This is a genomic window from Candidatus Nealsonbacteria bacterium (assembly GCA_026016225.1).
GTDB lineage: Bacteria > Patescibacteriota > Minisyncoccia > Minisyncoccales > JANBVM01 > Nealson33H.
Map to the genome: position 1 here is coordinate 461,374 of CP061210.1, position 56,753 is coordinate 518,126.

64 protein-coding genes, 2 tRNA genes and 1 pseudogene (1 of these 67 running past the window's edge) are annotated in these 56,753 nt (G+C 33.6%); 4 read left to right on the plus strand and 63 right to left on the minus strand.

Annotated elements, in window-relative coordinates:
- The 21 genes from IB617_02430 to IB617_02530 form a co-directional block, all read right to left on the minus strand.
- Positions 1 to 237 carry the 5' portion of a DUF2330 domain-containing protein gene (locus tag IB617_02430; protein UZE92993.1) on the minus strand. Its footprint begins 1,212 nt before the window's first position, so the window shows 237 of its 1,449 coding nt (coding positions 1–237); the start codon lies at positions 235 to 237; its stop codon lies off the left edge, out of view.
- A gap of 86 nt (positions 238 to 323) precedes the next feature.
- Complete coding sequence (gene cyaB, locus IB617_02435) at positions 324 to 899, minus strand: class IV adenylate cyclase (GenBank protein ID UZE92994.1); 576 nt, start codon at positions 897 to 899, stop codon at positions 324 to 326.
- A 185-nt stretch (positions 900 to 1,084) separates the two neighbouring features.
- A complete protein-coding gene (locus IB617_02440) occupies positions 1,085 to 1,462 on the minus strand; it encodes a hypothetical protein (protein ID UZE92995.1) in 378 nt (125 codons plus the stop codon).
- Positions 1,463 to 1,617: 155 nt separating this feature from the next.
- On the minus strand, positions 1,618 to 2,202 hold the full coding sequence (locus tag IB617_02445; GenBank protein UZE92996.1) for a hypothetical protein: 585 nt from the start codon (positions 2,200 to 2,202) through the stop codon (positions 1,618 to 1,620).
- A 184-nt stretch (positions 2,203 to 2,386) separates the two neighbouring features.
- Entirely contained in the window at positions 2,387 to 2,887 is a 501-nt protein-coding gene (locus IB617_02450) for an ATP-binding protein (GenBank protein UZE92997.1), read from the minus strand.
- 535 nt (positions 2,888 to 3,422) lie between these two features.
- Positions 3,423 to 3,725 carry a hypothetical protein gene (locus IB617_02455; protein ID UZE92998.1) on the minus strand — a complete coding sequence of 101 codons (303 nt, stop codon included), beginning with the start codon at positions 3,723 to 3,725 and terminating at the stop codon, positions 3,423 to 3,425.
- A 246-nt stretch (positions 3,726 to 3,971) separates the two neighbouring features.
- Positions 3,972 to 5,165 carry an endolytic transglycosylase MltG gene (gene mltG / locus IB617_02460; protein UZE92999.1) on the minus strand — a complete coding sequence of 398 codons (1,194 nt, stop codon included), beginning with the start codon at positions 5,163 to 5,165 and terminating at the stop codon, positions 3,972 to 3,974.
- Complete coding sequence (locus IB617_02465; protein ID UZE93000.1) at positions 5,162 to 5,902, minus strand: hypothetical protein; 741 nt, start codon at positions 5,900 to 5,902, stop codon at positions 5,162 to 5,164. Before IB617_02465 ends, mltG begins: the two co-directional genes overlap by 4 nt.
- Complete coding sequence (locus IB617_02470; protein UZE93001.1) at positions 5,899 to 6,111, minus strand: hypothetical protein; 213 nt, start codon at positions 6,109 to 6,111, stop codon at positions 5,899 to 5,901. Before IB617_02470 ends, IB617_02465 begins: the two co-directional genes overlap by 4 nt.
- On the minus strand, positions 6,098 to 6,502 hold the full coding sequence (locus IB617_02475; protein UZE93002.1) for a hypothetical protein: 405 nt from the start codon (positions 6,500 to 6,502) through the stop codon (positions 6,098 to 6,100). Before IB617_02475 ends, IB617_02470 begins: the two co-directional genes overlap by 14 nt.
- A gap of 182 nt (positions 6,503 to 6,684) precedes the next feature.
- A complete protein-coding gene (locus tag IB617_02480) occupies positions 6,685 to 8,280 on the minus strand; it encodes a dihydroorotate dehydrogenase (protein ID UZE93003.1) in 1,596 nt (531 codons plus the stop codon).
- The gene (locus tag IB617_02485) at positions 8,273 to 9,205 is read right to left on the minus strand and encodes an NUDIX domain-containing protein (protein UZE93004.1); all 933 of its coding nucleotides are present in this window, start codon (positions 9,203 to 9,205) and stop codon (positions 8,273 to 8,275) included. The genes IB617_02480 and IB617_02485 overlap by 8 nt, the downstream gene beginning before the upstream one ends.
- A 130-nt stretch (positions 9,206 to 9,335) precedes the next feature.
- Positions 9,336 to 9,863 carry an NUDIX domain-containing protein gene (locus IB617_02490; GenBank protein UZE93005.1) on the minus strand — a complete coding sequence of 176 codons (528 nt, stop codon included), beginning with the start codon at positions 9,861 to 9,863 and terminating at the stop codon, positions 9,336 to 9,338.
- Positions 9,864 to 9,912: 49 nt separating this feature from the next.
- Complete coding sequence (locus IB617_02495) at positions 9,913 to 10,140, minus strand: hypothetical protein (protein UZE93006.1); 228 nt, start codon at positions 10,138 to 10,140, stop codon at positions 9,913 to 9,915.
- Between the two features lie 149 nt (positions 10,141 to 10,289).
- Positions 10,290 to 11,498: a hypothetical protein gene (locus IB617_02500; GenBank protein ID UZE93007.1), complete on the minus strand. Its 1,209-nt coding sequence runs from the start codon at positions 11,496 to 11,498 to the stop codon at positions 10,290 to 10,292.
- Between the two features lie 128 nt (positions 11,499 to 11,626).
- Positions 11,627 to 12,124, minus strand: coding sequence for a hypothetical protein (locus IB617_02505; protein ID UZE93008.1), 498 nt, complete (start codon positions 12,122 to 12,124; stop codon positions 11,627 to 11,629).
- A gap of 18 nt (positions 12,125 to 12,142) precedes the next feature.
- Positions 12,143 to 13,009, minus strand: coding sequence for a hypothetical protein (locus IB617_02510; GenBank protein ID UZE93009.1), 867 nt, complete (start codon positions 13,007 to 13,009; stop codon positions 12,143 to 12,145).
- A 32-nt stretch (positions 13,010 to 13,041) separates the two neighbouring features.
- Positions 13,042 to 13,563 carry a PH domain-containing protein gene (locus IB617_02515; GenBank protein ID UZE93010.1) on the minus strand — a complete coding sequence of 174 codons (522 nt, stop codon included), beginning with the start codon at positions 13,561 to 13,563 and terminating at the stop codon, positions 13,042 to 13,044.
- 176 nt (positions 13,564 to 13,739) lie between these two features.
- A complete protein-coding gene (locus IB617_02520) occupies positions 13,740 to 13,988 on the minus strand; it encodes a hypothetical protein (GenBank protein ID UZE93011.1) in 249 nt (82 codons plus the stop codon).
- A gap of 248 nt (positions 13,989 to 14,236) precedes the next feature.
- Entirely contained in the window at positions 14,237 to 15,088 is an 852-nt protein-coding gene (gene dut, locus IB617_02525; protein UZE93012.1) for a dUTP diphosphatase, read from the minus strand.
- A gap of 155 nt (positions 15,089 to 15,243) precedes the next feature.
- The gene (locus IB617_02530) at positions 15,244 to 15,759 is read right to left on the minus strand and encodes a GrpB family protein (protein UZE93535.1); all 516 of its coding nucleotides are present in this window, start codon (positions 15,757 to 15,759) and stop codon (positions 15,244 to 15,246) included.
- Positions 15,760 to 15,987: 228 nt separating this feature from the next.
- Here IB617_02530 and IB617_02535 point away from each other — a divergent pair, with 228 nt between their 5' ends.
- Complete coding sequence (locus IB617_02535; protein UZE93013.1) at positions 15,988 to 16,308, plus strand: hypothetical protein; 321 nt, start codon at positions 15,988 to 15,990, stop codon at positions 16,306 to 16,308.
- Between the two features lie 227 nt (positions 16,309 to 16,535).
- Here IB617_02535 and IB617_02540 read toward each other — a convergent pair whose 3' ends face one another.
- From IB617_02540 to IB617_02640, 21 genes are all read right to left on the minus strand, one after another.
- Positions 16,536 to 17,564 carry a hypothetical protein gene (locus IB617_02540; GenBank protein UZE93014.1) on the minus strand — a complete coding sequence of 343 codons (1,029 nt, stop codon included), beginning with the start codon at positions 17,562 to 17,564 and terminating at the stop codon, positions 16,536 to 16,538.
- Positions 17,565 to 17,599: 35 nt separating this feature from the next.
- Complete coding sequence (locus IB617_02545; protein ID UZE93015.1) at positions 17,600 to 17,914, minus strand: nucleotide pyrophosphohydrolase; 315 nt, start codon at positions 17,912 to 17,914, stop codon at positions 17,600 to 17,602.
- 251 nt (positions 17,915 to 18,165) lie between these two features.
- Complete coding sequence (locus IB617_02550) at positions 18,166 to 18,396, minus strand: hypothetical protein (GenBank protein ID UZE93016.1); 231 nt, start codon at positions 18,394 to 18,396, stop codon at positions 18,166 to 18,168.
- Between the two features lie 168 nt (positions 18,397 to 18,564).
- Entirely contained in the window at positions 18,565 to 19,029 is a 465-nt protein-coding gene (locus IB617_02555; GenBank protein UZE93017.1) for a hypothetical protein, read from the minus strand.
- Positions 19,030 to 19,297: 268 nt separating this feature from the next.
- Positions 19,298 to 20,275 carry a hypothetical protein gene (locus IB617_02560; GenBank protein UZE93018.1) on the minus strand — a complete coding sequence of 326 codons (978 nt, stop codon included), beginning with the start codon at positions 20,273 to 20,275 and terminating at the stop codon, positions 19,298 to 19,300.
- 2 nt (positions 20,276 to 20,277) lie between these two features.
- Positions 20,278 to 20,904 (minus strand): hypothetical protein, encoded by a 627-nt coding sequence (locus tag IB617_02565; protein UZE93019.1) that lies wholly within the window; start codon positions 20,902 to 20,904, stop codon positions 20,278 to 20,280.
- Between the two features lie 437 nt (positions 20,905 to 21,341).
- Entirely contained in the window at positions 21,342 to 23,267 is a 1,926-nt protein-coding gene (locus IB617_02570) for a hypothetical protein (GenBank protein ID UZE93020.1), read from the minus strand.
- Between the two features lie 6 nt (positions 23,268 to 23,273).
- On the minus strand, positions 23,274 to 23,675 hold the full coding sequence (locus tag IB617_02575; protein UZE93021.1) for a hypothetical protein: 402 nt from the start codon (positions 23,673 to 23,675) through the stop codon (positions 23,274 to 23,276).
- 237 nt (positions 23,676 to 23,912) lie between these two features.
- Positions 23,913 to 24,902, minus strand: a complete 990-nt coding sequence (gene rlmN / locus IB617_02580; GenBank protein ID UZE93022.1) for a 23S rRNA (adenine(2503)-C(2))-methyltransferase RlmN — start codon at positions 24,900 to 24,902, stop codon at positions 23,913 to 23,915.
- 42 nt (positions 24,903 to 24,944) lie between these two features.
- Complete coding sequence (locus tag IB617_02585) at positions 24,945 to 25,151, minus strand: hypothetical protein (GenBank protein ID UZE93023.1); 207 nt, start codon at positions 25,149 to 25,151, stop codon at positions 24,945 to 24,947.
- Between the two features lie 125 nt (positions 25,152 to 25,276).
- Positions 25,277 to 25,474 carry a cold shock domain-containing protein gene (locus IB617_02590; GenBank protein UZE93024.1) on the minus strand — a complete coding sequence of 66 codons (198 nt, stop codon included), beginning with the start codon at positions 25,472 to 25,474 and terminating at the stop codon, positions 25,277 to 25,279.
- Positions 25,475 to 25,767: 293 nt separating this feature from the next.
- On the minus strand, positions 25,768 to 26,565 hold the full coding sequence (locus IB617_02595; GenBank protein ID UZE93025.1) for a hypothetical protein: 798 nt from the start codon (positions 26,563 to 26,565) through the stop codon (positions 25,768 to 25,770).
- Between the two features lie 6 nt (positions 26,566 to 26,571).
- Positions 26,572 to 26,829 (minus strand): hypothetical protein, encoded by a 258-nt coding sequence (locus IB617_02600; protein UZE93026.1) that lies wholly within the window; start codon positions 26,827 to 26,829, stop codon positions 26,572 to 26,574.
- On the minus strand, positions 26,826 to 27,380 hold the full coding sequence (locus IB617_02605) for a hypothetical protein (GenBank protein ID UZE93027.1): 555 nt from the start codon (positions 27,378 to 27,380) through the stop codon (positions 26,826 to 26,828). Before IB617_02605 ends, IB617_02600 begins: the two co-directional genes overlap by 4 nt.
- Before the next feature lie 140 nt (positions 27,381 to 27,520).
- The gene (locus IB617_02610; protein ID UZE93028.1) at positions 27,521 to 28,300 is read right to left on the minus strand and encodes a TdeIII family type II restriction endonuclease; all 780 of its coding nucleotides are present in this window, start codon (positions 28,298 to 28,300) and stop codon (positions 27,521 to 27,523) included.
- 5 nt (positions 28,301 to 28,305) lie between these two features.
- Positions 28,306 to 29,481 (minus strand): hypothetical protein, encoded by a 1,176-nt coding sequence (locus IB617_02615; GenBank protein UZE93029.1) that lies wholly within the window; start codon positions 29,479 to 29,481, stop codon positions 28,306 to 28,308.
- Positions 29,482 to 29,676: 195 nt separating this feature from the next.
- Positions 29,677 to 30,330 (minus strand): hypothetical protein, encoded by a 654-nt coding sequence (locus IB617_02620; GenBank protein ID UZE93030.1) that lies wholly within the window; start codon positions 30,328 to 30,330, stop codon positions 29,677 to 29,679.
- Between the two features lie 165 nt (positions 30,331 to 30,495).
- A tRNA-Gln gene (locus IB617_02625) sits at positions 30,496 to 30,566 on the minus strand.
- Between the two features lie 11 nt (positions 30,567 to 30,577).
- Positions 30,578 to 31,702 (minus strand): DNA polymerase III subunit gamma/tau, encoded by a 1,125-nt coding sequence (dnaX, locus tag IB617_02630; protein UZE93031.1) that lies wholly within the window; start codon positions 31,700 to 31,702, stop codon positions 30,578 to 30,580.
- Position 31,703: 1 nt separating this feature from the next.
- The gene (locus IB617_02635) at positions 31,704 to 32,300 is read right to left on the minus strand and encodes a GtrA family protein (GenBank protein UZE93032.1); all 597 of its coding nucleotides are present in this window, start codon (positions 32,298 to 32,300) and stop codon (positions 31,704 to 31,706) included.
- Positions 32,301 to 32,403: 103 nt separating this feature from the next.
- Positions 32,404 to 33,288 (minus strand): hypothetical protein, encoded by an 885-nt coding sequence (locus IB617_02640; protein ID UZE93033.1) that lies wholly within the window; start codon positions 33,286 to 33,288, stop codon positions 32,404 to 32,406.
- A 134-nt stretch (positions 33,289 to 33,422) separates the two neighbouring features.
- Between IB617_02640 and IB617_02645 the strand changes: the two genes are divergently transcribed.
- Positions 33,423 to 34,781, plus strand: a complete 1,359-nt coding sequence (locus IB617_02645; GenBank protein ID UZE93034.1) for a cysteine--tRNA ligase — start codon at positions 33,423 to 33,425, stop codon at positions 34,779 to 34,781.
- Positions 34,782 to 34,790: 9 nt separating this feature from the next.
- Here the strand turns inward: IB617_02645 and IB617_02650 are convergent, their stop codons facing one another.
- Positions 34,791 to 35,942, minus strand: a complete 1,152-nt coding sequence (locus IB617_02650; GenBank protein UZE93035.1) for a glycosyltransferase family 4 protein — start codon at positions 35,940 to 35,942, stop codon at positions 34,791 to 34,793.
- Between the two features lie 53 nt (positions 35,943 to 35,995).
- Between IB617_02650 and dnaB the strand changes: the two genes are divergently transcribed.
- Positions 35,996 to 37,369, plus strand: a complete 1,374-nt coding sequence (gene dnaB / locus IB617_02655) for a replicative DNA helicase (GenBank protein UZE93036.1) — start codon at positions 35,996 to 35,998, stop codon at positions 37,367 to 37,369.
- 11 nt (positions 37,370 to 37,380) lie between these two features.
- Entirely contained in the window at positions 37,381 to 38,013 is a 633-nt protein-coding gene (recR, locus tag IB617_02660) for a recombination protein RecR (GenBank protein UZE93037.1), read from the plus strand.
- 58 nt (positions 38,014 to 38,071) lie between these two features.
- Here the strand turns inward: recR and rplU are convergent, their stop codons facing one another.
- The 20 genes and pseudogenes from rplU to IB617_02760 all read right to left on the minus strand — a co-directional run bounded on the left by rplU (position 38,072) and on the right by IB617_02760 (position 56,593).
- Positions 38,072 to 38,386 carry a 50S ribosomal protein L21 gene (gene rplU / locus IB617_02665; protein UZE93038.1) on the minus strand — a complete coding sequence of 105 codons (315 nt, stop codon included), beginning with the start codon at positions 38,384 to 38,386 and terminating at the stop codon, positions 38,072 to 38,074.
- 5 nt (positions 38,387 to 38,391) lie between these two features.
- Positions 38,392 to 39,390 carry a DNA recombination protein RmuC gene (locus tag IB617_02670; protein UZE93039.1) on the minus strand — a complete coding sequence of 333 codons (999 nt, stop codon included), beginning with the start codon at positions 39,388 to 39,390 and terminating at the stop codon, positions 38,392 to 38,394.
- 37 nt (positions 39,391 to 39,427) lie between these two features.
- Entirely contained in the window at positions 39,428 to 40,384 is a 957-nt protein-coding gene (locus IB617_02675) for a sodium:calcium antiporter (protein UZE93040.1), read from the minus strand.
- A 1-nt stretch (position 40,385) separates the two neighbouring features.
- The gene (locus IB617_02680) at positions 40,386 to 41,540 is read right to left on the minus strand and encodes a hypothetical protein (GenBank protein UZE93041.1); all 1,155 of its coding nucleotides are present in this window, start codon (positions 41,538 to 41,540) and stop codon (positions 40,386 to 40,388) included.
- 6 nt (positions 41,541 to 41,546) lie between these two features.
- Positions 41,547 to 44,192, minus strand: coding sequence for an HAD-IC family P-type ATPase (locus IB617_02685; protein ID UZE93042.1), 2,646 nt, complete (start codon positions 44,190 to 44,192; stop codon positions 41,547 to 41,549).
- Between the two features lie 209 nt (positions 44,193 to 44,401).
- Positions 44,402 to 44,620 carry a hypothetical protein gene (locus tag IB617_02690; protein ID UZE93043.1) on the minus strand — a complete coding sequence of 73 codons (219 nt, stop codon included), beginning with the start codon at positions 44,618 to 44,620 and terminating at the stop codon, positions 44,402 to 44,404.
- A gap of 142 nt (positions 44,621 to 44,762) precedes the next feature.
- Positions 44,763 to 44,835, minus strand: a tRNA-Glu gene (locus IB617_02695).
- An 85-nt stretch (positions 44,836 to 44,920) separates the two neighbouring features.
- Complete coding sequence (locus IB617_02700) at positions 44,921 to 46,579, minus strand: penicillin-binding protein 2 (GenBank protein ID UZE93044.1); 1,659 nt, start codon at positions 46,577 to 46,579, stop codon at positions 44,921 to 44,923.
- Positions 46,580 to 46,593: 14 nt separating this feature from the next.
- Positions 46,594 to 46,830, minus strand: coding sequence for a hypothetical protein (locus IB617_02705; protein UZE93045.1), 237 nt, complete (start codon positions 46,828 to 46,830; stop codon positions 46,594 to 46,596).
- A 109-nt stretch (positions 46,831 to 46,939) separates the two neighbouring features.
- Complete coding sequence (mraZ, locus tag IB617_02710) at positions 46,940 to 47,371, minus strand: division/cell wall cluster transcriptional repressor MraZ (protein UZE93046.1); 432 nt, start codon at positions 47,369 to 47,371, stop codon at positions 46,940 to 46,942.
- Positions 47,372 to 47,982: 611 nt separating this feature from the next.
- Positions 47,983 to 48,291, minus strand: coding sequence for an RNA-binding protein (locus tag IB617_02715; protein UZE93047.1), 309 nt, complete (start codon positions 48,289 to 48,291; stop codon positions 47,983 to 47,985).
- Between the two features lie 146 nt (positions 48,292 to 48,437).
- Positions 48,438 to 48,709, minus strand: a pseudogene (locus tag IB617_02720) (hypothetical protein).
- A gap of 24 nt (positions 48,710 to 48,733) precedes the next feature.
- Positions 48,734 to 49,420 carry a MazG-like family protein gene (locus tag IB617_02725; protein ID UZE93048.1) on the minus strand — a complete coding sequence of 229 codons (687 nt, stop codon included), beginning with the start codon at positions 49,418 to 49,420 and terminating at the stop codon, positions 48,734 to 48,736.
- A gap of 79 nt (positions 49,421 to 49,499) precedes the next feature.
- Entirely contained in the window at positions 49,500 to 50,342 is an 843-nt protein-coding gene (locus IB617_02730; GenBank protein UZE93049.1) for a radical SAM protein, read from the minus strand.
- A gap of 236 nt (positions 50,343 to 50,578) precedes the next feature.
- On the minus strand, positions 50,579 to 51,754 hold the full coding sequence (locus IB617_02735; protein ID UZE93050.1) for a hypothetical protein: 1,176 nt from the start codon (positions 51,752 to 51,754) through the stop codon (positions 50,579 to 50,581).
- Positions 51,755 to 52,227: 473 nt separating this feature from the next.
- Positions 52,228 to 52,542 carry a DUF4234 domain-containing protein gene (locus IB617_02740; protein UZE93051.1) on the minus strand — a complete coding sequence of 105 codons (315 nt, stop codon included), beginning with the start codon at positions 52,540 to 52,542 and terminating at the stop codon, positions 52,228 to 52,230.
- Between the two features lie 183 nt (positions 52,543 to 52,725).
- Entirely contained in the window at positions 52,726 to 55,305 is a 2,580-nt protein-coding gene (locus tag IB617_02745) for an ATP-dependent Clp protease ATP-binding subunit (GenBank protein ID UZE93052.1), read from the minus strand.
- An 11-nt stretch (positions 55,306 to 55,316) separates the two neighbouring features.
- The gene (locus IB617_02750) at positions 55,317 to 55,727 is read right to left on the minus strand and encodes a hypothetical protein (protein ID UZE93053.1); all 411 of its coding nucleotides are present in this window, start codon (positions 55,725 to 55,727) and stop codon (positions 55,317 to 55,319) included.
- 3 nt (positions 55,728 to 55,730) lie between these two features.
- A complete protein-coding gene (locus IB617_02755; protein ID UZE93054.1) occupies positions 55,731 to 56,075 on the minus strand; it encodes a hypothetical protein in 345 nt (114 codons plus the stop codon).
- Positions 56,076 to 56,179: 104 nt separating this feature from the next.
- Positions 56,180 to 56,593: a hypothetical protein gene (locus tag IB617_02760; protein UZE93055.1), complete on the minus strand. Its 414-nt coding sequence runs from the start codon at positions 56,591 to 56,593 to the stop codon at positions 56,180 to 56,182.
- Positions 56,594 to 56,753: the final 160 nt, after the last annotated feature.

A 56,753-nucleotide genomic window follows, 5' to 3' on the forward strand; every position in this document is an offset into this window, starting at 1 on the left:
CGAAGGATTAGAGGGCAAGGGTATAATCCTTAAAGCAGTGGTATTAGCAGAACTTTCTATATTAATGGAAAGAATAATTATTTCCTCATCGCCATTCCAGGCCACTATTGCATTCTGAGCAGATTGATCTAAATGAACATCAGGAGGCCAGGGAATCATTCCCCCATCAGCAAAAACCAAAACAGGAAAGATTAGAATCAAAAAACTTATTAAAAGGTAAAAATATATTTTTTTCATGTTTTTATTTTTTACTTAATTGTTTAATTGTTAACCTTTATATCATTCTATCACAACAAAAACCCAAGAAAAACTCTCGGGCAGCGCTATTGTTCTTCAAACTTTACTTCTTCCGGGAATAACAATTGAAATGGATAACCTACATAATTCCTTTTTATCTTTCCACAACCAAGGTTTTTAAGAAAATCTATCATTTCTTCTGTAATTTTTTTGGGATTTGGGTTTTTATCGGGACCAACATATTCAATTTCCACGAAATATCCAAGTCCTTTTACTGAATCTAAGGAAATTTCGTAATCTTTGTATCTCCAAACTCTCCTTTTTTTATCCACTTTAACGATGGATTTAAAATTAAGAACATCTAATATCTTTTTTAATTGAGTTAAATCTTCTAGATTGGTCTGGTATTCATTACAATAATGGCTTTCCCCACTTTCATCAAAGTGCCAATTTTTATAGTTTATAGAGTGTTTACCATCTGAATTTCTTAATCTTAGCCACTCCTTTACAGGACGAACTTCAATAAAATTGCGATGAGTTGGAGAAAAGTACTCATCTATTTGATGTTTTTCTGATTTAAATTCAGCATTTCTTTCTAAAAAATCTATTAAAGGCTTACTTTCTTCAATATTGACTTGAATTTCAATTTCAATATCTTTCATATTTGTATTCTATCAAAAAATCGCCTAAAAGGCGATTTTCTGAAGCTAACTCCCACTATTGGACGCGTTCAGAACCGTTGATTGGGGAAAGATTAGAGAAAATCTTCAAGATTTGAAGACTCTTTTGGTTAAAGTTTAAATAAAAAAATGGTTTATCTGTTTAAACAAACCATTTAAAATGTTTTTTAACCATCTATCGTTTCTGTGTAAACCCCAGCCTCTTCCGCTGCCACCATTAGTTTTCCATCGGGAACTTCATTACGAGAACGCATAACATCAATTCCTTCCTCATCAGTTCTCTTAACTAAAGCTTTCGTTTCAAGCTGTTTTTCATTTTCAACTCCATCAAGCCAAGTAACACTTGGATAAAGACTCCAAGAGCCATCTTTATTCTGTATTTCTACTTTTCTTAGAAGCATTACTCTGTTTCCATCTTTTTTCGGAAGAGCTGGGTCATAATTACAATGACACGATAATTCAATTAAATTTTCTTCATCAAAACGAAGAGCAATTTCTTTATAGGTGCCTCTTAAATAATCCTTCGTCTCTACTATTCTTTCCATTGTTAAAGAATCACCTCTCTTCCTTATTTAGCAAACTCTACAATAAAAGTCAAGACCGAGCCAAAGGCTCGGGCTTCAATAACTCCAAGAGACGGACAAGGTTAGAACCTCTTTAATGAAGGTTTTGGAATAAAAAAAAGAGGTTAGTAGCCTCTTTAAGAAGTTTCTATAGACAAAACAGGGGTTGTTGCCAATTCAAGTCCAGAATCATCAAGGCGTTCAAGCACCATCTCGTCACCGATAATAAGCTTTGTTATCTTGCAACGACTGAAATCAAGTGGTTTTCTATCACGAGAAACGTTCCGCTCCCCTTCCTCGTCCTTGCCAAAACGATATACAGAGTTCCTGGTTTTAACTATAAATGATCCATTGGGAATTTCTTGCTCTTTCCTTAGCTTCAAGCCTAAAACCCTTTTATAGATGTCTGAAAACATTTCTTGAGTTTTACTAAACCCAACAATTTCATGATGTCTGCCTCCTATGTCGGGATGTTGGTATTCTGGGTCTCTGTTGTAACGTTTTTTTAAGGAATCCAGATATTCTTTATGTTGTTCTAATAAATCCAACACTTCTTTGATTTTTTCTTCGTCTTGGTCGGTTGCGTGCATTAAGACATTAATAACATCGAATAACAGGCCTTCCCCATAACTATCTAAAATCTCTTCTACTCTTTTATACAAAGAGCCAAGTTTATCTTTTAGAAGTTTTTTTGCAGCTTCAACATTAAACCTTTCTACCATTTATATCATCTCTTTTATATTCCTTTTCATACTAAAGATTATTCAATTTTACATATTCCACTGATGAGTCTTCCATAAATTTAGAGATTAGTCAAATAAAAACCCGAGCCAAAGGCTCGGGCTTCAATAACTCCCCGCAATAGACGATGTTAGAACCTGTTATCTTTGCTGTTTGTTTTTGCGGTTATTCTACACCGTCTTCGATTACTATATGCTCTTCGTCATCGTCTAGTGGCTCAAAACGTTTTTTGAAAGTTTTAATTGCCGCTTCGTTTATATAAAAAGCGTCTTTTGGTGAATCATCGCTACGTTTTAAAGTTCGTTGCTTCATCAATTCATCGGAGCATTTAATGTGATAGAGCTGAAAATTTGCCCCTGCTTTTGTGATGCGATCTCTCATTTCATCTCGTCGAGACCTACTCCAAAAACCATCGTCCAGAATGATATCAACACCAGCTTTTAGACATTTAAAAGCGGTATCTAACAAAAGCTTGGTCGTTCGTTCATGGTACTCGGCAAACTTTTCAGCGGGTGGATTGCTACCGTATAGAGAAATCATCCACTCATCGTTTGTAAATCGCAAAGCACCTGTTTTCTTTTCAAGCTTTTTAGCAAATGTAGTTTTACCAGCACCGACGAACCCATAAAGCATATGAGCAACGGGCTTTTTATTAGACTTTTTCATAAAAAACGTTTTGAGTTGTAATCGATTATATCACCAAGCGGAGCAAAAACAAATGGCAGATAACTCGTTTTTATACGAAGTCTATTCATAATTTATAATAAAAATGTATATTATACGAAATCATGATCAAATTACATAATCCTTCCTTAGATTAACTCTATTAAGAGGGGTGTCAAGAAGAAAATATGGCTATCGTCTTCTTAGTTTTCCCTTTTTATAAGCAAGGTTTTCTACCTTCAAAATAACTCTATTTTCCGAAAAATTCAAGGAAACTAAAACCCGAGTTTCTAGCTCGGGTTGAGTGGTCACGTAAAATGACTGCGTCGTCACGTGGCCGCGTGATGAATTCTGTAAAGAATTCATTTTACGCGGCTCCGGCGGCAGGATTCGAACCGAGGCCTCTCGGTCCTCGAACTACGCACAGCGATGCTGGCATCCTCGGTCTAGAACTTGAATTTCAAAAAAAATAGGAGAAAGAAATTTCTTATTTCATCTCCCTTAATATCTCATTATCTGAATAAATTGATTAAATTACTTAGTTCTTTAGTGCTTGTTTAAGTTCTCTAGCAGATTTTTCAAGTTTATTTATAACTTCTTCTCTCCAAACTTCCTCTTTTTCTTTTTTTTCCTTTGGCCACACTATCTCTCCCAAAAGGACACAAAAAACATAGTAATTGATTTCGGGTTCATCCCACTTACCTTCGTTGTAATTCCACTCTTCTAGCAGAACTCCATTTTCTTCTGCTATTCTTTCAGCTATCCTCCTCTCCCACTTTTCAAGTACAATCGCTTTTCCCAATTTTATACCTGATTCACCATAATCATAATAATATGACATCCAATCACTCCTTTTTTTATTTTTAAAATATCTTTTATATTATTTAAAGTTACAATAATTTATTAAAAAAAGCAAGTTCATTACAGCTTGAAAAAAATTAACTCCGGCGGCAGGATTCGAACCCCTCTCGGTCGTCCTAGGAGGATAGGCGTCTCGGTCTCTTGAACCAAGCACAAGTATTATTCTTCATTCTAATAGTAAGCAAAATGTAAGTTGGAGGATTGGAATTTCTATACTTGCTCCTGATTATTTCTTTCGAATTATTGATGGTATAAATGTATTTTCGCCCGTCCATCTGCCTGCGGCAGTAATATTCTCTCCAGATTGAAAATCTTTTAATTCTACCTTGCCTCCATCTTTGTTCAAAAGTGTCGTTTTCTCGGTAATTGCCAAACTTATTTCCTTCCCTTGCTCATCTCGTATTGTGATGACTTTGGCACTTAATGCTATATCTGTAATTGTTCCTATTATAGTTTCGAGAAGGTATTTTTCTATGTTCTCTTTGTGTTCCTCGTAGGTTTTGGCAAGGTGAATTTGCCCCTCGCTGTCGTGTAAGTAGTAAAGGTAATCGCTGGGCTGGTCGTAGACTACTGCTTCAATTGCTGCTAATCCCGGATTGCAGATTGGGGCTGGCGGTTTACCTTCGTGCAGGTAAGTATTATATGGCGATTCTATTTTGTATTCTTCTGGCGTTACTGGTCTCCACCACCTGCCTTGTTCTCCGACAACGTATTGGATGGTTGCGTCAATTTCTAACGGCATTGGTTTAAGCAATCTGTTCCAAATAATTCCCGCTATCAACGGCATCTCTTCTTCATTGGCTGCTTCTCTTTGAATGATAGAGGCAAGAATGATTGCGGTATCATTACGGATGTTTTGCTCTGCGAATTCTTTAAATATTTCTTGACACTTCTCATTAAAATTACTTTCCATTCTTTTAGCCGCTTGTTCTGCCATATTTTCAAAATTAAGCACTTGAAGTAAATAAGTGTCGGGGAACAAATATCCTTCTTTGGCGTAATCTAAGAATTCCTCTTTTCTGTTGTCTAACCAATAAAGTTCTTCTTGTAATATCTCGGCAATTTCTTCCTTCCGCAGTCCTTCTGGTATTACTACCCAATTCTGGTATCGAAATCTAATAAAAGTATCTACTAAAGTCCAGACATTCATATTTTTTGAAATTTTGTATCCACCTGGCTCTATCTTTCCTTCCCATCCTTTTGTTTTTAATACAAACCTAAATGCCCACTCGCTTCTTATATAACCCTGTTCTTTTAGTTTATATATTAGTTCTTCTTCGGTTGTACCGAGATTAATAACGATTCTCTCCATTTCTAATCCTTTTTCTGGAGCTGAAAATAAACATTGGTATATTCCAATAGGAATCCCTATCACCAAAATTATCCCGCTTATAATTCCAATTTTTTTATTTCTAGTCATAGTTTTTCACCTTCTTTTATCTCTTTAAGATTTTGATAGATGAGATAGTTGTAGATTACAGAAAATGGAGTAAAGAGAATCATAAAAGCAAACTGACCAAGATAAGGAATAAATTGGGCGCCCATAGAAAGAGGAATGGTAATAATTATTATGGCATAAACTCGCTTGGCTGTCGGCCACCAGTATCCTTTAACTAATTGTTTGCTTCTTGAAAGGGCTTTAAATCCTCTTTTGTCTTCGCAGATAACTATATAATAAGAAAAAACAAACCAGATAGCAAAAATAATACCAGGGATTATAAAAAGCAGAAATCCCAGCCCAATAGCCAGTCCAGTTAATAGAGAAACCAAAAAGAAAGGCCAATATTTAGACCAGCCGTTTTTAATGGCATCTTTAATTCTCCATTCTTTGGGAACTTCTTTAACGGCAGAAATAAGAGAAGTGGCCCCCAAAATACTTACGAGAGATGTGGCTAAAATAATGGACAAGAATAAATACCAAGGCAGAGTTAAAAGCGGTTCGGCTTTGGCGGGCATAAAAATAGGAGTAGGTGAAGGTTGGACTCTCGCTTCAGGGAGTTTGGGAATTTCCAAACCGATAAAATTCATTATTAAACCCGTGATTCCAAAAAAGATAACCGCAATCACTAAAAACTTCTTGAAATCCTTTTTATAGATATTCCAAGAACTTCGGAATAGATCCTTTATGCCTATCAGTTTTTGTGTTTCATTTGTCATCTTTGCTTTTTTTCTATTCTCTTATTTAGATAACCCTGGAGAAAGAAATAAACAACAAAAAACACTAAAGCACCAATTAATGATTCAATTAAATCAAATTGTCCGTGCCGAAGGTATTTTACTAGTGAAAAAGCAATAAAAAACGAAACTGTTGTGATGATCGCAATCGGCAAAGGATTCTTTTTTTGTTTTAGATTACTTCTTAACATATTTCCTTGATTTATTACTGTAATAAAATAAGGCAATACTGAATACCAATAAGATAAGGAATATCAGAATTACTAAAGGTGGTGGTATTTCAGAATCCTTTATATAAGCGTGGATTCCAAAAACGAGCATTAACAAGCAGGTAAAAGCATAGAGAGAAGCAAACATATATCCCACAGGTATTACATCAGAAAGGGCCTCCTCTTCGCTTCTTTTATAAAATCTTTTGATGAACAAAGCTATAATTACTCCGATTATTAAATAAGCAAATAATCTAATACCATAATTTGCTGGTAAATGTTCTAAAATAAGATATAAAACAGCGGGAACAAAAACTATGATTATTAATGATAACCTGAATATAAATTTTAATGTTTTTCTTGGGTCTTTCATCACTCCCATTCTACCAAAAAACCGCCCGAGAGGCGACTTTTTGTTTATACTTAAAATTCGATTTCCTAGACGGATATGGCGATTTTTTCTCGAACTGCTTTTAAAATATGAGGACTTTCGGTCGCTCGAAAGGTCTCACTAGTCTGCTCTACTACTGAGATTAGAACCTGTCTAATGGGTATTTAAATCTGGTGAGACTTTAAAAAATTACCATCAACGCAACTCCTATATCCTTTTGAAGTTGCACAACTCCCACATAAACCAATTCCACATTTTGTTAAAAACTCTATTGCAGAATATATTTTCTCCGGATTTATATATTTACTTTCCTTCCGGATAGCAGCTTTTACCATAGGCTTTGGACCACAGTTTATACAATACTCTGGTTGGGTATTTTTTATAATTTCTTCTAACACATCGGTTGCTAATCCTTTGTAACCTATTCCACCGTTTTCTGTAACAAAATAAACTTCATCAAACACTTTCTTAAACTTTTTTAAATCAGGCAAATGATTTTTATCCTTTGCTCCTAATAATGCAATCATATTTTTGTTTCTTTTGCCAAAAAGATATAAAGCAGCAATACCCGTTCCTCCTCCAACCAAAAGAGTCTCCCCTTTTATTTTTGGAGAAGTTCCGTAAGGACCACGTGTGTAAATAACATCATCTTTTTTCAAATTTAATAACTCATTTGTAAAATATCCTCTTTTCTTAACAAGTAGAGTTAAAGGTTCATCATCAAACACAGAAAACGGTTTCTCTCCCTTCTCCGGTAGCCAGACAAAAATAAATTGCCCTGGCTCTACGTTTATACCTCTGTCTAACTTTAAAATAAATAAATCCTCAGCTATCTGTTTATTCTCTTTCACCCTGTATCTTTTATATTCCATTTTAGTATCTTTTAAAAAGCCTTCTGCGTTGTTTGTTCCGTTTTCTAAATCCAATAGCAATTCGTAGAAATATCTTTTTATCTCTTCTGTATTCATTCCGACCAATGCAGAGCCTATTCCAAAAAAGTTGGCACCTGCTTCCTTATATCTTTTTATATCTTTTATTGTTGAAATGCCGCCGCATGAAATTATTGGCAAATTTGTAATTTTTCTTAGCTCTCTTACACATTTTAAACCAATCTCTAAAATTGCCTTTCCAGAAATACCTCCAACTTTATTTGAAAGAATTGAATAGCTGTCATGTAAGCACGTTTCCGGTCCCTTTGTATTTATTGCTGTTATTCCAGAAGCACCTCCTCTAATTGCATATTTTACAGTTTCTTTTACATCTAAATTGGGAGAGATTTTTACGAAAACAGGTTTTCCTAAAGAAGCAATACTTTTTGTTAATCTCTCTACCAATTCCTTATCTCTACCCACAACCTGACCGTATTCTTCAGAATGAGGACAAGATATATTTAGCTCAAATCCATCACTATAATTATATAGAATTTTGGATATTTCTTTTAATTCCTTTTCACAATTTCCAAATACTGAAGTCAATAAGAATTTATCATTTGGAATACTTATTTTTGATAATCTTTCTGCGAATTCTTTTGCTCCGGGGTTAGTGAGACCAACAGCATTAATAAAAGATAAAGGAGCATATTGGGCAATAATAGGTTCTTTATTTCCTTCACAGGATTTTATACCAATACTTTTTGTAGTTATTATTCCCAATTCCGGGATTTCATTAGCAAACTTTTCAATAACTGATACCTCTGTAGTAACTATACCTGAGGGTATTGTAAAAGGCGCACTAATTGTTTTGTGAAAAAAATTATACATAGGCGTAACGGTCAGCATATAATTGTAGGGTATGGCGAGCATTAGGCTCTATTGGAAGATCACGGAGTGCAATTTGTGCCGGTATCCAAATATAATCTTCTGCCTCTTCGTTTAATCTAACATGCTTACTTTTCACATTAACTACGTTATCAACAAAAATATGTTGTATCCCTGACAAGTAATAACCAGAATTCTTTATTTGATCAAAAGTGCAAAGATGCTCTCCAACTTTCCCCTCTAAACCTGTTTCTTCTTTAACTTCTCTAAGTAAAGCATTTTCAAGGCGTTCATTTCTACGAACTTTGCCACCTACAATTGAATAACGCCCCTTCCACTTATGAGTTTTTACAAGAAGAATTTCTTTTTCTTTTTTTCCAGAATCATATTCAATAATTCCTCCTGCAGCCACAACAGAACCAGGAACCATTAAGTCTTCCCAGAGTTTATGAATTGTTTGTTGGTCCTGCGTTATTTTAGGTTCTGGAAGTTGCCCGTATTCTTGAATAAATCCAGCAAGATCTCGGGCTTTCCAGATGGAATTTTTATGCACATATACAGGATGATCCCGTGGGCTCTCTGAAAAAAAACATCTTACATTTGTAACTTGAGCGATACCGAGCTCATAAGATGCACTTTTACCTATGTATCCTTCTGGATCTATAAAGTAACTGAAACCGTTTTCTCCTAATCTCTTCAGATTATGCAAATATAATAATTCAATTATCCGAGGATCTTTATTTTCCTCTCCTTCTAAAAACGCAAAACCCTCTACAGAAGAAGTGATTTCTGCTTCACGTGGCGCTAAAACTTCAATGCCAGCTTCAGTAAAAATACGGTGAGTATTTTTAATTAAACCCCAATATTTGCGGAAACTGCCGTGCAACACACACCGAAAAGCTGTTTTTTTATTATTAGCTAATTCCATACTTTTCCCGTCTTCATATTTACCCGATATGATGAAAAAATCAAGCTTAAAATGAGCTTGATTTTACTATCTTGGCTCTTGGACGCTTGCCCTTCCGAAGCTAAAGCTGAGGAAGGATGTTAGAACCTGACTAAGCTATCCCATCTCTTAAACTTTTATCTGATGTATTATTATATTTACCTTTCCAAGTATCTTTCTTACCTTTCTTTAGAATCTTATCAACCAGTTCAATTTCTTCTCTAAGACCAGGAACGAATTTGTATTTATCTAACTCAACTGCTGTAATCCAGGCATAATCTACTGATTCTTCTGAAAGTTTAACCTCTCCTGAACCATAGTCACAATAAAGACTAATAATTATAGTTGGAATATCATCTGCTCTAATGAAAGAAAGACTTAAAAGGTAACGAATGTTTTTAACCTTTAATCCGACTTCTTCTTCAATTTCTCTTTCTAAAAGATTTTCCAGGACATTATACCAGTGGTCAGCTGTGTCTTTGGGCAGGCTTGAGTAATCACTCTGTTTAAGTTTTCCTCCAGGAACCGTCCAAAGTCCTGGAAATGCTTTTTCTTTTGGACTTCTTTTTGTAATCAAATATTTACCATCTTTAACAATAATTCCAGTAACTACTACATAGTGAAGTTTTTTGTCTATCATATCTTGATTCTACCAATCTAAAATAGGATTTTTACAATGTTTATTTTTTCTACTTTAATACCTCCTCCATCCTTTCCTTTATTTTTGCAATTTCTTCATCTAGTTCATCTTCCCGAGATTCTAATGCCTTCTTTTTTCCCTCTCCTAATTCATCAGGGTGTATAAGTTTTGTCTCGATATCAGCTTTCTCCTCCATTAATTTTTTCAATTTCTCTGCTAATTCCTGCGCTTCGGGAGTCGGTTCTCTTGACTCTCCTCTTGGTTCTCCTATTGGCATATTTATAAAAAATAAATTAAATATTAATAAAATCGACCTTTTATTTTATCCCACTTCCTTACAAGATAAAACCCGAAACAACAACTCTCGGGCAAAAAATCGTAACTCCCGCCGACTGGACGCTGTTAGAACCTGTTTGGTTGGATTAATTACTCTGAGAAGCCAAAAGTAAAAAGGATTTGGCTGTAGAGCGTTTTATTATCTTCGTTGTCTACATCTAACATACTAATCTTAAAAAGTTTATCATTCTTTATGAAGTAAGTATCTTCTTGAGAATAAGCCATAGGTGATTTGGGGGTATAGACTCTGATAGCTGGTATTCCGTCTACTTCCATATTTATCTCATCGGGAATATCTTCGTAATAAGGAAAGTTTTCTTTAACCCATTGAACAAGGTCTGTGCCAACAGGAGGACTATAATAATCAACATAAATAGAATGGAAAACAACGAATGAAGCACCGGTTAAATCAGATTTTGTGCCGGTAAATGTTCCGAGAGACACGCTGTCTGGATCTTCGCCATTTAAGTAACACAGGCATTCTCGAGGTCTTTCTTCTGGTGGTTTTAGTTTACAATAACCGGGCAAAGGACCATAAAGACAGTCTGTGGGATACTTAAAAGAGTAGCCATATTTTTCACTCGTATAAACCTGCCAGTCCTCGGTTGCATATTCCATCTCGGTTTTCTCTAACTTGCCGCATTTGACAGTTATATCCCACTCCCACTTATCAGCTTCAGGCATAATCATCGGACCTTCTGCCTCTTTATATCCAGTAAGACCTCCTGCAACCGCACAAACATCTTTATCTTTCTTGTATCCTGTTGATTCCGAAATAGTGCCAGCTGCTATATTGTAAAGATCTACCTCAAAGCCATTATCTTTTAAAAACTGTTCAATACTATCATATTGTTCACTTGATATTCTATTAGCTTCAAATCCTTTTCCAACCACAATCTCCTCTGTTATTTCTGGGTCTACCTTAACAATCCACTTAAATTCAACTTCTTCTGCTTCTGAAAAATCTATAACTGTCTCTTGCTTAAGATTTTCAAGAAGAGCTAAAACCTCATCTGAAGATACACACTCACTTCCGTTAAAGCATTTGTCGGGTCCGCAATCACAAATTTTTACTTGATGACTGTTTTCTGGCGAACAGCCACAAGGACCAATAAGGCACAGGTTAGGAAAATCACCGGTTGCTTTGCAGCACAATGAAGTTGATACCTCTCCTCCAGAATCTATACAAGCTTGTTCTTTTTCGGTTAGTTCTTCAGGCGTTGTCATTAATTGGTAAATCCAGTAACCCATTCCTGCAACAATTATTATAATAATGATTGCAATTATTGTTTTTGACATATTATTTTATCATTAAGCTTATATTTTGACCTTTCGTTTCTATTCTACCACAAACAAAACCCGATAAAAATTCTCGGGCGTGCCATGTTGCGGATATTGGATGATATTACCTGTTCAGTAGGAAATTATTAACCTTTTTCTCTTTTAAAAATCCCCAACTTAATTAAATAAAATAATATTCCAACCAAAAAGGATAAAGCACAAAAAAGATAAATTTGTTGGGATGAAAACAAGCCAAAAAATGGATTGTTTTCAAAGGGGTAAAATGGATTCATCTCTTTATAGAGGAATGAATCTAAAAGAAGATGGAAATAAACGCCAAAAAATGATGTCCAGAGGATTTTTTTAAATGAGGAATCTTGAGGTATTTTGAAAATAGCCATTATTTTTTTAATCTTACCTTTTAAAAGATATAAGATTATGGCAGCTAACACTGCTAATATTGAGCCACCCAAAAAGCTATGAAAGAATCCATGAAGCGGATAATTTAAGTTTAGAAAAAGAACACAAAAGGGCTCAATATCAACTATGACACTGGCTATAAGAAGCGTAGGGAAATCAAGAATCTTAAATAGAAGTAATCCTATCCAAGAACTTGGTCCCCAATGAAAAGGTGTAAGTGGCATTTTTAAAATTTTAGTTCTTTAGGACTCAACTTCTATCAAACTTTTCTCATAAGCCCACCTTAGCTTTTTATCTCCCTCATATTTTTTCCTTATTTCCCAAGCTTTCTTTGAGTCATTGCCAGCTAAACTCATAAGAACTTCAGCAGGAGTAACATCTTCGAGTTCATTTCTTAACTCCCAGGATTTTTCTGAATCAAGGCCAGTAGTACTTCTTACCACATCACCTGGTAAATATAATCCCCATAATTTTTTTCCTAATCCTGTATTAAAAGCCTCTTTTAATCTAAAAAACCTTTCTGATTTATGAAGACCAATAGATTTTTGAATCCTTGCCCATACTCCTCCTCTAATTCTGTTTACTTTTGAATCGAATTTAAGGTGGTCTCTTATTTTCCAGGCTTCTTCCGAATCATCGCCCATCAGCCCCCGGCTTATTCCCCACCATAATTTTAGAGTTTCTTTATGTTCATCTAACCATTCTCGGGATTTTTCAGATGCTACACCAGCTAAACTTATACATACGTCTGTTGCATCTTTACTCTCTCTTTCTTTCCAGGCTTCTTCTGAATCATCCCCCATTAGATCCTTAAGCGTTTCCGGGACTCTTTCTCCCATTACTTCTTTTATTGTCTCTAAATTTTTTTCTTTTCCTTCAGACTTTTTCTCTTCTGATTTTTCTTTCTCTATTTTTTTAAATGTTTCTTCTAACTCTTCTTGTGTTCTTTCTATCTTTTCTTCTTCCTCTTTTTGCATTTTTTCTAACTCTGCCTGGTTGAATTCTTTTTCTATTTCCTTTTTTTCTTTGATTTCTTCTTCCACCCTCTTTTCTTCTTCAGGCTTTTTTTCTGTCTCCTTTTCTTTAAATTTTGGTTCTTTTTCGAACATATATTGATTAAACTAGAAGTTAAATAAAGCCTTTATAAGCCCTGTTTCGTACCCTTAACTTTCTTAATCAACTCTTCCCTTAATTGCTCTGCTATTTGAACATCAAGTCCAGGAAGCTTACCTTCAGTTCTTCCTATTTCATAACGCCCATATCCTCCTGAATAGCCAGCGGTTTGAATCTGGAGGTTACTTAGTCCAAGAAGTCTTGCGAAAACTCCTCTATAAATATCAACATTTTGAACTCTTTCATAGGGAATTGAAATATATTTTTTCCAGATTACTCCTTTTTCTATTTTTATCGCGTCTTCGGTTAATTCATAACGCCAGAAACGATAAGTTAATTTAGCCCAAATGTAACAGAAAATAATATATAAAAGAAAGAATAAAATTAACCATTCCCTTGGAAGAGCAAACACTTCTTGGCTAATTGCTTTCTGAATCGTTATAAGAAAGGGCACAATGAAAAAGATGGCCAAAAGGAATCCGAAAATACCGAAGGCGAAAAAAAACTGGAAGAAAAATAACCAAACTGCTTTAGGGTGTAATTTTTCCATATTTAAACTTTATTTTAACTATAATAACCGACCTTTCTTTTTATTATATCATTATATCATAAAAACCCGAGAAAAGAAAAACTCTCGAGCCGGGCCATGCTGCAGGTCTTGGACGAGAAAGTTTAAATAAAAAAGAGCGGCTCTATATTACCGCATCTCTATTTTATTAGATAGAACTACTTAATTTTAAGAATACTGAATTTTGCTTTTTTTATACTAATGTCAAATACCCAGTCATCAGGGACAGTGTTACCATTTACCTCTAAGAGATACCAATAGTCATCAAAAAAAACACTAAAATTGTGAAAGCTATTCTTTGCTGAAACAAAGAGAATTTCTTTTAATTTTTGTATTGCTTCTTCAAAAGAATCTGCTTCTATTTCTTCTTTTCTTTTTCTGGCATCCTTATATTGTGGCCGTATCATGCTTCCAGAACACTCTTCCGTAAACTTAAAAACAAACTTTTTACTTAACAACCTAACATCACATTTTATTTTTTATACTTTTTAAAATTGGAGCTATACCAAGTTTATCAAAATCTATAAAAAAATCAAGTTCAGAACGAGCTTGATTTTACTCACTGGGGGCCTTGGACGATGTTAGAACCTGTTTTATGATGGTTTGAATAAAAAAAATAGCCTTGTTGTATTACCAAGGCTTGCATGTTTAATGATTATAAATTTACATAACGAACACTAATTCCCGCTTCTTTTAACACACTTATTCCATCAGTAGTAGAGACTTCTTCTAATAAAATTACATTTTCTATTCCACTTTGGACAATCAATTTTGAACAAATATCACACGGTGCAGCATTAAGATACATATCAGCGCCTCTTGAAGAGGTGCCACCAGTAGCTACTAAATTACTCAAAGCTTGCATTTCAGCACAAATTATGCCTTTATTCCCCATGGAAATTATGTTAGAATTTTTAACTATTAAACAACCTGCTCCTTCAGGAGAATGTTCAGCTACTAATTGAACAATCGTCATATAAAACTTATCTTTTTCTTTAATCTGTTTTTGATACTCTGTAGTTCCCTCTTTAATTTCAAATAGACCGGTAGAACCAAAACCTCCTGCCCCCCTAAGGGTTTCTGGAAGATCTTCAGATTCTTCTAATACAGGAATTTTAACTTCAGAGAAAATTAGCTGAGCAACTCTCATACTTTCTTCTACTATAAAAGGTTTCTTACCCCGGTTCCTTAAGAGAACCCCTGCCTCTCCCCTGAAATCTGGATCAATGGTCCCAGGAGAATTAGATAATTCAATATCATATTTGCATGCCAAACCACTACGGGGCCGCACTTGAGCTTCATATGTCCAAGGTATTGCAAATTGGACCCCTATTCCAATTAAAGCGCTTTCTCCAGGTTTTATTGTTATTGGGAGTTTTCCAGTTATCTCTTTGGTAATTTTATTTAACACTATTGAAGCATAAGCATCGAAACCTACTGCATTATACGTGGCCCTTTCCGGTATACGAGCATTTTTTCTAATCTTTCTTACTTTAACATTATTCATTTCTTTTTCATCACTTCCGACTTTTAAAGAGCTTTTTCTTTTTAATAAGTCATATTATTAAATAATTATTAAAAAATCAAGTTCACTCTGAGCTTGATCTTAGCATCTGCGGGTCTTGGACGATTTTAGAATTTGTTCGATGAATACAAATTATTCTACTTCAGCTTTTTTAATATCTTTTGAATAAAAGCTGATTTGCGGGTCGTATATGTATCACGGTCATATTTATATTTCTGTGCTAATTTCTTTTTTAACTCCGTATATTTTTTAGCAATCTTTTTGTTTTTACGAAGATAATCTCTAAAAAGTATATGATTTTTCCAAAGTTCTCCGCTTAACTTCTCTATATGGACATAATGAGTTCTATTAACCTCGCTTCCCTTTGCAAAGAAATGTCTTCCTCTTATGCCCGCATCTCCTTTATATTCATATCCTAATTTTTTAAGAAGCTTAATACATTCTTCTCCAACTTTTAGAGATTTTACGCCAATAGCTATATCAATTATGGGTTTAGCTTTAACTCCAGGAATTGAAGTAGCACCAACATGTTGAATATCTAAAACATATTTTCCAATCGTAGAAAGAAGTAGTTTTTCTTCTTTTTTATATAATTTTTTCCATTCTGGTTTGTAAGTGGATAATTTAACTTTACCTCTTTGGAGACCTATAATTTTTGATTTCATATACTTTATTTTATCACAAAACGCGAGAGAAAAACTCTCGGGAGCTAGTGGATCCGGGGATGGTACAATATACAAACCGCTACGCTGTAATTCCTTCGGAATTAAGAGAACTTGGTTTGTAAGCTTGTCCAATTAGAGCCTTGACAGAAATTAAGAGATAGGTTAAAAGTAAGGTAGAAAATTAAATTATTAATAAAAGATAACTTGTGATAAAAATTGGAAATATATACTCCAGGGTTTAATAAGATTAGAAGGCTTTTATATCCTATCATTTTAGACTTTTTAGGAAAATACGGGGAAGCTAGTGGAACGGAAATTATGGGATTCATTAAAAAGATGAAGGGAAAGGAGGAGAAAAAGTTTAAGTTAATAGATTTTGTATATAGATCTTTAGCAGATTATAGCGACCAGATTCAGGAAGTTCTTGTAGATATGATAAGACTTTGTTTAGTTGACCAAACAAGATTTGGATATAAATTATCATTATTAGGAAAAGATTCTATTGGTAAAGATTTTGATGAAATAATATTAGGATAAAATATAGAAAACAAAGGAAGATTAATTTATTCGATAATTTGGTGCAATAGCACCTATTTTTTTTATTTCTAAACCTTAAAATCCGAGACAATCCGCCAGCTGGCAGAACCCGGGTTTTAAAAGCCCCCTTAGTCGGTCTCGAACATAGTTTTTAAGGGGAAACTAAGGGCTTTTTGAAGGTGTCCCACAATGCCCCTCGGTCGGAGCTGTTTTAAATAAGGAAAATTTTAGTCTAAAATTTCTGTGAACCATCTTTTGATCACTTCTTTTGTTTTTGGGTTCTGTTCAATAAAAAATCCTGGAAGATCTACTTCGAGAAAATAAAATCTAAAAGCAAAAAATCCAACAACCTTGTCCTTTCCCTTTTCAAGCACTATTTCATAGGCTCTGGCAATCTCTTCTTCATTCCAAGGTCCGCCCATCAACACTCCAAATTCAGTAATTATGACACCCTTGCAGCCATCCCTCTCTGCTTTGGCGAGCATGAAATCTAAAGCTCCTTCAACACTTTCTGAATACTCTTCTAACGTCTGCTCAGACATTAACATACTGCCAAACCCTATATAATCATATCCTGCGAAATCGCCCGGGGGCTGTTCAGGTGTTTTGGATATCGATTCTTTATCAGGAAAGCCAGGCATAGCCCCATTCCAAGCAACCTCGCCATTGTAAACCTCTTTTATCTTTAGGAGAATCTCCTGTCTCCACACTCCAATATTTTTCTTAAAAATCTTCTCCGGTTCATTTAAAGGAGTAAAAAGTTCAACATCATACTCTTCTGCCAGTTTAGCCACCTCAATGATTCTGGAATTAAGAGCTTCTAAATCTACGTTTTCTGGCACAGGAGGATCCCCTACAGTTAATGCAACCTTCAAACCATTTCTGTGAACAGTTTGGATGTTATTAATTATAAGCTCTTTTTCAACAGGAAGGATCTCTTTAAGCTTTTCAAGCAGCTCAGGAGAAAAAACTTCTCTAATTCTTTCAAAATCAGGCTCGGCAAGAGGAGAAAGGGCCGCAATGAAAATCGTATTGATCCCAAGATCTTTCAGCTTCTGTATATTGGAAGCCAGGTAATTCGGATCCTGAAGCAATAACGTGGGCATCCAAGCTCCTTTATAAATATAAACTTCTTCCTCTGCTTTTTCTTCCTTTGTTTTTTCCGTATCAGCAACAAAAATATTTTTATAGACAAAAAATCCTCCTATACCTAAACCAATCAAAATTATTAAAATGATTAAAGTTTTTGTTTTCATGTTTCTTTATTCTACCAAAAAACCGCTTGCAACCACTATTTCCATCTATTCTTATCTCTCTTCTCATACTTTTCCAATACCTTATTAAAAGCATCTTCCAAGTCTATTTCCATTGAATTAGCCATACACACCAAAATATAGAGAATATCAGCTATTTCGGAACTAATTTCTTTTTCTTTTTCATTTGCCTTCTTAGTCTTCTCTCCGTATCTATGATTTATTTCCCTTGCTAATTCTCCAACCTCTTCGGTTAGTCTCGCCATCATGCTTAACGGCTTCCAATAGGTCTGAGTGCGAGTGTTCTTCTTTATCCAATCATCTACTTTTTTTTGCATCTCTTGTATCTGCATAGTTTTATTGTTTTTAAATTTATCATCTTATATTATAACAAAAACCCGATAAATAATCTCGGGCTAAACAGAGCTCCGGGGGCTGGACGATGTTCAAACCTATTTTATGAATAATAAAGAGGTTTTTGAGATGCCAGTTTTGGCTGATCTTTGATCTTACCCCACCCTGCTACTCACTATTTTAAAATATAGCTCAAAAAAAACAACCCACCGAGAAAATCCCGATAGGCTGTCTTTTATTTAAGACTGGATTAAAATTCTATCTTTATATTTCCGTTGTCCAATCCTGTCCTTGCAGTTCCTACACAATCACTTTCATCTGTAAAGTCACCATCATGAGTATCGTATATTGCACCTCCTTGAGGGTTAAAAATCTGTACCCGTGCCGTATCATAAATTCTTGGTTCGCCGGAATCTCCAGCCCTGAAAATCATCTTATAGCCAGGCTCATGATTCAATTCTCCCATTGCAGTAAAGTTCATGGCAGAGCAAGTTGTGCCCGTAAAGAAATTCAAGTCCGTTATATTGGTCATATGAAATTTGGACTTATTAAATTCTTCTGTATTAACATTGTGGAAATTAACTTGCCACTCACCAATTAATCCATAACTACCTACATTAGCAACAGCTCCTCCAAAGCTAATATCTAGCTAGTCCTTACGTTTACCTTCAACCTCTTCTAGTAAATGCCCTCCACCACTTATATAATCATCATTGATAATCCAGAACCAGCGTGTAAGGCGAACATCTATAGCACCTGCATCTTCTCGAGGATTTAATATAAAGCAATACTTTCCAGAAGTCCAGGTGGATACATCGGCAGTTGCACTGAATAAGCTTCCATCCCATAAATATGGGTCATTGTAACCATCGACATTTCCTAAAACAGTATTAGTGCCAGCAGCACAAGTACCTTCTCTAACCGCCCAAGAAACAGGATCCCAATCTTTATTCTCATCAATATAGATGGCTTTTAGATTTATAGTTCCAAAAACAAATTCACCTTCGTCTGAAGAGGTAATTGTACTGTTACTTAAAGCAAGTCCAGGTAATGTTAAAATCATACTACTTGAAAGAGTGACTGTGGTTATAATTGCAATAATAAGTTTTTTCATTTTTTATATGGCCGATTTAATTTTTATTTCTCGACCTTTGCTCCTCCTTTTCGCTTTCACACTAAAGCTCATTTATTGAAAAGTCAAGCCCGAAATGGACTTTCTACCAAAAAACCGCCCTCTTGAGAAAACGATTGAAGTTGGCTGTGGGTCATGGACGACATTAGAACCTGTTTTATGACTACAGAAAGGTTTGTTGTTATACCGAATTATACATAAAAAACTCCCCTCTTTAAGTCTGTCCAGAGAGTTCATAAATAAAGAGGTGCTATTTTTCTTGTTCTAATTTTGGTTCTTTATCTAAATCTACTTCTACTTCTCCGACTTTTAATTTCTTTTTATTTATCCAAACAAAACCTTTGTCTGGAGTGATTACGGCAACATCAACAAGACCTCCAACTCCAGGTATACCCCCTGGGTCAGCTGCAATACCATCAGAGAAGCGCTGAATAGCAGAAGTGGTTTGAATCATCAAAACACAAAAGTCAATTGCATCTTGAAGGGTCATTGTTCCCCACTGAATAACGTATTCTAAATTTCTGAGTTGCTTATGTACTTCTTCCTGCCCATATTTATCAGCCGCTTCATTAACAAACTTTATGTTCCTAATCCGACCGTCCCAGCCCAAAACAATCCTTGAAACTACATCAATCTGTCCAATCCAAGAAGCCCCGTATTCTTTGCCTTTTTCTTTACCATCTCTTTTCTTTTGGATCTCGCCAGGAATATAGCACGTATAAACCTCATGTGAACCATCTTTGTTATAACCTGCTATAATGAAATTTATCACATCGACCCCACCTACGCCATTTTTCAAATTACCTTTAGCATCTTTAAAACGGAACTTAACAGCGTATTGCTCTTTTTTAATCTCTATAACTTCGCAACCCTGTTTCTGAAGGTCATTTTTAATCTTTTCTGGTAATTTATCTAATTGTTCCTGCCAGTTATATTTCTTATTAAATAAATAATGTAATTTTTCAGCTGCCTCCTTAACATCTAATTTTTCTATATCTATTTCTCGCTTAAATTGCTCGATAAATTTACTAATATTTTTCATTATTCCATCCTCTGGTAAAAAAGCTAGACCGGTTACTGCTACACCAATTCTTTTATTCAACTGAAAAAGCTTAGAAGCATTATCGCTTCCAATCCGTGCCATTCCTTTCCTGTTACGATAGGACTGCCGACTATCAGCAGCTAAAATGATTCCTTCTGGAGTTGTAGTGTTAATTGCTAAGGACATACTTAAAGATCGTTTTGAAAGATAAATTTAAGGAGAGGTTGGTATAAGGTTAAGACCCTATTGTTCCAAGTTGTGTCGAAAGCGGTGAACCCTACCTGGTTATTTTTGCCACACCACTTACTTCTAATGTTTACGTATTCTGAAGAAGAAGAATCCACACTGTTGCAGTCCATCGTCAGCATTTCATATTGCTGGCTAGAAATAACATAGTATCCTTCGTTCCGAAGAGCTTTCGTTAGATTAGTGTTATCACTCACTCGGATAAAATTTTGGGGGTACTCAAAAAGTGAAAAATGCTGACCTTCTATGCCATAGGAGGTAGCAAGATTATCAAGACGAGAAGGATATGAAGAACGCCAGGCCGATGATTCAGGATAATCTACCGTAAAATGGTCCTCCCAAAAAGCATCGCTTGAAAGTTCTGTAAAACTACAAGAACAGAATATTCCAGAGGCAAACCCCAAGACCATCGCATTTTTCTCTTCTGAGGGCAAAAAGCAATCTTCCTTTTTGTGGGTTCCAAAAATATAAGCAGAGCCAGCACTATCACCCTCAAAAACAAACTTTACTCTACCCCCATGGTAGCGTTCAATAACTTCTTTCTGACTATAAAATAAATCTTTTTTCATATTTCTTATTATTCTTATTATCTATGAATATTTAAGAAATGTCAAACTGGGCGGAACTCTTATTCCTAGCTAGAAATCGACTTCTTAGTATGGAGTATAAACTAACTTTCTATTACTACGAATCGAACCCCTCTCGGTCTCTCGAAAGTCTCACAGCTTAGCTCCCCCTAATATATGACTCGGCTATGGAAATAACTATGGGAACACCAAATATGAGAACCCAAAACCACCAAAATGGCTTTATAAAAGTTATCCAAAATGTTCTTATTAGTTTCGTATAATCAATGTGGATCATTCTTTATTGATTTTAACACAAAATAAGACAAATGAGAGAGTATAAAAAGGTTCGACATGATTTTAATATTATTAAAAAATCAGAGTTGACACGATTTTTAGTTCACAAAATTTTGATTTTTGACAAATAGTTATTTCTCTTATTACAAATCCGCTTTTTGAGTGCATTGAGAATCAATATAAATTTCGCTATCAATGGAATTGAAAAAATATCCTGGGTAATAAATAGACTTAGGACACCAGGACACTACTCTTTGGGTGCAATTACTATCCCAGTACTCGTTATACCCATCATAGTAAGTATCGGAATAATTGGGAGAGGGCCTACAGAAGATTGCCCTCTGGATGCACCAAGAATCAGAATAATAATCAACACCGTTATAAAAGTATCCTGGATAATTTGTTGATTTAGAACATCCCTTTACTACTTTTTGAGTGCAATTACTATTCCAGTAAAATTCTTCTCTATTAACATCCCAATAGAAATCAGGGTTATCTGGATAACGAAGACAGGTGGTTAAATTTCGACATTGGTTGTCTGAATAATAATTACTACCGTCATAATAATAACCAGGAAAGTCTGGTGAAGCGTAGCAGGGTTTTATATATCGCGGGTACACAGTAATTGATTCATTGGAAGGAATTTTAACTATTGAGGCAGAGACATTACGATATTCGGGTGGTAAATCTCCAATACTAAACTCTTCGCCAGTTGTTTCAAAGTAGTAGTAATTTCTACCATTACTTAATGGATAATAATAGCCGCTAGGGTTGTTAGAAAATGGTACCGCTACGGCCATGTGGCCTGGTAATTCAACTAAGACAACATCAATAGGCATGGCAATAATAACTGCTGCAGCTAAATAACTAGTATCTTCGCAATCTCCATTTTGTTCTGCAATTGTTTCCAATGGATATTTAGGATAGTCGTTATAACCTATAACATCATCGCCAACATACCCTAGTGATTGGATAAACGATATGGCAAAATCAGATTTTGTGTAGCCATTATCATCAGCAGTTTTTTTAAGCATTTCTGCTATTTGTTTAATATATTTATCATCGTAGGTAACATAAGTTGCTCCATGCGATTCACGTTTTTTATTTTTATAATAATCATACCAATCCGATGGGAAAGAATAATCCCATTTCCAAGATTCACCGCCATAGTCCCATTCAAAATGCTGAGCTATTAACCTCCCTCCCCCAGCTGGATGAGAATCTAGGCTGTCGATAATCCCATCGCTATCGGAATCGGGGTTTAAATCTGATGTCCCAGCAACTAATTCTTGAGCGTAAGTTAAGCCGTCGCCATCATTATCGGCATTCATTCTTTTTTCTTCAGCTTCTTTTTCTGACAATTTCTGTTCGGCGATTTTCCTCTCTAATTCTTCTTGAGCTCTTTTAGCTTCTTCTTTGGCTCTTTTGACAGCTTCTTCCTTTGCTTTTTGTTCAGCTTCCTCTCTGGCTATTTTTTCTCCAGTAAGCTCTCCTTCAACTATTTTCCTTTTTGCCTCTTCTATTTTAGTTTGAGCTTTTTGATAATAAAAAGACTGTTCAGGAAGCTCTGACAATAAATCTACGGCTTCTTGATAATTACCCTTACCGAACTCATCTAATCCTTGATTATATTTTGATAAATCTTTGATTAGCTTCTCGGTCTCTTCTTGTTTATTAGTAATTTCTTGCTTTTTAATACCTAAATTTTTAACAAACCAACTAATCTGAGCGAGATTTAATTTTTCGCTCGCCTCATTATATTTTTCTTCCGTTGTTAACCGTTCGGCCTCTTTTACCAATTTAGAAATTTTATTATATTCAATCGCTCCATAAGCAATTCCTGTAGTTACTAAAATAGAGACTACAATTCCTGCCAACAGCGGAATCTTAATAAGGTCTTTATTTTTCTTTATCGTTTTCTTATATCTTCCGAGATTCTTTCTTAAATCATCAGAAAGCGCTTTAAAAGCTCTATTTAAGACTTCAGGTTTTGCTTTATAAATATATCTCAGTTTTGTCTTTTTATTTTTTCGTCTCCCTCTTTTATTTTCCTTAATTTTTTCTTTCATAGATTATTAAACTCCTCTAATTTTGCGATATTTAGAGATTAAATTATTTATACTTTCTGAAGATAAATATCCTGTTTGTTCTTCTATTTTTAAAATAAATTCAATAAACCCTAATAGATCTTTGGGATTTGCTTTTAAAATTTCTCCTTCTGTTTTAGAATCATACATTCTTGCTTTTGAAATACGCTGAAAAATATCTTTATCAGCAAGATATTGCATATTCGATTTATAACAAAAATAACCATCTACTACTGTTATTACCGTAGCCTCTGGTAAGCCCATTAATACAAAAGTTGGTAAGTTTCTACCAGTAATCTTCCTAATAAGATTAGCTAACGGTTCTCCCCAAAGTGGCTTTAATGATTGTTTAGGTTGCTTACCAAATAGAATTCTTTTAATTTTTTTCATATTTCTATTCTACCAAAAAACCATCCACCTCGTCGAGCGAAGCGAGACAGGCCTTCCTACCCACAATGTTTCATATGTAAAAAGAAAAGTTATTTTATATATAACACTTATTTTGTCAAACTAAACTAAGAACAAATCCAGAATAGACCCAAAAATTTTAACTCAGCCCCCCCTGGTGCCACAATTTTAGAATCTGTTCTTATATATTTGTCCTTAAAAATTACCTTATAAATTTGCTTAAGATGCTAACTGACCACAAGCAGCTTTAATATCTTGACCAAAACGATAACGCTGGGTAACCTGAACACCCCCTTTTTCCAAAATTTCTTTGAACTTTTTCATACGCCAAGATGAGGATGGTTTAAAAACTCCTGTTGGATTGTAGGAAATTAGGTTTACAAAATAAAGAGGTTTTTTCATTAACTTGCTTAATTTTTGGGCGTAGACGTCAGAATCATTTAAGTCTTTCATCATCAGATATTCAAACATAACTTTACGTTTGGTTTTTCCAATATAATCATCAACTACCTCAAGCACATCAGCAATAGGATATTTTTTATTTATTGGCATTATTTTTGAACGCAAATCATCATCAGGAGCATGAAGAGAGATAGCTAAATTTACCTGAAGTTTTTCTTCAGCTAATTTCTTAATGCCTTCTAAAATCCCAACGGTTGAGATAGAAATATGTCTGGCTCCCAAATTAAACCCTTCTTTGTCATTTAAAACCCTTATAGCGCTAATAACATTCTCATAATTCAGAAAAGGTTCTCCCATTCCCATAAAAACAATATTGGTAACTTTTTCTCCTTTTTTCTTTAGGTGACGGGCAAAAAATAGAACTTGTTCCACAATCTCAGAAATTTCAAGGTTTCTTTTGAAACCAGTTTGTCCGGTAGCGCAAAATGAACAACTCAAGGCACAACCCACCTGTGAAGAAATACAAACAGTATTCCGACCATCTTTATGTTTCATTAAAACAGACTCAATCTTTAGTCCATCTTTTAATATAATGAGAGTTTTTGCAGTCTTTTTGTCTTTAGAAAAAAGAGTTTGAGCATTAATTTTAATGGGACATATTTTGTTCAGATTCTCTCGCAACAACAAAGGCAAAATATTCGCTTCTCTCCAGTCTTCAATCAAATCAACAAATAAGGCTTTTTTGGCTTGTTTTAGACGATAGGGATGTTCCTTATTAAGAAGGTTTTCAAGTTGAGTTAAATCCATATTGACTTATTATATCAAAAACCCGAGCTAAATGCTCGGGCTTTAAAAACTTGCACTGAGCTTGCCGAAGTGCTCCCCGCAATAGACGATGTTAGAACCTGTTTTATGACTTTTTCTTGGGTATGAAACAAAAAACCATACCAACCAAAGAATCCAAAGAGCTTCTAAATAATCTCCATTTATAATTCCTATTATTCCTTTTATTCCAAAAAATCCCAGAAATCCAAATACCCATCTTTTACGCATCATAAACTAATTGTTTAGTTATCAATTAAAACCCTTACTATATTTTATCAAAAAACCACCTAACTGATTATGAAAAAAAAGCCCAAGAATGGGCTTGATTTCATTTATTTGATTTACTGAATTAATTCTTAAAGGCGGGTTACGTTTGTTGCGTTAGGGCCCTTTGGAGAATCAGCTTTTTCGAAAGACACTCTATCACCTACTTTTAACTCTTCGTAGGTTACGCCCTTAAGTTCGTTGCTGTGAAAGAATAAATCTTTCTCTTCACCATCAACGGTAATAAATCCAAATCCTTTATCTGTAAGGTTTTTAATTGTTCCTTCCATGATTGTGATATAAATTAATTAATATTTTAAGGTTTTATCCTAAAGTTTAGTTTCCTGAAAAAACTCAACTAAATTTTCATTAGGCAACTATCTTATGTAAATAATATTAACATCTAAAAAATAATTGGTCAACCAAAAAACCACCTAACTGATAAGGTGGAAAATGCGAGCTCCCATACTCGGTCTAGAACCTTTGTTTTAAGGGGAAATTCAGCAGTTTTTGGAGCCTTTGAATAACGCGTCTCGGTCAGGGTATTTTAAGCTAAAATGAGACAAATGAAACAGTAAATAGGCTAAAGAATATATTTTTCTTCAACTAAGAATCCTGGATGTTTAAAGATAGCTATAGCGAACTTGTTATCTGGGGAGGTAACAATATAATTGTGTTTATCTTTATCTAATGGCACGGGCTCATATTTTTTCACGCTTGAGCCCTCAGGGATATATTGAAGATCAAAAACAGGAGAAATAAAATAGCAATTAGCGTTTACCTTAAAGAACTCGTCTAAATCTTCGCTTTTGTAATTCAAAAAGTCCCTTTGATAAACCAAAACAATCTCTTCGTAATTTTTTACTATCATTTGAAGTTTTTCAACATCTATGGGTCGGAAGGGAGATAAGGAATCACCTACTAAATTTTCATAATCAACATACTCTTTAACTTGGAAAAGATAAGGTAAATGTTCCGCAGGCAATCTGAGCTGTTTATCGTCCAATTTATCAATCTTTACTCCGGGTTCAACAATCATCACCGCAGTATCGCACGAGGATTCTTTTTTTGGCAAAACAACAAAAATTAAACTACCGGAAGGGAACTTACTTTCCAAATATCTGAGGAATACTGTTGTAATAAATAACTCTTTTACCTTCTGTCCGTCTATTTGTTTACTGGCTACTGTAAGTTGGTCTTGTGCATTTAATTTGAAAATAGAATCGGTTAATATTTGGGCATCAACAGGAATTACACTACCAGGCGGAAGATTCTTGAATTTATATGCTAAAGCAGCTCTAAAAATCTCTTCATAAACTCCCTGACAATTTACTCCCTCCTCACGGCGATAGCCAAAAATTATTTTCCATGGTGTTTGCATTATAACTTACTTCAGGTCAATATTTTTTATTCTATCTAAAATTTTTTGATACCATTGAATTTGTTTTATTGTATCTTCAAAATCGTAATATGTTAATTTCCTATGTATTCTATTCCAAATAGCTGATCTTGTTATCGTTCCATTTTTGAAGAAAATATACATCTTGGATTCAACAGAAGCGCCACCGTACACAAGCGGATATGTTCTAACAGTTTCGCCCCTCTCTTTTGCTTCTTCTTTTATTAGTTTTGTTAGCTCTGTCATATTTTCAAAATTTTAATTTTCTTAATTTTTTCTTTCATAAGAACTTTAATTAATTTATCCCAGTCTCCAGTTATATGCAATTCTCCTCTTTCAATCGCCCTCTCAAGGTTGGTCTTTCTTTCTAATAATAAGAAAGAAAAGTCTCCTAATTTTTGTTCATCTGGATAGTATTTGTAGTTGGTGTTTTCAGAAACAGTCAGGTAAATACACTTTATTTCTTTATTGACTCTTTTTATAGAGCCAAATACCTTTTTTATATTTTCAACTCCCTCTTTTGAATAAATCCCTCTGAATTTTATTTCCAAAACTGCAATAACTTGCTTAGGTTTATAAAGTAAATTTTCTTGAGCTTTTTCTCCTTCTTTTAGCACTATCAAATCTAATTCATAAGGAATGCCTTTGATAAAAACATCTCTATTACTTACATTGAGTCCCTTTTTAATGAACTCTTTTCTTAAAAGCTCGATAGTTAATGCACCAATGAATTTGGTAGCTCTCATTTCGTTCCTAAATTTCATTATTGTGTTTAGTAGTTTGAGTTCCTTTTTCATCTATTTTATGATTTCTAAAAATCAGTTTCTCTGCTTTTAAAATAACCTCATTTCTTTGAAATTTCAAGCCGAAATAAAAATTGCCCAGCGATGGGCTTTTTAAATCAAATTAAGAAAAAACTAATTTATCCATCAAAAATTTAAACATCCATTTTTTCTTCAGCAACTTGTTTAATCTTCTGTTGAATTTTCTCTTTAAATTCCTTACCAACTGAATCAAATAGTGTTAAAAGCTGTTCGAAGGTATCTTCGCCACCGAGAAAATTCCAATATTCTTCACCAATTAAAAATTCTTTTCCTCTTTCTAAAACTCCTTGTTCTGTAAATCTTTCGTATGGCTTTGGATGATAGGGATTATAGGGGAAAGATAGGAAAACTTTTACTGGTTTTCTGCGCCGTGCTATCCATTCTAATAATTTTGTCTTTGATTTTGTAAAAACATCGATATTAGGTTTTACGGTTTTAATTTCAAAATAATGTTCTACGCCCCCTTTAAGTATATAAAGGTCAGCTATTCTACCTTCTTTCTGAGCCTTACCATCTCTTGGAGAAGCACTTAAAACTTCTTTCATTTCTCTTTCACTATTTACCCTTCTTTCCTTATTCCTTAATTCGCGGACTATATTACCTATAATGGACTTTTGCTCTTTTGAAAGTACGCCACCAATATCATATTTAGTAAAACATTCTTTGGCAGAATCAGAAGCAATAATTTTTGAAACGTCTTCATAAATAGACATTCCTAACGTCGTAGCTAAAGAATGAATAAAGGAATAAGCAGCAACTTTTTCGCTGTCTTGAATAAGACGAGTAAGAAATGGCATTGAGGTAGTTTCTCGGCTATATCTTTTTAACTTACTCTCAATTTTTTGCTGTAATAATCCTTTAATCTGTTGTTTTTGATTGCTTGATAATGGCATAGGATCTAGTGATTTTTAATAAAATAATAAATGCTTTCGCTAAACCTTATGTTGTCACGCTCTGTTCTCATAAGAACAGGGCGGTGATATATTTTTTCAATACTGTAATTACAAAGTTTAGCGATGTCCGGATAGAGATTATCTCTGTCATTAACAACGACAAATATTTTTGCTTTTGGTTTCAACCACTGATTAATATTTTTAAAAACTTCAATAATATCCCTTTTATACTCTTCTTTGGCTTCCTGACTTTTGCCTTTTGATGCAGGGCCAATTTCTTTTACACAATTATTATCAAACCCAAAAAGCTCATAAGCATAACGGTGTTGGTCGTGATAATCGATTAAGCCAATATAGGGAGGAGAGGTAAAAATGCCGTCAAATTTACCACCCTTATAATCCGGAAGCTCATTTAGTTTTATTTCCCTTGAGTCTCCTTGAATAATTTTCATTTTAGCGTTAGTTCTTAACTCATCAAATTCTTTAATACGCCTTATAGTACCTAAACTGTAACGATTTATGAATTTTAGAGCTTCATCAACTGGCCGACATGTCCTCTTGTGTTTTATACACCAATAGGGCTTTTTTATTGGCTTTTTAGGTCTTGCCAAATCATAATGAGGTATTTGACGAGCACTCCGAGCCGAACGACTTAATATTATTTTTAGGATATCTTGGTTTTTATAATTTTTAATTTGTTCTCGATAAAACAAAATCTCCTGCAATGCTCTTTTAGAGAACCATGTATTGAAATAATTATTATCTATCGTAAACTCTTTGTATCCCTTTTTAAACAAGGCAGGTTGTTTTGAATGTCGATACCAATTACTAAAATCTTTTGTTTTAGATAGAATATCCTTAATCTCAGCTTCTACTTCTGGAATGTTATATTTTTTTGTTTTAATTTCAGAAATTAAACAATTAAAAAGGGAAATCTCTATACCTGCTGAATTCATACCAAGGATGTTAGATTCAATAAGAGCAGTTCCTGACCCCAAAAAGGGATCTAATATCCAATCTCCTTTTTTGAAGTAATGTTTTAAAAATGCCTCTACGAGTTGCGGTATAAATTTACCTAAATAAGGATGTAAACGATGGACATGTTTTGTTCTTTTATATTCTTGCACATTGGCAAAAGATAAATCTATCCCGTTTAATGATGTTAGAGATTTGTTTGACATATCTATTCCTTAATTTACCTTACACTTATTTTTGTTTTTTATCAAATGATTTTTGACAATTTTTGACGACTTTTGACAAAAAACGAAGCCTTATGGTTTCGCTAGGATAATTTTTTTATATAGATTTTGGCTGCTTGCATTGAGCTTGCCGAACTGCTAGCATTCTCGGTCCAGAACAGAAATTTTAAGAGGAAATTAAGGGCTTTTTGGGGGTGTTTCAGAACGCGTCTCGGTCGGTTCGTCTTTGGTGGGTTGCGGCGGCTGGGTTGCGGCGGACGGCTTTTTCTTCTTATAGACCCAGGAATATATCCATTCTATGGGCATCGGCTTCACTTGTTTTTTTGATATTTTTTCAATTTCTTGATTTAGATAAAAAAGCATTATACTTGCAATCGTTAAAAAATCACCTCTAGCTCCCTCTGGATAAATACTTCTTGCCTCTTGTAAATTTCTTACAATATCGGAAGAGTAAATTAAAGTAGTTAATAGGTCTTTTACAACACCACTTTCTAGATTTGAGCCATATACATTATGAGCAAAATCATTTCTTATTTTTCTTATTATATGAAGATCATGCGCAAGTTTTTGACTAATTAAACCTAAACGATGTGCAAATTGTACTTTCGAATTGAAATTTGACAGGGGAGCTGTAGGACCATCAAATAATTCATCATCCTTGGTGCTTACCTGAACAAGATAATTTTTTAATAAAGTAGTTAGTGTGTTCTCAATTAGAGAGGCGGTTAAAATCATGGCCGCACGATCTGTTTCTTTAGAAAACTCCTCTAAAAGAAAATCTGCCCAATATTCTGGCAAACTTTTTTTTATTTTTTTTTCATTATCTGGCATAAATTTATATATATTTTTCGTTAATCTCGAAACTATATCTACATCCGCTGACGTCCTCTCGGTCGCAAAAACCAAGCACTAACCTGCTCCGGCGTTAGGATTCGAACCCCTCTCGGTCGCCCTAACGCCATAAGCGTCTCGGTCCTCGAACTGCGCTCAACGATGCTGCGGGGCTAGGATTCGAACCTAGATTGAGTTCTTCAAAGGAACCTGTGCTACCATTACACCACCCCGCATTAATAAGTGATTAAGCCAGTGATTCAGTAATTTCAACTATTGCCAGTTCTAAAGGTAGTTGTGGAATTGAGGAGTATTTCATTTTGTTTTGGGCCTGCAAAAATATATCTACAATTTTTCTCAAATCTTCTTGTTTAAATTTCTCTGTTTGTCTCTTAAGTGTTCTAATTTCTTCTTTTGTCAAACCTGATAAATATCCATACGAAGAAGCAGGATTTTCACCCTCCCCCATTATCTTAAGAATTAATGCTTTTCTTAGATAACCAACCAGGGTTTTAGCAAACTCGTCTAAATCTAAACCCTTTCCACTAATTTCATTTAAATATTCTATTGTTTTAAAGGTTTTTTTATCCGAGAGAAAATCAGTGAATTTGCTGACTAACTCTATCTCTACCAAGCCTAATAAATCTTTAATGTCTTCAGCTTTTATCTCTTTTTCAGAATCTTTATAAAAAGTAGAAACCTGGTCTAATAAGCTTTCTGCATCTCTGATTGAACCTCCGGCATTTAGAGCTATTAATTCTAAGGCTGGTTTTTCGATTTTAATATTTTCCTTTTTAATGATAATTGTCAACTTTTTTATAATTTCTGACAAGGTGAACTTTCTAAAATCAAATCTCTGACATCTGGAGATGATTGTTGGAATCATTTTATGGATTTCTGTTGTAGCTAAAACGAAAATAGCATGGGCTGGCGGTTCCTCTAAAGTTTTCAAAAGGGCGTTAGCAGCATCTTTTGAAAGTTGATGAGCTTCATCCAGAATAAAGACTTTATATTTTGATTTTGTTGGAGAAAATCTAATTCCATTTTTCAGTTCTCTGATATCATCAATTCCCCTGTGGGAAGCAGCATCAATTTCAATTAAATCTATTGCTCTTCCTCCCATAATTTCAACACATGAAGAACACTTATCACAGGGTTCAAATTCCCCTTCTTTTCTATTTTGACAATTAACAGCTTTAGCTATTAGCCGGGCCATAGTTGTCTTCCCCGTTCCCTTAGGTCCTGAAAATAAATAAGCATGGGAAATCATTCCCTTTGAAATTGCATTGGTTAAGGTTTTGGCAATGTGTTCTTGACCAATAAATTCAGCGAAAGTTTGGGGACGATATTTTCGATATAGAACTAAAGACATATTATTTCTTAAATACTATGAATTTATAGCCTAAAAAATTCCAGACAAAACCAATAAAAACAGCAGTCATATTTCCAATACTTGCCCACATCCGCTCACTTACTCCGAATCTTACACCAATAATATTTATTACAATATAAATAATTATGGTATGGATTAAAAGTCCTCCAGACGTTACAAGGAAAAACTGCACTGCCTCTTTAACTTTATTTTGGGTATCCTTTTTTTGAAAGGTCCAGAACTTATTCCAAAAATATGAATTTACTGCTCCACAGGCAAAAGATACAATTTTAAACAGAACAGGCAGCCAGCCAGAAGCAACGGAAAAAAACCATGTTAAGCAATCAAACACTCCCATATCAATGGAACTATTTAATATTCCAACCAAAAACGATTTTCCAAATTGTACAAGAGTGGAAGTTTTTTTAAAAACAGTTTCTAAAATCCAGACGCCCAGTAAAGACAAAACAGGTAGAAGTACTGGGAAATATTTTAATACCTGCTCGGGAAAAACTCCTGCAAAAAGGACGACACGGGGTAAGATAAATCCGCATGCTAAACCAATAATTAAAGAAGCTAAAATATCTCCTTTTTTCATTGAATTATTTTATCACGAATTAGCTAAAAATCAAACCGCTAACACTCTTTTTAAAGAAATATTTAAATGCAGACTTGTTCATTTAAATAAAAAAAAGAGCTGATTATTCGCTCTTTAATGCTTCTAAAATTTTTTTAAATTCTTTATATCGGGTTCTTAATGTTACTTCAGTTACGTTAGCGGCCTTAGCTAATTCCCGTTGTGTTATCTTTTCACCATATTGTTTGCAAGCGAGATATAGGGCAGCAGCTACTAATCCAGTAGGTTTTTTTCCCAGGGCGAGACCACCTTCTTCAGCCGTTTTTAAGAGCTGGCCAGCCAGAATTTGACTTCTTCCAGAAATAGCAAGCTTTTCAGAAATTCCTGGAATATATTTTAGTGGATCTAACGGTGCAATTTTTATATCAAGCACATTGAGTAAAAGTTTACAATAGCGATTAATAGTTTTTTTGCTGATAGAAGTTATCTCTGAAATTTCTTCAATAGTTTTTGGAATTTCCTTTACTCTATAGGCAATATAAATAACAGCAGCAGCTAAATGTTCAAAACTTCTACCTTGAGTAGGAAGTTTTTTTAAAGCTTTATATAAAATCACTGCTGATTCTAATTTAACGGGCCATTCAACATTGAGCTGGCTTAATAAAGAATGAAGTCTATCCATTGCTACATTAATTCTGTGTTTTTCTGGACCAAGGAGGCAACTGTGCCATTTTCTCATTCGATTTATTACAGGTTGTGTATGTGAGGGAATTTTGTTTCCTCTAAAATCAAGATTTTTATGATCTATATAGCCTCCTGGGATTCCGTAATAAGTTATCGCTCCTACAGGATATTTCGGCTCTCCATATTTTCGTTTTACACCTCCTGTCTGGTCTAATTCTTTATCCCTGATTATAAGTCCGCATTCACAACACCATTCACCTCTTGTCAGGTCGTAACTGAAATTACTATTTCCACATTCCGGGCATACTTCAACCTCTTCTTTCATTCAATCACCTATTCTTTTTTAAATGAGCAAACATATTATTTTAATGTTGAATTATAACAGAGTTTCTAATTTTGTCAAAATAGTAAAGAAATTATAATTTGGTATAATAAAATTGATAATAATTTATTTAGTCTATGTTGAAACTATACAATACTTTAACTCGGAAAAAAGAAATTTTTAAGCCAATTAAAAAGGGCCGCGTTGGGATGTATACCTGCGGTCCCACGGTCTATGGTCCGGGTCATTTAGGTCATGGTCGAAGCTATGTGAACTTTGATATCTTAAAGAGAGTATTTCTTTATAGTAGATACAAGGTAAAACACATTCTTAATATCACCGATGTCCATGATGATATGATTAAAAAAGCCAAGGAAATAGGAATCACTATCCGCCAGTTAGCTAACCTCTACACCCCCCTCTTTCTAAAAGATTTGAAAGATTTGAATGTTATTCCGGCCGATGAGTATCCTACAGTTACAGGGCATATACCAGAAATTATTAAGATGGTTAAAATTTTGGTTGATAAAGGCTTTGGTTATGTAGAAAAAGATGGATCTGTTTATTATGATGTTTCGAAATTTAAAGACTATGGTAAGCTTTCTGGTATTAAGTTAGATAAATCAAAGACTGGAACTAGAGTAGAGACTGATAAATACGAAAAGGGAGATGTGGCTGATTTTGCGCTTTGGAAAGGATGGAAGAAAGGAGAGCCTTATTGGAAAAGCCCCTGGGGAAAGGGCAGGCCAGGATGGCATATTGAGTGTTCGGTGATGGCTAATAAGTATTTAGGAAAGACGATTGATATTCATGGGGGCGCGATGGACTTAAAGTTTCCTCATCATGAGAATGAAATTGCCCAATCTGAGGCAGCCAATGGAACAAAATTTGTTAACTATTGGTTTCACGCAGGGCTTTTAGAGATTGAAGGACAGAAGATGAGCAAATCTCTAGGGAACTATATTGAAATTCATGAAGTAAAAGATAAGGGTTTTGACCCTCTAGTCTTGCGCTACCTATTTTTAACAGCTCATTATCGCTCGAAAATGAATTTTACCTGGAAAAGTTTAGAAGCGGCAGAGAAAGCATTAGATAATCTTCATGAGAGGATAAGAGAAATGAAATCAAATATCAAGAAGCAAGAAGCAAGAAGCAAAAAAATAAAATATTATCAGAAAAAATTCTTGGGGTTTATTAATGATGATTTAAATACTCCTAAAGCTTTAGCTTTAATGTGGAAGGTGGTTAAAGATGAAAAAATATCTAATAAAGGAAAATACACTCTTTTATTAGACTTTGACAAGGTTTTTGGTTTAAATTTAACAAAGGTTAAAAAAATAAAAATTCCTCAAAAAGTAAGGAAGTTAGTTAAAGAAAGAGAAGACTATCGAAAGAAAAAAGAATGGAAGAGGGCTGATAAAATTAGAAAGGAGATAAAAAAATTAGGTTATTTGATTGAAGATACAAAGGAGAAACCTAAGATTAAAAAAGCCTAAATTTATTTTTTATTCTAAAAGAGAAATTTTAATTTTTCTCTTTTTTAATTTGTTCTTGTGACAAAGTTCATAGAAATTTAAAACCCTATCGACAACCTTGTCCCAGGAGTATTCTTTCGCTTCTTTAATCCCCTGTTCTGCTGTCTCTTTTCTTAATTTTGGATTTTTAATTAAGACTTCGATTTTTTTAGCTAAGCCCTTGTAATCTTTTGGCTTTGCCAAAAATCTTTCACCTGATTTTCCTTTCAAAAAACCTGCATAACCTTTATTGGCAAAAGCTACAACAGGTGTTCCACAAGCCATAGCTTCTAAAAGCACCAACCCAAAACTTTCTCCAAAAATAGCCGGACTGACAAAAATATCTGCTGTTCTGTAATAAAAGGCAACTTCTTTTGTTTTCTCGCCTTCAAAAATAACATTCTTTAATTCTTGCTCTTTAACATATTCTTTACACTCTTTTTTTAAAGGACCCTTGCCGACAATAATTAATCTTAGGTTTGAAAATTTTTCTTGTAAGATTTCAAACGCTTTAATCAAGTAAATTAATCCTTTTCTTTCTTCGATTCTACCAACAAACAAGATATTAGTTTTGCCATCGCAAAATTTCTTAATTTTGGGTACTTTGGTATTAAATTTATCAAGGTCAATTCCATTTGGTATAACTGTTTTCAGACCCTTAAAATCTTTAAAATAATCTAAAGCTAAAGGAGCTACTCCTATTACTCCATCTATTTTCCATCGGCAGGTTTTATTTAAAATATATAAAAGAGTAGGAGACTTTTTTAAGAGCTTACTCCTGCTGTGGAAAGTTAAGATATTTAAGGTGTTTGAAGTAGAAGGACTGAGTAATATTTGTAGTGTTGAAGGAAGTCCACAATTATGGAAGTGTAAAACATCAAATTTTTCTTTTCTGAGAGTTCTCTCAATAGATATAGGATTAAAATGGATATCAAAATCTGATTGACTTCCATCAACAACCATTGGAAAAGAGGTTCCCAACAAAATTACATTTCTGCCATAGTTCTCTGAGCTTTTCCTTCTTGGGACAATAATTTTGGTCTCAATCCCCTTTTTCTTAAATTCTTTAAACAATCCTAAGATATGCCTTTTTACTCCGCCCGGGTTAGAAAAAGAATGGAAAGAGATTAAACCAACTTTCATAGTGTAAATCTAAGACTTGCCAAACTTGGAAGTCTTTTGCTATATTATACTTGATGGTTAATAATTCTTCAATCTCTAACTTACCTGAGAAATTACCTCCTCAGTCAATCGAAGCTGAGCAAGGTGTACTTGGTTGTTTAATGCTCGATAAATTAGCTATTATAAAGGTGGCTGACTTTTTGTCACCCGAAGACTTTTATCGTAAAACTCATCAGCAAATTTATAGAACATGCATGGAGCTTTTTGAAAAAAATGAACCGATTGATTTTTTATCAGTTTCAAACAGATTAAAAGAAAAAAATTTATTAGAACAAATAGGAGAAAACAGTTATTTGACAGAATTAATAAATCTTGTTCCTACCCCCTACCATGTTTTAAATTATGCAAAGATTATTTATAATAAGAGAGTTTTAAGAGACTTAATCGGTGCTTCTCAGGAAATAGCCCATTTGGGATACAATGAGGCCGAAGACATAAATAGTCTTTTAGATAAAGCTGAAAGAAGAATTTTTAGTATTGCCCAAAAAGGTCTTTGCCAGGAATTTATACTTATAAAAGATACCTTAGAGGAAGCTTTTGAGAGAATTGATAACTTATCCAAACATAAATCAGGTCTTAGAGGAGTGAGTACCGGTTTTGATGATTTAGATAATATATTAGCTGGTTTCCAAAAATCTGACTTAATAATTTTAGCTGCACGTCCTTCTCTTGGAAAGAGTGCTTTAGCTCTTAACTTTGCAGCCAATTTAGCCATTAATCAAAAGATGCCTGTGGGGATATTTTCTTTAGAGATGTCAAAAGACCAGGTAGTTGACAGATTAATAGCCAGTCTTTCGGGAGTTGATTTGTGGAGATTAAGAACGGGCAGGCTTTCTGGTGAAGGTCAAAACAATGATTTTACAAGAATCCAACAAGCTTTAGCAATTTTATCTGAAGCTCCTATCTATGTTGATGATGTTTTTTCTTCCACTGTTTTACAAATGAAGGCAATGTCCCGGAGATTGCAGGCAGAGAAAGACCTGGGAATGATTATTGTAGATTATCTGCAGTTAATGGAGCCCTTAAATCCAAATGCCAGCCCTGTCCAGCAGGTATCTGAAAATTCAAGAGCTTTGAAAGGTTTAGCTAGAGAACTTAAGGTACCGGTACTGGTAGTATCTCAATTATCTCGAGCTGTTGAACATCGGTCTCCGCAAATTCCAAGATTAGCAGATTTAAGACAGTCAGGAACCATTGAACAAGATGCAGATGTTGTTATGTTTATTTATCGAGAGAACCGTTATCAGGAGGAAACCTCAAAAAAGAATATTGCTGATTTAATTATTGCTAAACACCGTAACGGTCCGGTTGGAAGAGTTAAGCTTTATTTTGACGAAAGAAGGGTAACTTTTAGGAGTTTAGAAAAATCCATTGAAAATCAACAATAAACTCAATTCGAATGAACTATCCACCTACTATTGAAAAATTAATTAAACTTTTCTCCAAATTCCCAACGGTCGGGCCAAAAACAGCTGCCCGTTTTGTTTTTTATCTTTTAAAATCCAAAAAAGAAGATATTGATGAACTTATCGATACTATATTCCGTCTTAAAAAAAACGTAAAAGCTTGTAATTTGTGCTTTAATTCTTTTGAGCCCTCCTACGCTGAAGCTACGAAGGGCAAGTCATCCGAAGCGAAACTATGTGATATTTGTTCTAATCCTACCAGAGATAAAAGTTTACTTTGTATTATTGAGAAAGAAACTGATTTATTAGCTATTGAAAAGACAAAAAAATATAAGGGACTTTATTTTATTCTGGGAGGAATAATTTCAACTCTAAGAAAAAAAGATATTGAAAAAATAAGAAGTGAAGAGCTAAAAGAAAGAATAGAAAAAGACCTCGTAATTAAAGAAATTATTATTGCCACAAATCCAACCTCAGAAGGGGAAGCTACAGCTTTATATTTAGAAAGATTATTAAATCCTTTTAATAAAAAAATCACCCGTTTAGCCCGAGGATTACCAGTAGGAGGAGAGTTAGAATATGCTGACGAGGAAACCCTAAAAAGTGCATTGGAAGGAAGGAAATAATTTGGACATTACAAAAACAGCCAAAAGGCTGTTTTAAAATCTCTATGTTTATTAATACTTACTCTTTTTCAATTTTAGTTATTTCTACCTCTGTAAAGCGTTGTCTGTGACCCTTTTTAACCTTATACCTCTTACTCGCCTTATATTTAAACACAATCACTTTTTTGGATTTGCCCTGTTTGATAATCGTTGCCTCAACCTTTGCCTTCTTAACCAAAGGAGTTCCAATTTCCAGTGTTTTGCCTTTTTGTAACAACAAAACCTCATTGAAAGTTGTTTTTTCACCTTCTTCCTTGTTTATCTTTTCTATTTTTATTTTGTCTCCCGGGGAAACAATATATTGTTTCCCGCCTGTTCTAATTATTGCAAACATAGTGATTAATTCGGTCCTTCTAACTTTTTATTTTCTTTTATTTCTAATAATTTTTCTACTCTGCCTGAAAATAAAGTAAGACGTTTTTCTGAATTATCGTAGGCAGAAATAGCATGTTTTAAATGGCTGCCGAGCTTTTTAAAGCTTCCTTCTAATTTTTCTGCGTCTTGATTAATTCTATTCAATCGTTTTAGAATTTGCTGGGTTTGCCTTGAGATTTGAGTATCTTTAAACCAGTGTTCAATTGTTCTTAAGGTCAAATAAATTGTATTAGGAGAGGTTAAAACAATTTTTTTTGCCCAGGCATAATTAGTAGCATCTTCTTTTCTTAAATCAAACATTATTTGATAATAAATAGCTTCAGCCGGAATATACATTAAAGCAAAATCGACCGTTCCTTCTGAAGGAAGAACATATTTGGAAGAAATTTCATCTATTCTTTTTTTTAAATCTCGAAGAAATCTTTGTTGGTAAAGATTTTTTTTCTCTTCTGAAACAGAGCTTATCATTCTTTCAAAATTATCTGAAGAGAATTTGGAATCAATTGGCAAAATTTTGCCGTTTGGAAGTTTTAAGACCGCATCCACTTTTTCTCCCGAAGAGAAAATATATTGTTTTTTCCAAAGTTCTTGAGGAAAGTGCTGGGTTAAGATGTGTTCTAATGAAGCCTCTCCCCACTGTCCCTTTAATTTTGGGGATTTAAAAATCTCCTGGAAGGTAGAAACGTCTTTAACTCTTTTCTGAATTTGCTTTAAATCCTCTCGAATCTGAGTTGTTCCTTCAGTAAATGCTCTTATTTGCTCATTAAGGACTCTTGAAGCGCCATTTTGAGTATCTCTAATTTCTTTCATTTGATTTATCATTAAATCTGTCAAACGTCTTTCCAAATCTCTAATAGATTCACTTTGGGTTTCATCAATTTTTGATTTTTTTCTGAAAAAAATAAAAAATACAGCCCCGATTAAAACAAAAACACCTATGAGAATAAAAAAAACCTCGTTCATTGCTCTATCTTAATTTATGAGGGGCTTTTAGTCAACTTTATTTAAGAAAAATTTCTGTGGCAACAAAAAAGATATAAATTCCAAGCAAAAATATAGCCTCTCTTTTGGTAATTCTACGGTCAGTTCTGGCAAAAATGACAAAAAACAAACAAGTGGCTACCGTGAAGATAATCCCCCTCAGATAGGGTGAAAAATCAGAAACATCAAAAGGGGAAATTAAAGCTGTCAAACCTAATACTAAAGTAGAGTTAATTATTACAGAGCCCATTACATTTCCAAGAATCATTTCTTTGTGACCCATAGTAATTGACCTTATTCCAAAAGCTATCTCTGGAAGAGAAGTTCCTAAAGCTACAAAAATAGTACCGATAATTACCAGAGGTAAATTAAGAGAAGCAGCTAATTTCATTGCTGAGAAAACAACCCCTTCAGCACTTATTAAGAGTAGACCGGACCCTATCCAAAACATCGCCAGGTTCTTTAAGAATAATTTAAAGTAAGGCCAGTCTTCTTTAAAATGATTTGAAAAAATTTTAGTAAATCTTTCTTCTTCAGATAAAAGCTGATCGAAATAAAAACTCAAGGCTAAAAGCAAAACTATTCCATCTACTCTGGAAACTCTACCATCCAACATTAAAAGAAGAGGGAAAAGTCCATAAATCCCAGCATAGACACTTGATTTTTGTAGGATTTTTCCTTTAAACTTTAGTCCCCCTGCTAATATTACCCCAATAGTTATTACTAAGGTAAGAACAATAATGTTAGAACCAATAATGTTTCCAAATGAGAGTTCAGGTTTTTGATGAAGGGCTGAGGTAATTCCAATAAAAATCTCTGGAAATGAAGTTGAAAAGGCTATCAAAACAGAAGCTACTATAAATTCCTTCCATTTCAAAAATTGAGCTATTTTAGTTAGACTTTTTACTACCCAGACTCCTGAGCGGATTAAAACCAGACAAGAGATAATAAAAATTAGAATATAAAGCCAGACCATTTCACTGTTTTAAGAAGTAAATTATTTGTAAAATGAAACCTGCAACAAAAATTAAAATTAAGGGCAGGGTTAAAAGCCATGTTTTTTTACCCTTACTTCCTTCGGTTTTTCTCAGAACAAGTTTTTGGTACATTAATAAAATTAAAATTCCTTCAACACCGAGCATAACTCCCCCAGCTATACTTATTACCGTAATAAAACTTTTAAGACCGAGCAGAAAGAGAATTAAGGGAGGAAAACAAGTAAGTGCCCAGGCTAAATTCTTTCCTATCTTTAAATCATACCAAAAAACGCGTTTTAAAGTAAGTCCCAAGGTAATAAAAGAAGTAAAAGTTGTTAAAAGACCAAATAAAAGAGTTAAATTAACCAATCTTCCACCCAGGTAATTAGACAATCCTGTTAATGCAGATTCTGTTGTTTCCGGCCCTGTAATCCCTAAAACTAAATAAATAAAGAATATGTAGATTATTATCGGTATAAAGGTAGCAACAGGAATTATTTTTTGAAGTAAATTCTTATCTTTTCCTAACATTTCTTCCACTTCCGGAATTAAGACCGCTCCCCAAAGTGAAAAAAGAACTGCTCCATAGGGCAAGAAAAAAGTTAAAATATCAAGATTAGCCGGGGGTAGAAAAAACTGTTCTATTCTAATAATAGGATAGGCACGAATAAAAATAATGATTAAAACAGCAAAAAAGAGAATTAGTCCCCAAACCTCTATTTGAGCTATAATTTTAATTCCAAGGAAGATAAGAATAGCTCCTGTAATAAAATAAAGCAGAGTATAAAAAACATTTCCTTCAATATTGAGGATTGGAGAAAGTAAACTTTCTAAAAAACTACCGCCTACGATTAAATAAGCTAAAATTGCACCAAATGCTCCTAAAACCGCACAAATAAAAGCTATTCTTTCACCCCACTTACCTAAATGGAATTTTGCAAAACCGGGCAGTCTCTTAAAATCAGGAGTGGCAATAGCCAGTTTTCCAAAGAGTGAATGAATTATGGTAACTATTATTCCCAGAACTAAAAAATAGCCAAGCATTACCCAAAAGCCAACTTTTGAAGCTATATAAGGTAAAGAAAAAAGACCTACTCCTATGGTGGTACCAGAAAGAGTAGCTATTGAATAAATAATTTTTTTCAGTTTGGACATAATACTTCAGAGCTCTGTTTGATGCCTAACAATAAAATACCATTTGGTAGCTTCAATTAAAGTTATTTCAATCAACCCTAAGGATATTATGATTGTCCAATCTTGAAGATTAAGAGGAACGGTTTTTAAAAGCGTTTGAAATAAAGGGAGGTAGATAGCCATGACAAGCACTAAAACTCCAATTATTAAAGCTGCAATCAAAAGTTTATTTGAAAAGGGATTAATATGCCATAGATTGCGCCTTAGACTCTTGCAGGAAAAAACATAAAAAAGAGAATCAATAGATAAGCAAGCGAAAATCATTGTTCTAATATGAACAATATTATGGTCTTTATGGAAAAGCCAAAAGAATAATCCCAAAAGTATTAAATCTGTAATCAGTCCGATGATAAAAATTATTACCTTCATTTCTTGGGTCAGAAGATGAATCTTATGGGCTGCAGGCTTCATTTTCATTAAATCCTTTTCTTTCGGTTCAAAAGCTAAGGCAATATCTGGTAATCCGTCTTCAATTAAATTTACCCATAAAATTTGGATAGCTGTAATTGGTAAAGGAAATCCAGCTAAAATACTTACACTGATTAAGATTACTTCTGTAAAGCTATCTGAAAGTAAATAAGTTATAACCTTTCTGATGTTGTCCAAGATTGCTCTACCTTCTTCAACTGCTTTAACAATTATTGAAAAGCTATCATTTAATAAAATTAAGTCAGAAGTTTCTTTAGCTACCTCGGTTCCAGAACCTAAAGCCACCCCAATATCAGCTTTTTTTAAAGCCGGAGCGTCGTTTATTCCATCGCCTGTCATAGCTACCACCTCTCCTCTTTTTTGCCAGGCTTCAATAATTCTTGTTTTGTGTTTTGGTTCAACCCTGGCATAGATTTTGATTTTTTCTAATATCTTTTCAAAATCTTTATCGGAAAGTTTATCTAATTCTTTTCCCTCTAAAATATTTTCTTTTGCTATTTTAAAACCAATTTCTTTAGCCACAGATTCTGCTGTTAATTTATGGTCACCAGTAGCAATAATTGTTCTCATCCCTGCCTGGCGGCAGATTCTTATGGCTTCCTTGACTTCTTTTCTTATAGGGTCTTTTAGGGTGATAAAACCTGCAAATAATAGATTGTTAATTTGGTCTTCTAATTTTTGAGTTGTTAGTTTTGAACCTTGAACTTTTTTGTATCCTGTTCCGACCACTCTCAATCCGGCTCTTGCTAATTTTCTTAGTTCTGATTGGAACATTTTCAGAGTTTCAGGACTAAGAGGAAGAATATCATCTTTTAATTGGTAAAAATTACAACGTTCTAAGATTCGTTCTGGAGCTCCGCAAACATAGAGAAAATGTTTTTCATTTTCTTCAAATACCGTCGCAATAAATTTATTTATTGGATTGAAAGGAAGTTCAGCAATTTTTTTCTTTTCAAATTCCTTTTTCTGATTAAACCCTGCTTCAATTCCAGCTTCCAAGAGAGCTTTATCTGTAGGTCTTCCTCTTAAAATCCATTCTTCTCTGGGAGATTCTGGATTTTCAATAAAAGCCTCTGAAGTTAAGGCAGCAATTTTAAGAGTCAAGAACTCTGCTTTTTCATTAGGTTTTTTTTCCAAAATTTGACCGGGAGTTATTATCCTGTTTACTTTCATTTTTCCCTCGGTTAAGGTGGCTGTCTTATCCGTACAAATTATAGAGGTACTTCCAAGGGTCTCTGCCGAAGATAATTTTCTAACCAATCCACCTTTTTTCAAAATCCTCTGCATTCCAAGAGCTAAAATTACAGTCATTGCTACAGGTAGTCCTTCGGGAATGGCAGCTACAGCTACAGCTACTGCAATAATAAACATTTCTATAAATTCTCCCCCTGTTATTATTCCCTCAATAAAAATTCCAAAACATACTATTCCAATTATTATTCCGATAGCTCCTGAAAATCTTGCTATTTTTTTTTGATAAGGGGTTTTTTCCTCCGGAGTCTCCTTAATCATTGTGGCTATTTTTCCAATTTCGGTTTGAACTCCAGTTTCAACAACTACTGCTTTTCCTTTTCCATCTTCAACAATTGTTCCCATATAAACCATATTATCTCTGTCAGCCAGGGGCGTTTCTTTTGTTAAAACATCTGCTTTTTTTTCTGCCGATAACCATTCTCCCGTTAAAGTCATTTCATTTGTCTTAAGATTATGACTTTCTATTATTCTCCCGTCAGCAGGGACCTTGTCTCCTGGATTTAAGATAATAATATCGCCGGGAACTAATTCGCTTGAATCAATAATTTTTAAATTTCCTTCCCTTAAAACTTCGGCTGTATATTTTACTAGCTTTTTTAGTTCTTTTAGGGTTTTGGATGCTTTATTTTCTTGAATATATCCTACAACAGTATTTAAAAAAACAGCGCCAAAAATCACAATGGCGTCTGTAAATTCTTTTAGAACTAAAGTAATAATTCCTGCAATCAACAAAATATAAATTAAAGGGCTTTTAAATTGTTCTAAAAATATCCTTAATCTTGAAAGAGGTTTTTCTTTGGGAAGTTCATTTTTACCAAATTCTTTGAGAGACAGTTTTACTTCTTTTTCACTTAAACCTTTTTCAATATTGGTTCTTAAAATTCTTTCTACTTCCTCTATTTCCAAATTGTGCCAAAAAAACTTAGCCATTATATTATTTTATCTCAAAACAGAAATAAAAAGAAGAGACATGTCTCTCTTTAAACGAACTTTTTCAAAACAAAAAAAGGAGATAAAAGTTTAAAGAAAAAAAATGAATTTAATTATTATTTATAAATAAGGGAGGAAAGGTTCTTGTTCTACTTCTTACCTCTTTGAGGGAGACATAATTACCCTTTTAAGGAGCGTACACTCCAACCTTACCTTAGTTTTTTTCTCAGAGAGCTAATCTCTTCTCCGCATACTTCTGTTATTAGAATCTTTGCGAACTCCGAAAGTTCAGTTAGAGGAATGCCAGTTTCTTGACTGATATTGCCCAAATCTCTCTTAATATTACTTATCTCACCAATATGCATCCGTTTTTTGACATCCCTTTTAGTTAACTCCCAGGCTATTTCTCCTTTTCTCTTCTCGTCCATTTTTTTTCACCTCCTTTTTATTATTTTTATATATTATAAAAGATCTTAATAAGAGCAAAACTCTTACGCTTTTATAATACAAAATTTATTAGCTTTTGTCAAGTTAATATATTAAAAAATTAGTCTTTCAGCTAATCTTCTGTGGCCCCAAGGGGAGTCGAACCCCTGTTACCGGGATGAGAACCCGACGTCCTAAACCATTAGACGATGGGGCCAGTGGCAGTACGAATTAAACTAAATTTTATATTTTTAATATTATACTCAAAAAATTAAAAAAAAGCAACCTATCATTCCCAACAACTATTCCTCATAATCAGGTGGAATTTGATACTGATGAATAATATATTCTGCTAATTCTTTGAATATCGGTACAGTTGAATATTCAGCTGTTTTTGTTTCGGGGTTATCTAATTTTACTAAAATTAGAAACTGAGGATCAAAAGCTGGAGCGAAACCAATGAAGGTTTGAATGGTTTTTTCAGAGTAACCTTCTTTCTCAATTCCTAAAGCACCGAAAGAAACCTGGGCTGTTCCCGTTTTACCGGCAATGAAATAACCCGGAACCTGAGCTTGTTTTGCAAAACCATTTTCAACAACGCTTACCAGCATAGCGGTTAATTGATAAGCTATCCTGGAGGAAATAATTTTTTCTTCTTCAGTTTCTATATCACTTTTTAAATTATAGTCTTTTACAATGTCATCTGGATTTGTGATTTTTTCTACTAAATAGGGCTTTATTAATTTACCCCCATTGGCAATAACACAATAAGCCCTGACTAATTGGATTGGAGTCATTTGAATTCCTTGACCAAAGGAAGCTGTAGCAAAATTTATTTCTCTGCCCTTTTTTAATTCTTCATTTAATGAATAGGTTTCCTGGACATCAATTCCGGTGGGCTCAAAAAAACCGAACTTTTCTGCATATTTTAAAAAAAGATTTTGTCCCAGTTCTTTTTGAACAAAAACAGCCCCGGTATTAATTGATTTTTCCAAAACATTGGTCATTGTTTGTTCTCCATGAACTTTCTGACCGTAATTATAAATAGGAGTCGGATAACCATCAATTTTTACAGACCCTTCGTCAATGTAAGTTGTTTGAGGGGAAATTTTATTTTCTTCCAAGGCAGCGGCCATTGTTATTGCTTTAAAAACAGAACCTGGTTCAAACAGGTCTTGAGTAGCCCTATTCTTAAAAATTTCCAGATTGCCTTCTTTAGCATATTTTTCATAATGATTGGGATTAAAATTAAATAAATCTGCCATTGCCAATATTTTTCCAGAATCAGGTTCAATAACAATAATTTGTCCACCTTCAATATTAAAATTCTCTTTTGCTTTTTGTAATATTTTCTCTGCCTGGAATTGAACGTTATAATTAATGGTTAATGTTAAATCAGAACCTTTTTCTTCATCTATCAGGCTTTTTTTAGCTTCCAAAACATTATTATACGACTGTTCCAAACCGTATTGTCCTTTTCCTTCAGCTCCTAAGAAACCAGTTATCTGGGAAGCCAAAAGCTCTTTCGGATAATATCTTCCTATTTCTTTTTTCAGATAAATACCTTTTAGATTTAAATTTTTTAAACTTTCAAACTCTTCCTCATTTAGCTTTCTTTTTAATAAAGAATAAGAATTATCTTTGTCTAATTTTTCTAAAATAAAGTTTTCTTCGAGATTAAGAATTTGACTTAAAATTTGAGCGGTTTCTTCAGTATTTTCAATTTCTTTAGGGTGGGCAAAAACTAACGGCCAATCTATATTAATAGCCAAAGATTCTCCTCCTTCTAAAAAAATCTTTCCTCTATCTCCCTGGTTTTCATTAAAAGAACTATGGAGTCCTTGTGAAAGAGCCCGATAGAAACCACCTTGAAGGATTTGAATAAAAACTAAGCGACCTATGATAGTCGCTGAGATAATAAGAAAAGCAAGAAAAACAATATTAATCCTCCAGTTTTTCATATAGTGGTATTTAGTTATTTAGTTACAACTGAACCTTCTAAAATTTGAATATATTTTACCTGACTCTGAGTGGGTTTTACAAAATCTCTATTGGCAAGATAATTTTCAATATTCGATAAAGAACTCATTTTTGAAAAATTAATATCTAAACTTTTGTTATTTTCTAAAAGAGTTGCTAATTTTATTTTGTAATCTTCAACTAAATATATATCTTGGCTTAAGCCTCCCACTTGAAAAAGATAATAAATCATAACAAACAGACCCGAGATTATAGTTAGAATAAAGAGAAGATTTATATTTAATAGTTTAGTTGTACTAGACATAATTTTACTGAACCTTTTTTACTTTTAATAACTTAGGTTAAATACCAAGTTCTTCTAAACGACCTGCCATGTCTCCAATTTCTTTTTCGGTTTTTTGTCTGTAATCCTTCCAAGTTTTCTCATCCCAGATTTCTATTTTATTAGAAAGACCTATGATAACAACATCTTTTTTTAAGCCAGCATATTTTTTTAAATAATCAGGGATTAAAATTCTTCCCAGTTTATCGAGGTTTACATCTACTGCTCCAGACAGTATTATTCTTGAAAATCCCCTGGCATCTATTTTACTGCTGGGTAGATTTTCTAATTTTTCACTTACTTTTTGCCATTCATTAATTGGATAGACAACTAAACAATTATCTAATCCTCTAGTAATAACCGCCTTTTTCCCAAGACTTTTGCGAAACTTCGAAGGTATAGATAATCTTTTTTTATGGTCAATTATATATGAGTATTCACCAATAAACATATTAATTTAATTATCCACAGTTTTAGTCTCTTATTAACATATTTATCCACAATTCCCCACCTACATTCACTTTATCTCACTTTATATATTATAGTCAACCTATAATAAAAATATACTCAAATTGAATATAAAAATACAACTTTATACACAGGAAATCCACAGTATATCAAAAAACCCAAGAGAAAAACTCTCGGGATAGTGATTTATCCTGAGCTTTCGGAATTAGAACTTTAGACTGGAGAAATGCTTAATTATTAAAAGAGGCGCCAATATTTGGCGCCTCTTACATATTCTTCTTTTACCACTCCTCTCCTTCCTCTTCTTCCTCTTTTTCTGATTCTTCCTTTTCTTCTTCCTTTTCCTCTTCTTCTGGGTCGTAATCTTCTTGTAGTTTGAATTTTCTCAGAAGCATTATTTTCAGGAACTTCTTAATGCTTTTAAGAAAATCTAAAGATTTTCTGTTATTGCATTATTGAAGCTTATATTTTGCGAAAGTTCAACGGGAGACCAACCCCGTAAAAACCATTCTAAGAAAATTGTATGCTAACCAGAATCCTTGTCAATTGTGAATAACTTATAAGTATTTATCTAACTTCTCTTGTAGAAAAATATTAAAACCTTCTTTTATCAAATCCTTTGCGATTACCAGAGAATTTTCTGAAAGGTTTCTCTTCCCTCGGCTTGGCTTCATTCACTATGATGTTCCTTCCGTCTAATTCTTTTCCATTAAACATTTCTATCGCTTTTTTTGCTTCTTTTTCTGAAGACATCTCCACGAATGCAAATCCCTTTGATCTGCCAGAGAATTTATCCATCACAATAGAAACAGAATCTACTGTTCCAGCCTTGGAAAACAAATCTTTTAAAGTGTCTTCAGTTGTGTTAAAAGAAAGACTTCCTACGTAAACTTTATTTGTCATCTTTTTTTAGAAATTTATTAAACTTACCGACCTACTTCTAAGCTCTCACAGATAAAAAATTTAACGTAAGATTTAGATAGTACGACATTTCTCTTTGTAAAAAGGAAAGTAATTTTAAGTATACATTTAACATTTATTTTGTCAAATTAAATAATCAACTTCTCCGAGGAAGGGACTATGTTAGAATCTATTTGGTTTAAAGTTCTTCTTTTTGAAATTTCTCTTCCTGGGTTTTATCTAACTTTCTAATGAGTTTTATTAACTCAGCAACATGTTCTTTTTCGTCATCTCTAATATGACCTAAAACCTTTTTCACTTCTTCATTGTCAATTTCGTCTATATGTTCTTGATATTGATTGATAGCCCCTAATTCTCCTATTAAATCTTCTCTTAAATTTTTTAAATCTTTGTTATCCATAACCTTTAATATTATTTACTTAAGTTAAGATTTAAAATCAGTTATATTCTTGAAACTGCATGTACACGGTGCGTTTTTACACACATGACAATTATTAGAGAACATTACAGAAAGCTCTTTTGCCATACTCATTCCTAATGAGTTGAAAGCACTCATTATACAAGAGAAAAAATCAGCAGCTTCTAATTCAAGAGTTTTAAAATCTTCATCTGTATGTTCTCCACGATAAGTTAATAATGCTTCTGAAAACTCACCTGCTTCCTCCGCCAAATGAATACCTGCATGCTCTATGGTTCGTCTTTCAGCTGGATATATCTTATTAAACATATCTTGAAATTCTTCAAGCGTTCTTGGTCGCTTACTTTCATCTACAGAGACATTTTGTCTTTTCTCTATCTTTTTTTCCTTACAGAAACATGGACACGAACCACAATAAGAGCACAGATAGGGAAATCTCTTCCATATTTGACTTTCTATATCAATATGAAGCTGATTCATTATAGACATAAACCAGCTAAAAGCTATTAATAAATTAATTTTTGTCTTTTCTTTATTGTTTTTTCTAATACCTTTAAGTCCCCTCATCATAAAACGCTCCATATTACTAATCATATCCCACAAACTAAAATATCTATCATTAGATAAGCCATATACCTTTTTTACGAAACTCTGATATTCTTTTATTGTTGTATTTTGTTTAACTGAAGCCATATTATCCCATTATACCAAAAAACCGAGCTAAATGCTCGGGCTACAAAAATTCCGAGGGGCGGACGATGTTAGAACCTGTTTACTTGAATTTTGCAGCGTGTCCTAACCCGAAATAAATAGTTACAGGAATCTTATATTCCTTTGATAACTGCCTAATCTTGCCTTGGGCTTTATTGTAGAACTCATAAAATTTCTTTTTATTAAAAAGCGTTTCTTGTATTTCGGATAAGAGTTTTGGATAATTTTTTTTGAGCACTTTTTCTACACCAGTCCAGTTTCCTCCAACAGTATTAAAACTTTCTGTAAAGATATACTTTACCCTCACCCTTTTAAACTCTTTAAATAGGGCTTCGGGGTTTGTGAAAACTGGCCAGTATGGACCCATCATCACCAAAACAGTTATTCCTTCCTTAGTTAGCTTTTTCACTGCTTTTAAGCGTTGTCTTATTGTTGAGGAATTTGGTTCGATGAGCTTTTTCCATTTCTCATCAAGCGTAGTAACTGTAAAGTTAACATCAACATCTTTCATTTTTTTCAACAAAGCAATATCGCGGAGCACCAAATCAGATTTTGTAAGAATACTTACTGGGTTCTTATAATCTATTAAAACTTGTAATATGCCCCTTGTAAGCTTATATTCCTTTTCAATCGGCTGATATGGGTCAGTAACGGTTCCTATAAAAATTCGTTCACCTTTATATTTAGGTGACTTTAATTGTTTTTTAAGGACATCAGCAATGTTTATGCGTGCATCTACAAAGGTTCCCCATTCTTCAGTATGGCCTGTAAATCTTTTGATAAAACGGGCATAGCAATATACGCAACTATGGCCACAACCAACATAAGGATTTATTGCTAATCCGCCTCCGGGAAAACCACACTTTCCAATCGCTGATTTGCATTGTATTTCTCTGACTTTCATTCTTTTATTTTACATAAAAACCGCCTTCTTGGCGATTTTTTATGCCTCTCGGTCGCTCGAACCGAGCACTATTCTGCTCCGGGGAGCAGACGACGTTCGAACCTATTGGCTTAATACCAAAGAATATTTTGAAATACCGGTTTTGGCTATTCCTTAATCTGCTCATTCGCTACTCGCTATTTCTTGATGCCCAGCGATGGGCTTTTTGTTGGCTTCATTAGTACAAAGTTAAGAAACTATTTTGAGTAAACAGGTTGAAAGGCTTCTTCTGTGTAAACATTTGATGAGCTCCACAGCATAAAACCCCTAAAATTGTCTTTGGTGGCATCGTAAACCGCTTTAATCTCAGACCTTACCATTTCAGCATCATAAATGGCTCCTAAACTAAAATCCTGAAGCCAGGGACGTAATTGAACGTTTCTTTTTTTTATTTGGTTATAGGCTGATAATCTCCTTAAAGCACTCTCCATCGAATATTTTACCACTTCATAAGGATAATCGGCTGGGTTTTGATAGCCTAAAAATCCCTCGGCGTAGTGAGAAGGATAAATCATTGGACATACATAATCAAAATATTCAAAAGCATCTTCAATTATTTGACCTACCCCCAAATCATTATAACTAACGGTAGATAATCCAAAAAAGTCAATCGATAACTTAACATCAGGAAGCTCTTGTCGAAGCTGTTTAAAAAACTCCTTGATGATTAAATGTTTTGAAATACTTTCATTCCAAAAAGAAAAACTCATATCTTTTAAATCGCCGTCCGAAGGAAATCTAACATAATCAAAATTTATTTCATCAAATCCTTGTTTTAGAGTATCTTTGGCAATAGCAATATTGTAATCCCAACTTTCTTTTGCGGCAGGATCAATCCAGGCTAATCCCGATTTATCAAGCCAGAGAGAAGATAGAGAAAGAGGTGCAAAAGCTAATTTAGATTTACTATGAACTGCTAAATCCGGCCTAGCTTCAGCTAATCTTGGGTCTTGAAAGATAGTGATTCTGGCAATTACATAAATTCCTTCTTCATGAAGTCTTTGGATAAGAGAACCAATATCTTTAATTCTGATACTTTTTGCATTATATTTCTCCACCTTTGGCACTTTTGTATCATAGTCCACATATCCAGACCAATCCTTAATGTCAATTACGACGCTGTTAATTTCTGTATTCTTTGCAATATCAATTACATGATTAATGTAATCTTCTTTGGTTGCTGACCAACTTGTTACATAGATGGCTTTTACTACTTCCGGTGGCTGAAAAGGTGGTTTTGGAGTTTCAGAAATAACACTGGTGTCCTGACCTAGTTTTACTGCTGATTTTTGAAAGAGAATAAAAAATATCCCGATTATTGTCAGGGTTACCACAATTAAAAGAATTATTATGTAAGGCTTGGCTAATTTCATAATCAAAAATAGCTACCTATAACTGGTCTCAACAGAAAAAAGTTAATTACTTTATTATACATTTTAAACAGAAAATAAAAAAATTGCCCAGCGATGGGCTTTTTTGTTTGTTTAAATAAAATAAAACAGGGTTAAAAACCCTGTTTTCGCTGCTGAGGTCCGGCGGTAGGACTCGAACCCGTCTCGGTCTCTCGAACCGAGCACTAGCCTGCTCCCCAATAGGACTCGAACCCCTACGGGTTGATTCTTAGTTAAAAATCAAAGTTGACACCATTTTTTGCAATTAATTCTTCGACTTTTTGTTTTCAATAGAATTTTAAAAAAATCAGAAATGTTTTTAATCAACCTCGGGTGTTGAGTAATTTTTGGAGAGTTTTCTTATTTATTTTTTCTAAAGAGGGGCTGAAAAACCGCTGCCGGAATTTTAGTTTTCTAATTTTATTTTACCTAATTGGCCTTTAGATAGATTGTTTTCATCTTGCTAACTTATTTAATTCTACCTGAAATATTATCATAGCCACTGGAGGTAGAAAAAAATACAGCAAGAACCACAATATTCCTTTATTGTCTTTTTTAACATAGGTGGAGAATCCATCAGCATATTTATACCAGAAGTAAAAATTAGCTATAGGTATGATGAGTAAAAATGCGGTTGGTATATCCGCTCCTAATCTATTTATTTCGTTTTTTGTCTTCACGGCCCAATAAATGGCATATAGGCCAAATGTAATAATGCTAAATATTATCACGAATGCAGGATTTCTTTTTTTTATCTTTATACCATTCATAATTTTGCTATCTCTTTTTTAATATTTAATTTTCGACCTTTGCTCCTACTTTTAATTTTAACACTAAAGTTTTGTTAATATAAATTCAAGCCCGAGACAACAACTCTCGGGTGATAAATGCTATTATGTGTCTCGGTCGCAAGAACCGAGCACTAGTCTGCTTCCCTAATAGGACTCGAACCCCTACGGGTTGATTCTTAGTGTAAAATCTTCCGGGTTAATCTCTATCCTATCCCCTCCTTTGATTTGATTGCTTAATAAGGCTTTAGCTAAGACATTTCCAACTTTGTCTTGAATAACCCTTTGCATTTCTCTAGCTCCAAACTTTGGCTCATAACCAAGCTCAACAATTTTTTCTTTAAGCTCTGGGGTAATTACAAATTCTATAGATTTTTGGGCTAAATTTTTCTTTACTTTTTTAAGTAATAACCCTGCAATATCAAAAAGATTTTCTTTGGTTAAAGATTTAAATACAACTACGGCATCGAAACGATTAATAAACTCTGGTCGAAAAATCCTTTCTTTAAAAAGATAATCTAAAAGCTCCTCTTTTATCTCAGACATTTTCTTTTGCATTTTTAAAGCCTCTAAAATTATAAGATAACCTGCATTAGAGGTAGCTATAATGATAGTATTTCTAAAATCAACTTTTCTACCCAAGCCGTCTGTAATATGGCCTTCGTCCAAAACCTGTAAAAATAAATTTAAGATATTGGGATGAGCTTTTTCTATCTCGTCTAAAAGAATTAAAGAAAACGGTTCTTCTCTTACTCTTGTAATTAACAAACCCCCCTGACTCGAAGAGCCAATTAAGCGAGAAATATCAGTTATATTCTGAAATTCTGACATATCGAGTCTTATCATTTTATCTTCTGAATTAAAATAGATTTCAACTAAAGATTTTGAGGTTTCAGTTTTTCCTACTCCTGTAGGCCCTAAGAACAGAAATGAACCCATAGGTCCTTTTCTAATACTTATTCCAGCTCTGGCTCTCCTCAATGCGTCTGAAACCTCTTTTACCGCTTCTTCCTGATTAATAATTCTTTTGTGGATTAAATTTTCTAAATCTAATAATATCTCTTTTTCTTTAATTTCAATTTTTCCAACAGGAATATCAGTTTTGTCAGAAATAATTTTAGCTACGTGTTTGGATGAGAGAAATTCCTCTTTTTTTTGAACAACATAAATCATGGCTTCGTCTAATAATTCTGTCGCTTTTTCAGGAAAAGGAGTATCGTGTAAATATTTATCACAATAAAAAATAGTATCGCGTAAGGCTTGATATGAAATGAATTTTTTATATTTCACTTCAAGTCTTAAAGCTAAATCCTCTAAGAGAACAAGAACGTCTTGCTGAGATATTTCAGAAACTTCAACTTTCTCAAAAAAATTTAAAATAGAAGGATGCCGCTCAATGTATTGATGAAGTCCTTTATAGCTGGTAATACCTATAAATTGAAATTGCGGTAAATTTAAATAAGAACTTAAAATTCCTGAAATATCAATTGCTCCAAGACGAGCTACTCCGGTGATATAATTATGAAATTCATCAATAACCAAAATTATGTTCCCGGCCGTTACTACCTCGTTTAATATTGTTTCTAAAGTAGATTCTGTAGCTTTTATGCTTTCTGTCTGGCTTAAGAGCAAGGGTAAATCTAAATAAACCACTTTTTTGTAGTTTATATCGGGCAAGCTTTCTCCCAAAATACTTCTTTTAGCTAAAGCCTGAACTATACTTTTTCTTCCACTACCTGGTTCCCCGACGATTAAAGCATTATTATCTTCTGTTTTTGATAAAATTCTTTCTATTTCCTCAATCTCTTCTTGGTGTCCAACTGTTTCTGGAAAACCTTTTCTTTTCACTATTTCTGAAAGGTCGAATGAAAACCTATCCAGAGTAATGGTATAACCTGCTGTCCATTCCTTGGCTAAAGAGCCTTTTTTTAGTAAATTTTGCCATTCCCAGAATTTTTTTCTTTCATATTCTTGCTTTTCCAGATTTTCTAACCAAAGAGATAAATTCTCAATATCTTCTGCTTTCAGATTGTATTTGATTAAAAGTTTCTTAAAAATTGAATCGTGTTTTGCCAAAGCTGAAATTATATCTAAAAGCTCAATTTTTTGATGCCCTCTCCTTTCAGCTACATTAAAAGATTCTAAAATGACTTGTTTGAAATTATCGGCAAAAACTTCTTTAGAGCCCTCTTTTATTCCTTTGATAGAAATAGCTGTTCTTTTTAAGATTTTAAAGTTTTCATTTAATATTTCTTTAATTTTATTAGGGTTTAAAAGAGCTCTGATGAAAATAAAATTAATGTTTGGATTGTCTTTTAAAACAAAATAAAACAAAAGAGAGGAATCTATTTGGGAGATTTTTTTTGATTTTGCAAACCTGATTGATTTAAAAACAGCTTTAGCAACTTTAAAGCTTAAAAACTCAGCTAAATTATGTTCTTCGGGTTCTAAAATTATTTCTTTGAGTGGTGTTTTTACTTTAGACCTCATTCGTGAACTCAAAAAACATTCTTTTATCCAAGAAACTATACTAAATACTAAAAGAATTATTGAAAGACCGAGTAATTTTCGGTTGAAAGATAACGAAAAGTTTTCAGGTACAAATCCGTATAAAAAGAACAAAAGAATAATAATAGAAAATGTCAAAAATAATTTCTTTTCAGTTTTTGCGAATCTGAAAAAAATATTTCTGTCCCGGAGCACTGCTTGATAAATATTTGTTTTTCTTAAGTTAAAATTAAACATAGCCCCTTTTGTTAAAAGAATAAAAGCCTAAATCCATGATAAGTTCCTAAAATTAAAAAGAATGGTAAAACCAACCATCCTAAAAATATAAAGAGTCCCACAAAAAATATAAGAATTTCAAAAAAAATTGCAATCACTATTAAAATGCTTTTAAAAATGATTCCTATGATTCTGACAACTAAGTTTGAAAAAAACGTTTCAAAATAGAGCCAAAGATCAAACCCCCTGGGGTAAAACCATCTATATCTTCTCCATGGAGAAAAGAAGGTTTTTATAAGTAAAGGAGTAGAAAAGTAATTTAAACCAAACTCAAGAAAGTTCTTCCAAGCATTTAAGATAAGTTGCGGTACTTCAAAAAACTGCCACAAAAACCATTCTAAAATTATGTTTTTAGAGTTAATAAAAGATATCCAAGAAGGCATATTCTATGCTTTATTAGTTTTTATTAGCTTAATACCGAGGCTGGCTATTTGTGAACCGCCAAAGATTAAAATTCCTGCCCCCATTGCGCAGATAGTCAAATTTAAGAGCTTAGAAAAGGTATCAATTGGTAAAAGATTTTTTAATTGTTCGAAAATAATTTGGCCGACATTTTCCTGACTGATAGGAATTTTTCCTTGTGTTGATTGGGTTTCTTTTATTTCAAATGCAAAAATCTCAGGCACTGCTGTCTTGCCGGTAAAAATATTATAAGAAGAGTAGAGAGCAAAAAGTATTATTGAAACTCCGACCAAAAACGTTAGCCAACCAATAAGTTTAGTAGAATCCATACTATTTAATTTTACTAAACTCTCAATTAATAAGCAAACAAATAAAATATAAAAAAACCTCAAATTAAAATTTAAGGTATTTTAAAAAAAAGAGAAGGAAAAAATTAATATAATTTAATATAATTTAATATTTTATTACCTGGAAAGTCTTTAGCAATTATTTTCTGGCCTTTTGGGAGTTCTATCACTTTTTTCTCTTCTATCCCATTTTCAATTGTTTTGGTGTGTTGCTGAATTACTTTACTTCCTTCAGGAAGAACAACTAATAGTGCGTAATCAAAAGGAGGTACCATTATTTCTATACTTCCTTCTTCTCTAATTAATCCCAATGTCTCTTCCTGGTTTTCTAAAGAAAGTACACTTATCTCCAGACAGATAAGATTCTCTCTTTTTGCGATTTCTTCGATTCTGTTTCTTAAAATAATCATTTCATTCTCGAATTCGTTTGCTTCATTAATTATATTTCCGAGCTTATCAGCTTTTTTACAACAACCAATGCAAGCATCTATTTCAAACATTTGTTCAGCTTTTCTTACTATCTCTTTTTGTATATTCTTTATTTCTTCAATAACTTTATTTGTTTTATTTGTGATGTAAAATCACCTTCTACTTTTTTTATATTTTTTATAAAAGAACTATTAGTATTTCTATTATACAATATTATTTAATTTTATCAAC

What these genes read in the sequence shown, in the direction of transcription:
- IB617_02645 (UZE93034.1), top strand. Translation starts at nt 33,423, where the DNA reads ATGTTGAAACTATACAATACTTTAACTCGGAAAAAAGAAATTTTTAAG.
- IB617_02585 (UZE93023.1), bottom strand. Translation starts at nt 25,151, where the DNA reads ATGATGCGTAAAAGATGGGTATTTGGATTTCTGGGATTTTTTGGAATA.
- IB617_02715 (UZE93047.1), bottom strand. Translation starts at nt 48,291, where the DNA reads ATGACAAATAAAGTTTACGTAGGAAGTCTTTCTTTTAACACAACTGAA.
- rlmN (UZE93022.1), bottom strand. Translation starts at nt 24,902, where the DNA reads ATGGATTTAACTCAACTTGAAAACCTTCTTAATAAGGAACATCCCTAT.
- IB617_02440 (UZE92995.1), bottom strand. Translation starts at nt 1,462, where the DNA reads ATGGAAAGAATAGTAGAGACGAAGGATTATTTAAGAGGCACCTATAAA.
- IB617_02730 (UZE93049.1), bottom strand. Translation starts at nt 50,342, where the DNA reads ATGAAAGTCAGAGAAATACAATGCAAATCAGCGATTGGAAAGTGTGGT.
- IB617_02640 (UZE93033.1), bottom strand. Translation starts at nt 33,288, where the DNA reads ATGAAAGAAGAGGTTGAAGTATGCCCGGAATGTGGAAATAGTAATTTC.
- IB617_02560 (UZE93018.1), bottom strand. Translation starts at nt 20,275, where the DNA reads ATGTCCTTAGCAATTAACACTACAACTCCAGAAGGAATCATTTTAGCT.
- IB617_02595 (UZE93025.1), bottom strand. Translation starts at nt 26,565, where the DNA reads ATGCAAACACCATGGAAAATAATTTTTGGCTATCGCCGTGAGGAGGGA.
- IB617_02510 (UZE93009.1), bottom strand. Translation starts at nt 13,009, where the DNA reads ATGTTCGAAAAAGAACCAAAATTTAAAGAAAAGGAGACAGAAAAAAAG.
- IB617_02575 (UZE93021.1), bottom strand. Translation starts at nt 23,675, where the DNA reads ATGAAAAAAATTAAAAGAATTCTATTTGGTAAGCAACCTAAACAATCA.
- IB617_02470 (UZE93001.1), bottom strand. Translation starts at nt 6,111, where the DNA reads ATGTTAAGAAGTAATCTAAAACAAAAAAAGAATCCTTTGCCGATTGCG.
- IB617_02735 (UZE93050.1), bottom strand. Translation starts at nt 51,754, where the DNA reads ATGAAATTAGCCAAGCCTTACATAATAATTCTTTTAATTGTGGTAACC.
- IB617_02540 (UZE93014.1), bottom strand. Translation starts at nt 17,564, where the DNA reads ATGAAAACAAAAACTTTAATCATTTTAATAATTTTGATTGGTTTAGGT.
- IB617_02680 (UZE93041.1), bottom strand. Translation starts at nt 41,540, where the DNA reads ATGTCCAAACTGAAAAAAATTATTTATTCAATAGCTACTCTTTCTGGT.
- IB617_02760 (UZE93055.1), bottom strand. Translation starts at nt 56,593, where the DNA reads ATGTTTGAAATAGATGCTTGCATTGGTTGTTGTAAAAAAGCTGATAAG.
- IB617_02615 (UZE93029.1), bottom strand. Translation starts at nt 29,481, where the DNA reads ATGTCAAACAAATCTCTAACATCATTAAACGGGATAGATTTATCTTTT.
- recR (UZE93037.1), top strand. Translation starts at nt 37,381, where the DNA reads ATGAACTATCCACCTACTATTGAAAAATTAATTAAACTTTTCTCCAAA.
- IB617_02465 (UZE93000.1), bottom strand. Translation starts at nt 5,902, where the DNA reads ATGACAAATGAAACACAAAAACTGATAGGCATAAAGGATCTATTCCGA.
- IB617_02490 (UZE93005.1), bottom strand. Translation starts at nt 9,863, where the DNA reads ATGATAGACAAAAAACTTCACTATGTAGTAGTTACTGGAATTATTGTT.
- IB617_02505 (UZE93008.1), bottom strand. Translation starts at nt 12,124, where the DNA reads ATGCCACTTACACCTTTTCATTGGGGACCAAGTTCTTGGATAGGATTA.
- IB617_02745 (UZE93052.1), bottom strand. Translation starts at nt 55,305, where the DNA reads ATGTTTAATTTTAACTTAAGAAAAACAAATATTTATCAAGCAGTGCTC.
- IB617_02550 (UZE93016.1), bottom strand. Translation starts at nt 18,396, where the DNA reads ATGAACTTTACTGCAATGGGAGAATTGAATCATGAGCCTGGCTATAAG.
- IB617_02620 (UZE93030.1), bottom strand. Translation starts at nt 30,330, where the DNA reads ATGCCAGATAATGAAAAAAAAATAAAAAAAAGTTTGCCAGAATATTGG.
- IB617_02685 (UZE93042.1), bottom strand. Translation starts at nt 44,192, where the DNA reads ATGGCTAAGTTTTTTTGGCACAATTTGGAAATAGAGGAAGTAGAAAGA.
- IB617_02610 (UZE93028.1), bottom strand. Translation starts at nt 28,300, where the DNA reads ATGCCATTATCAAGCAATCAAAAACAACAGATTAAAGGATTATTACAG.
- IB617_02455 (UZE92998.1), bottom strand. Translation starts at nt 3,725, where the DNA reads ATGTCATATTATTATGATTATGGTGAATCAGGTATAAAATTGGGAAAA.
- IB617_02600 (UZE93026.1), bottom strand. Translation starts at nt 26,829, where the DNA reads ATGACAGAGCTAACAAAACTAATAAAAGAAGAAGCAAAAGAGAGGGGC.
- IB617_02570 (UZE93020.1), bottom strand. Translation starts at nt 23,267, where the DNA reads ATGAAAGAAAAAATTAAGGAAAATAAAAGAGGGAGACGAAAAAATAAA.
- cyaB (UZE92994.1), bottom strand. Translation starts at nt 899, where the DNA reads ATGAAAGATATTGAAATTGAAATTCAAGTCAATATTGAAGAAAGTAAG.
- IB617_02520 (UZE93011.1), bottom strand. Translation starts at nt 13,988, where the DNA reads ATGATACGGCCACAATATAAGGATGCCAGAAAAAGAAAAGAAGAAATA.
- IB617_02450 (UZE92997.1), bottom strand. Translation starts at nt 2,887, where the DNA reads ATGAAAAAGTCTAATAAAAAGCCCGTTGCTCATATGCTTTATGGGTTC.
- IB617_02670 (UZE93039.1), bottom strand. Translation starts at nt 39,390, where the DNA reads ATGAACGAGGTTTTTTTTATTCTCATAGGTGTTTTTGTTTTAATCGGG.
- mltG (UZE92999.1), bottom strand. Translation starts at nt 5,165, where the DNA reads ATGACTAGAAATAAAAAAATTGGAATTATAAGCGGGATAATTTTGGTG.
- dut (UZE93012.1), bottom strand. Translation starts at nt 15,088, where the DNA reads ATGAATAATGTTAAAGTAAGAAAGATTAGAAAAAATGCTCGTATACCG.
- IB617_02590 (UZE93024.1), bottom strand. Translation starts at nt 25,474, where the DNA reads ATGGAAGGAACAATTAAAAACCTTACAGATAAAGGATTTGGATTTATT.
- rplU (UZE93038.1), bottom strand. Translation starts at nt 38,386, where the DNA reads ATGTTTGCAATAATTAGAACAGGCGGGAAACAATATATTGTTTCCCCG.
- IB617_02635 (UZE93032.1), bottom strand. Translation starts at nt 32,300, where the DNA reads ATGAAAAAAGGAGATATTTTAGCTTCTTTAATTATTGGTTTAGCATGC.
- IB617_02690 (UZE93043.1), bottom strand. Translation starts at nt 44,620, where the DNA reads ATGGACGAGAAGAGAAAAGGAGAAATAGCCTGGGAGTTAACTAAAAGG.
- IB617_02705 (UZE93045.1), bottom strand. Translation starts at nt 46,830, where the DNA reads ATGATTTATTATCTTTTTCAAGTGGGAGGCTTAAGCCAAGATATATAT.
- IB617_02495 (UZE93006.1), bottom strand. Translation starts at nt 10,140, where the DNA reads ATGCCAATAGGAGAACCAAGAGGAGAGTCAAGAGAACCGACTCCCGAA.
- IB617_02555 (UZE93017.1), bottom strand. Translation starts at nt 19,029, where the DNA reads ATGAAAAAACTTATTATTGCAATTATAACCACAGTCACTCTTTCAAGT.
- IB617_02475 (UZE93002.1), bottom strand. Translation starts at nt 6,502, where the DNA reads ATGAAAGACCCAAGAAAAACATTAAAATTTATATTCAGGTTATCATTA.
- IB617_02515 (UZE93010.1), bottom strand. Translation starts at nt 13,563, where the DNA reads ATGGAAAAATTACACCCTAAAGCAGTTTGGTTATTTTTCTTCCAGTTT.
- mraZ (UZE93046.1), bottom strand. Translation starts at nt 47,371, where the DNA reads ATGTTTATTGGTGAATACTCATATATAATTGACCATAAAAAAAGATTA.
- dnaB (UZE93036.1), top strand. Translation starts at nt 35,996, where the DNA reads ATGGTTAATAATTCTTCAATCTCTAACTTACCTGAGAAATTACCTCCT.
- IB617_02675 (UZE93040.1), bottom strand. Translation starts at nt 40,384, where the DNA reads ATGGTCTGGCTTTATATTCTAATTTTTATTATCTCTTGTCTGGTTTTA.
- IB617_02740 (UZE93051.1), bottom strand. Translation starts at nt 52,542, where the DNA reads ATGAATGGTATAAAGATAAAAAAAAGAAATCCTGCATTCGTGATAATA.
- IB617_02445 (UZE92996.1), bottom strand. Translation starts at nt 2,202, where the DNA reads ATGGTAGAAAGGTTTAATGTTGAAGCTGCAAAAAAACTTCTAAAAGAT.
- dnaX (UZE93031.1), bottom strand. Translation starts at nt 31,702, where the DNA reads ATGTCTTTAGTTCTATATCGAAAATATCGTCCCCAAACTTTCGCTGAA.
- IB617_02500 (UZE93007.1), bottom strand. Translation starts at nt 11,498, where the DNA reads ATGTCAAAAACAATAATTGCAATCATTATTATAATAATTGTTGCAGGA.
- IB617_02480 (UZE93003.1), bottom strand. Translation starts at nt 8,280, where the DNA reads ATGTATAATTTTTTTCACAAAACAATTAGTGCGCCTTTTACAATACCC.
- IB617_02485 (UZE93004.1), bottom strand. Translation starts at nt 9,205, where the DNA reads ATGGAATTAGCTAATAATAAAAAAACAGCTTTTCGGTGTGTGTTGCAC.
- IB617_02755 (UZE93054.1), bottom strand. Translation starts at nt 56,075, where the DNA reads ATGGATTCTACTAAACTTATTGGTTGGCTAACGTTTTTGGTCGGAGTT.
- IB617_02750 (UZE93053.1), bottom strand. Translation starts at nt 55,727, where the DNA reads ATGCCTTCTTGGATATCTTTTATTAACTCTAAAAACATAATTTTAGAA.
- IB617_02650 (UZE93035.1), bottom strand. Translation starts at nt 35,942, where the DNA reads ATGAAAGTTGGTTTAATCTCTTTCCATTCTTTTTCTAACCCGGGCGGA.
- IB617_02605 (UZE93027.1), bottom strand. Translation starts at nt 27,380, where the DNA reads ATGAAAAAGGAACTCAAACTACTAAACACAATAATGAAATTTAGGAAC.
- IB617_02565 (UZE93019.1), bottom strand. Translation starts at nt 20,904, where the DNA reads ATGAAAAAAGATTTATTTTATAGTCAGAAAGAAGTTATTGAACGCTAC.
- IB617_02700 (UZE93044.1), bottom strand. Translation starts at nt 46,579, where the DNA reads ATGAAAAACTGGAGGATTAATATTGTTTTTCTTGCTTTTCTTATTATC.
- IB617_02725 (UZE93048.1), bottom strand. Translation starts at nt 49,420, where the DNA reads ATGGCTTCAGTTAAACAAAATACAACAATAAAAGAATATCAGAGTTTC.
- IB617_02545 (UZE93015.1), bottom strand. Translation starts at nt 17,914, where the DNA reads ATGCAGATACAAGAGATGCAAAAAAAAGTAGATGATTGGATAAAGAAG.